Source organism: Bradyrhizobium sp. LA2.1 (assembly GCF_040547725.1).
Lineage (GTDB): Bacteria > Pseudomonadota > Alphaproteobacteria > Rhizobiales > Xanthobacteraceae > Bradyrhizobium > Bradyrhizobium barranii.
The window spans coordinates 1-54,520 of sequence record NZ_JBEPQI010000035.1 but is presented as its reverse complement, the minus strand read 5'-3'; the positions used below and the strand labels follow the sequence as shown (position 1 = coordinate 54,520).

54 protein-coding genes, 1 tRNA gene and 2 pseudogenes are annotated in these 54,520 nt (G+C 64.8%); 31 read left to right on the top strand and 26 right to left on the bottom strand.

Translation table 11 applies throughout. The features are described from left to right. Positions 1 to 18 precede the first annotated feature (18 nt). From ABIB95_RS42150 to ABIB95_RS42140, 3 genes are all read left to right on the top strand, one after another. On the top strand, positions 19 to 1,227 hold the full coding sequence (locus ABIB95_RS42150) for an ABC transporter substrate-binding protein (RefSeq protein ID WP_247316421.1): 1,209 nt from the start codon (positions 19 to 21) through the stop codon (positions 1,225 to 1,227). Between the two features lie 136 nt (positions 1,228 to 1,363). Then, on the top strand, positions 1,364 to 2,152 hold the full coding sequence (locus tag ABIB95_RS42145; protein WP_354248589.1) for an enoyl-CoA hydratase: 789 nt from the start codon (positions 1,364 to 1,366) through the stop codon (positions 2,150 to 2,152). A 2-nt stretch (positions 2,153 to 2,154) separates the two neighbouring features. Beyond that, positions 2,155 to 2,907 (top strand): hypothetical protein, encoded by a 753-nt coding sequence (locus ABIB95_RS42140; RefSeq protein ID WP_354248587.1) that lies wholly within the window; start codon positions 2,155 to 2,157, stop codon positions 2,905 to 2,907. A gap of 201 nt (positions 2,908 to 3,108) precedes the next feature. Here the strand turns inward: ABIB95_RS42140 and ABIB95_RS42135 are convergent, their stop codons facing one another. Genes ABIB95_RS42135 through ABIB95_RS42125 form a run of 3 tightly spaced genes read right to left on the bottom strand, consistent with a single transcriptional unit; the run spans position 3,109 to position 6,203 of the window. Further along, entirely contained in the window at positions 3,109 to 3,921 is an 813-nt protein-coding gene (locus ABIB95_RS42135) for an enoyl-CoA hydratase/isomerase family protein (protein ID WP_354248585.1), read from the bottom strand. A 41-nt stretch (positions 3,922 to 3,962) separates the two neighbouring features. Next, the gene (locus ABIB95_RS42130; RefSeq protein WP_008133127.1) at positions 3,963 to 5,123 is read right to left on the bottom strand and encodes an acyl-CoA dehydrogenase family protein; all 1,161 of its coding nucleotides are present in this window, start codon (positions 5,121 to 5,123) and stop codon (positions 3,963 to 3,965) included. 18 nt (positions 5,124 to 5,141) lie between these two features. Further along, positions 5,142 to 6,203, bottom strand: a complete 1,062-nt coding sequence (locus tag ABIB95_RS42125; RefSeq protein ID WP_354248583.1) for an acyl-CoA dehydrogenase family protein — start codon at positions 6,201 to 6,203, stop codon at positions 5,142 to 5,144. Between the two features lie 260 nt (positions 6,204 to 6,463). On the opposite strand from ABIB95_RS42125, the gene ABIB95_RS42120 reads away from it, so the two are divergent. After that, positions 6,464 to 7,249, top strand: a complete 786-nt coding sequence (locus tag ABIB95_RS42120; RefSeq protein ID WP_038934418.1) for an SDR family NAD(P)-dependent oxidoreductase — start codon at positions 6,464 to 6,466, stop codon at positions 7,247 to 7,249. Between the two features lie 127 nt (positions 7,250 to 7,376). On the opposite strand, the gene ABIB95_RS42115 is transcribed toward ABIB95_RS42120, so the two are convergent. Together ABIB95_RS42115 and ABIB95_RS42110 are read right to left on the bottom strand one after the other, a co-directional pair. Then, positions 7,377 to 7,649, bottom strand: a complete 273-nt coding sequence (locus ABIB95_RS42115) for a GlsB/YeaQ/YmgE family stress response membrane protein (RefSeq protein ID WP_080586664.1) — start codon at positions 7,647 to 7,649, stop codon at positions 7,377 to 7,379. Between the two features lie 42 nt (positions 7,650 to 7,691). Beyond that, positions 7,692 to 8,294, bottom strand: a complete 603-nt coding sequence (locus tag ABIB95_RS42110) for a YidB family protein (RefSeq protein WP_354248581.1) — start codon at positions 8,292 to 8,294, stop codon at positions 7,692 to 7,694. Positions 8,295 to 8,461: 167 nt separating this feature from the next. Between ABIB95_RS42110 and ABIB95_RS42105 the strand changes: the two genes are divergently transcribed. Beyond that, a complete protein-coding gene (locus tag ABIB95_RS42105; protein WP_354248579.1) occupies positions 8,462 to 9,451 on the top strand; it encodes a 2-dehydropantoate 2-reductase in 990 nt (329 codons plus the stop codon). A gap of 29 nt (positions 9,452 to 9,480) precedes the next feature. Beyond that, positions 9,481 to 9,696: a hypothetical protein gene (locus ABIB95_RS42100; RefSeq protein ID WP_354248577.1), complete on the top strand. Its 216-nt coding sequence runs from the start codon at positions 9,481 to 9,483 to the stop codon at positions 9,694 to 9,696. 86 nt (positions 9,697 to 9,782) lie between these two features. Here ABIB95_RS42100 and ABIB95_RS42095 read toward each other — a convergent pair whose 3' ends face one another. Further along, complete coding sequence (locus ABIB95_RS42095) at positions 9,783 to 10,418, bottom strand: hypothetical protein (RefSeq protein ID WP_071908441.1); 636 nt, start codon at positions 10,416 to 10,418, stop codon at positions 9,783 to 9,785. 208 nt (positions 10,419 to 10,626) lie between these two features. On the opposite strand from ABIB95_RS42095, the gene ABIB95_RS42090 reads away from it, so the two are divergent. The 6 genes and pseudogenes from ABIB95_RS42090 to ABIB95_RS42065 all read left to right on the top strand — a co-directional run bounded on the left by ABIB95_RS42090 (position 10,627) and on the right by ABIB95_RS42065 (position 15,344). Then, a complete protein-coding gene (locus ABIB95_RS42090) occupies positions 10,627 to 11,655 on the top strand; it encodes an alpha/beta hydrolase (protein WP_354180911.1) in 1,029 nt (342 codons plus the stop codon). Positions 11,656 to 11,765: 110 nt separating this feature from the next. Continuing rightward, positions 11,766 to 13,283, top strand: coding sequence for an AMP-binding protein (locus ABIB95_RS42085; RefSeq protein WP_354248575.1), 1,518 nt, complete (start codon positions 11,766 to 11,768; stop codon positions 13,281 to 13,283). A gap of 23 nt (positions 13,284 to 13,306) precedes the next feature. After that, the gene (locus ABIB95_RS42080) at positions 13,307 to 13,945 is read left to right on the top strand and encodes an RraA family protein (protein WP_085399166.1); all 639 of its coding nucleotides are present in this window, start codon (positions 13,307 to 13,309) and stop codon (positions 13,943 to 13,945) included. 27 nt (positions 13,946 to 13,972) lie between these two features. After that, a pseudogene (locus ABIB95_RS42075) lies at positions 13,973 to 14,343 on the top strand (cupin domain-containing protein). Positions 14,344 to 14,448: 105 nt separating this feature from the next. Next, complete coding sequence (locus ABIB95_RS42070; RefSeq protein WP_354248572.1) at positions 14,449 to 14,670, top strand: hypothetical protein; 222 nt, start codon at positions 14,449 to 14,451, stop codon at positions 14,668 to 14,670. Then, the gene (locus ABIB95_RS42065) at positions 14,643 to 15,344 is read left to right on the top strand and encodes a tripartite tricarboxylate transporter substrate-binding protein (RefSeq protein WP_354248619.1); all 702 of its coding nucleotides are present in this window, start codon (positions 14,643 to 14,645) and stop codon (positions 15,342 to 15,344) included. The genes ABIB95_RS42070 and ABIB95_RS42065 overlap by 28 nt, the downstream gene beginning before the upstream one ends. Positions 15,345 to 15,401: 57 nt before the next feature. On the opposite strand, the gene ABIB95_RS42060 is transcribed toward ABIB95_RS42065, so the two are convergent. Further along, entirely contained in the window at positions 15,402 to 15,695 is a 294-nt protein-coding gene (locus ABIB95_RS42060; RefSeq protein WP_135215901.1) for a GYD domain-containing protein, read from the bottom strand. Between the two features lie 124 nt (positions 15,696 to 15,819). Further along, complete coding sequence (locus ABIB95_RS42055; protein ID WP_208083452.1) at positions 15,820 to 16,173, bottom strand: VOC family protein; 354 nt, start codon at positions 16,171 to 16,173, stop codon at positions 15,820 to 15,822. Between the two features lie 142 nt (positions 16,174 to 16,315). Here ABIB95_RS42055 and ABIB95_RS42050 point away from each other — a divergent pair. Further along, positions 16,316 to 16,392, top strand: a tRNA-Arg gene (locus ABIB95_RS42050). A 231-nt stretch (positions 16,393 to 16,623) separates the two neighbouring features. On the opposite strand, the gene ABIB95_RS42045 is transcribed toward ABIB95_RS42050, so the two are convergent. Then, on the bottom strand, positions 16,624 to 17,103 hold the full coding sequence (locus ABIB95_RS42045) for a BA14K family protein (RefSeq protein ID WP_354248570.1): 480 nt from the start codon (positions 17,101 to 17,103) through the stop codon (positions 16,624 to 16,626). Positions 17,104 to 17,473: 370 nt separating this feature from the next. On the opposite strand from ABIB95_RS42045, the gene ABIB95_RS42040 reads away from it, so the two are divergent. After that, positions 17,474 to 18,613 (top strand): amidohydrolase/deacetylase family metallohydrolase, encoded by a 1,140-nt coding sequence (locus tag ABIB95_RS42040; RefSeq protein WP_354248568.1) that lies wholly within the window; start codon positions 17,474 to 17,476, stop codon positions 18,611 to 18,613. Between the two features lie 36 nt (positions 18,614 to 18,649). Here ABIB95_RS42040 and ABIB95_RS42035 read toward each other — a convergent pair whose 3' ends face one another. Both ABIB95_RS42035 and ABIB95_RS42030 read right to left on the bottom strand, forming a co-directional pair. Continuing rightward, entirely contained in the window at positions 18,650 to 20,260 is a 1,611-nt protein-coding gene (locus tag ABIB95_RS42035) for an ABC transporter substrate-binding protein (protein WP_354118617.1), read from the bottom strand. 198 nt (positions 20,261 to 20,458) lie between these two features. Next, positions 20,459 to 21,184 carry an alpha/beta fold hydrolase gene (locus ABIB95_RS42030; RefSeq protein ID WP_135215897.1) on the bottom strand — a complete coding sequence of 242 codons (726 nt, stop codon included), beginning with the start codon at positions 21,182 to 21,184 and terminating at the stop codon, positions 20,459 to 20,461. Between the two features lie 158 nt (positions 21,185 to 21,342). Between ABIB95_RS42030 and ABIB95_RS42025 the strand changes: the two genes are divergently transcribed. After that, the gene (locus ABIB95_RS42025) at positions 21,343 to 22,323 is read left to right on the top strand and encodes a helix-turn-helix domain-containing protein (protein ID WP_354248565.1); all 981 of its coding nucleotides are present in this window, start codon (positions 21,343 to 21,345) and stop codon (positions 22,321 to 22,323) included. Between the two features lie 6 nt (positions 22,324 to 22,329). On the opposite strand, the gene ABIB95_RS42020 is transcribed toward ABIB95_RS42025, so the two are convergent. Further along, entirely contained in the window at positions 22,330 to 23,475 is a 1,146-nt protein-coding gene (locus ABIB95_RS42020) for an acyl-CoA dehydrogenase family protein (RefSeq protein WP_354248617.1), read from the bottom strand. A gap of 128 nt (positions 23,476 to 23,603) precedes the next feature. Between ABIB95_RS42020 and ABIB95_RS42015 the strand changes: the two genes are divergently transcribed. After that, positions 23,604 to 24,281 (top strand): alpha/beta hydrolase family protein, encoded by a 678-nt coding sequence (locus ABIB95_RS42015; protein WP_354248563.1) that lies wholly within the window; start codon positions 23,604 to 23,606, stop codon positions 24,279 to 24,281. 3 nt (positions 24,282 to 24,284) lie between these two features. Here ABIB95_RS42015 and ABIB95_RS42010 read toward each other — a convergent pair whose 3' ends face one another. Then, positions 24,285 to 25,259, bottom strand: a complete 975-nt coding sequence (locus tag ABIB95_RS42010) for a ketopantoate reductase family protein (protein ID WP_166353464.1) — start codon at positions 25,257 to 25,259, stop codon at positions 24,285 to 24,287. Positions 25,260 to 25,418: 159 nt separating this feature from the next. On the opposite strand from ABIB95_RS42010, the gene ABIB95_RS42005 reads away from it, so the two are divergent. Next, the gene (locus ABIB95_RS42005; RefSeq protein WP_354248561.1) at positions 25,419 to 26,216 is read left to right on the top strand and encodes an enoyl-CoA hydratase-related protein; all 798 of its coding nucleotides are present in this window, start codon (positions 25,419 to 25,421) and stop codon (positions 26,214 to 26,216) included. Here ABIB95_RS42005 and ybiA read toward each other — a convergent pair. Next, on the bottom strand, positions 26,213 to 26,788 hold the full coding sequence (ybiA, locus tag ABIB95_RS42000; protein WP_166074070.1) for a riboflavin biosynthesis intermediates N-glycosidase: 576 nt from the start codon (positions 26,786 to 26,788) through the stop codon (positions 26,213 to 26,215). The two genes, ABIB95_RS42005 and ybiA, sit on opposite strands and share 4 nt — an antisense overlap. A 40-nt stretch (positions 26,789 to 26,828) precedes the next feature. Next, positions 26,829 to 27,077, bottom strand: coding sequence for a hypothetical protein (locus ABIB95_RS41995; RefSeq protein ID WP_223153806.1), 249 nt, complete (start codon positions 27,075 to 27,077; stop codon positions 26,829 to 26,831). 192 nt (positions 27,078 to 27,269) lie between these two features. Between ABIB95_RS41995 and ABIB95_RS41990 the strand changes: the two genes are divergently transcribed. Beyond that, positions 27,270 to 28,259 carry a TRAP transporter substrate-binding protein gene (locus tag ABIB95_RS41990; protein WP_166074097.1) on the top strand — a complete coding sequence of 330 codons (990 nt, stop codon included), beginning with the start codon at positions 27,270 to 27,272 and terminating at the stop codon, positions 28,257 to 28,259. A gap of 17 nt (positions 28,260 to 28,276) precedes the next feature. Continuing rightward, positions 28,277 to 30,313 carry a methyl-accepting chemotaxis protein gene (locus ABIB95_RS41985; protein ID WP_208067475.1) on the top strand — a complete coding sequence of 679 codons (2,037 nt, stop codon included), beginning with the start codon at positions 28,277 to 28,279 and terminating at the stop codon, positions 30,311 to 30,313. A 44-nt stretch (positions 30,314 to 30,357) separates the two neighbouring features. On the opposite strand, the gene ABIB95_RS41980 is transcribed toward ABIB95_RS41985, so the two are convergent. Then, on the bottom strand, positions 30,358 to 31,242 hold the full coding sequence (locus tag ABIB95_RS41980; protein WP_354248614.1) for a LysR family transcriptional regulator: 885 nt from the start codon (positions 31,240 to 31,242) through the stop codon (positions 30,358 to 30,360). 110 nt (positions 31,243 to 31,352) lie between these two features. Between ABIB95_RS41980 and ABIB95_RS41975 the strand changes: the two genes are divergently transcribed. The 4 genes from ABIB95_RS41975 (at position 31,353) to ABIB95_RS41960 (ending at position 35,527) form a co-directional block, all read left to right on the top strand. Next, on the top strand, positions 31,353 to 32,720 hold the full coding sequence (locus tag ABIB95_RS41975) for an FAD-dependent oxidoreductase (protein WP_354248557.1): 1,368 nt from the start codon (positions 31,353 to 31,355) through the stop codon (positions 32,718 to 32,720). Positions 32,721 to 32,765: 45 nt separating this feature from the next. Further along, positions 32,766 to 33,770, top strand: coding sequence for an ABC transporter substrate-binding protein (locus ABIB95_RS41970; RefSeq protein WP_354248555.1), 1,005 nt, complete (start codon positions 32,766 to 32,768; stop codon positions 33,768 to 33,770). A 172-nt stretch (positions 33,771 to 33,942) separates the two neighbouring features. Continuing rightward, entirely contained in the window at positions 33,943 to 34,716 is a 774-nt protein-coding gene (locus ABIB95_RS41965; RefSeq protein ID WP_354248612.1) for an ABC transporter ATP-binding protein, read from the top strand. Next, the gene (locus ABIB95_RS41960) at positions 34,709 to 35,527 is read left to right on the top strand and encodes an ABC transporter permease (RefSeq protein WP_085398808.1); all 819 of its coding nucleotides are present in this window, start codon (positions 34,709 to 34,711) and stop codon (positions 35,525 to 35,527) included. The genes ABIB95_RS41965 and ABIB95_RS41960 overlap by 8 nt, the downstream gene beginning before the upstream one ends. A gap of 116 nt (positions 35,528 to 35,643) precedes the next feature. Here the strand turns inward: ABIB95_RS41960 and gtdA are convergent, their stop codons facing one another. Further along, positions 35,644 to 36,684, bottom strand: a complete 1,041-nt coding sequence (gtdA, locus tag ABIB95_RS41955) for a gentisate 1,2-dioxygenase (RefSeq protein ID WP_354248552.1) — start codon at positions 36,682 to 36,684, stop codon at positions 35,644 to 35,646. A gap of 209 nt (positions 36,685 to 36,893) precedes the next feature. On the opposite strand from gtdA, the gene maiA reads away from it, so the two are divergent. Both maiA and ABIB95_RS41945 read left to right on the top strand, forming a co-directional pair. Then, positions 36,894 to 37,526 carry a maleylacetoacetate isomerase gene (gene maiA / locus ABIB95_RS41950; protein WP_354248550.1) on the top strand — a complete coding sequence of 211 codons (633 nt, stop codon included), beginning with the start codon at positions 36,894 to 36,896 and terminating at the stop codon, positions 37,524 to 37,526. After that, positions 37,516 to 38,028, top strand: a complete 513-nt coding sequence (locus ABIB95_RS41945) for a MarR family winged helix-turn-helix transcriptional regulator (RefSeq protein WP_247316390.1) — start codon at positions 37,516 to 37,518, stop codon at positions 38,026 to 38,028. The genes maiA and ABIB95_RS41945 overlap by 11 nt, the downstream gene beginning before the upstream one ends. A 163-nt stretch (positions 38,029 to 38,191) precedes the next feature. On the opposite strand, the gene ABIB95_RS41940 is transcribed toward ABIB95_RS41945, so the two are convergent. From ABIB95_RS41940 to ABIB95_RS41920, 5 genes are all read right to left on the bottom strand, one after another. Further along, positions 38,192 to 39,805 (bottom strand): benzoate-CoA ligase family protein, encoded by a 1,614-nt coding sequence (locus tag ABIB95_RS41940; RefSeq protein ID WP_354248548.1) that lies wholly within the window; start codon positions 39,803 to 39,805, stop codon positions 38,192 to 38,194. Beyond that, entirely contained in the window at positions 39,802 to 40,941 is a 1,140-nt protein-coding gene (locus ABIB95_RS41935; RefSeq protein WP_354248545.1) for an FAD-dependent monooxygenase, read from the bottom strand. Before ABIB95_RS41935 ends, ABIB95_RS41940 begins: the two co-directional genes overlap by 4 nt. A gap of 188 nt (positions 40,942 to 41,129) precedes the next feature. Next, entirely contained in the window at positions 41,130 to 41,345 is a 216-nt protein-coding gene (locus ABIB95_RS41930) for a hypothetical protein (RefSeq protein ID WP_028148322.1), read from the bottom strand. A gap of 126 nt (positions 41,346 to 41,471) precedes the next feature. Then, positions 41,472 to 42,248 carry a cysteine rich repeat-containing protein gene (locus ABIB95_RS41925; RefSeq protein WP_354248543.1) on the bottom strand — a complete coding sequence of 259 codons (777 nt, stop codon included), beginning with the start codon at positions 42,246 to 42,248 and terminating at the stop codon, positions 41,472 to 41,474. 236 nt (positions 42,249 to 42,484) lie between these two features. Continuing rightward, positions 42,485 to 43,486, bottom strand: coding sequence for an NADP-dependent oxidoreductase (locus ABIB95_RS41920; protein ID WP_063980688.1), 1,002 nt, complete (start codon positions 43,484 to 43,486; stop codon positions 42,485 to 42,487). A gap of 210 nt (positions 43,487 to 43,696) precedes the next feature. Between ABIB95_RS41920 and ABIB95_RS41915 the strand changes: the two genes are divergently transcribed. Next, a complete protein-coding gene (locus ABIB95_RS41915) occupies positions 43,697 to 44,992 on the top strand; it encodes a dicarboxylate/amino acid:cation symporter (RefSeq protein ID WP_166074360.1) in 1,296 nt (431 codons plus the stop codon). Positions 44,993 to 45,004: 12 nt separating this feature from the next. After that, positions 45,005 to 45,925, top strand: a complete 921-nt coding sequence (locus ABIB95_RS41910) for an amino acid ABC transporter substrate-binding protein (protein WP_063980690.1) — start codon at positions 45,005 to 45,007, stop codon at positions 45,923 to 45,925. Between the two features lie 185 nt (positions 45,926 to 46,110). Here the strand turns inward: ABIB95_RS41910 and ABIB95_RS41905 are convergent, their stop codons facing one another. After that, positions 46,111 to 46,917: an ATP-grasp domain-containing protein gene (locus ABIB95_RS41905; protein WP_354248541.1), complete on the bottom strand. Its 807-nt coding sequence runs from the start codon at positions 46,915 to 46,917 to the stop codon at positions 46,111 to 46,113. 374 nt (positions 46,918 to 47,291) lie between these two features. Here ABIB95_RS41905 and ABIB95_RS41900 point away from each other — a divergent pair, with 374 nt between their 5' ends. From ABIB95_RS41900 to ABIB95_RS41885, 4 genes are all read left to right on the top strand, one after another. Further along, the gene (locus tag ABIB95_RS41900; protein ID WP_014490313.1) at positions 47,292 to 48,065 is read left to right on the top strand and encodes a ferredoxin--NADP reductase; all 774 of its coding nucleotides are present in this window, start codon (positions 47,292 to 47,294) and stop codon (positions 48,063 to 48,065) included. A 343-nt stretch (positions 48,066 to 48,408) separates the two neighbouring features. Further along, positions 48,409 to 49,320, top strand: a complete 912-nt coding sequence (locus tag ABIB95_RS41895; protein ID WP_502917929.1) for a patatin-like phospholipase family protein — start codon at positions 48,409 to 48,411, stop codon at positions 49,318 to 49,320. A 202-nt stretch (positions 49,321 to 49,522) separates the two neighbouring features. Next, complete coding sequence (locus ABIB95_RS41890; protein WP_063986035.1) at positions 49,523 to 51,148, top strand: FMN-binding glutamate synthase family protein; 1,626 nt, start codon at positions 49,523 to 49,525, stop codon at positions 51,146 to 51,148. 101 nt (positions 51,149 to 51,249) lie between these two features. Continuing rightward, positions 51,250 to 51,489, top strand: coding sequence for a PilZ domain-containing protein (locus ABIB95_RS41885; protein WP_028159962.1), 240 nt, complete (start codon positions 51,250 to 51,252; stop codon positions 51,487 to 51,489). Between the two features lie 73 nt (positions 51,490 to 51,562). On the opposite strand, the gene ABIB95_RS41880 is transcribed toward ABIB95_RS41885, so the two are convergent. From ABIB95_RS41880 to ABIB95_RS41870, 3 genes and pseudogenes are all read right to left on the bottom strand, one after another. Then, positions 51,563 to 52,858: a hemolysin family protein gene (locus ABIB95_RS41880; protein ID WP_166074473.1), complete on the bottom strand. Its 1,296-nt coding sequence runs from the start codon at positions 52,856 to 52,858 to the stop codon at positions 51,563 to 51,565. Positions 52,859 to 52,968: 110 nt separating this feature from the next. Then, the gene (locus ABIB95_RS41875) at positions 52,969 to 54,282 is read right to left on the bottom strand and encodes an ABC transporter ATP-binding protein (protein ID WP_063986036.1); all 1,314 of its coding nucleotides are present in this window, start codon (positions 54,280 to 54,282) and stop codon (positions 52,969 to 52,971) included. 13 nt (positions 54,283 to 54,295) lie between these two features. Continuing rightward, positions 54,296 to 54,520: pseudogene (locus tag ABIB95_RS41870) on the bottom strand (sulfonate ABC transporter permease); the annotation flags it as partial.

The following is a 54,520-nucleotide window of genomic DNA, read 5'->3' as shown; positions in this document are numbered from 1 at the left end:
TAAGGGAGGTCTTTTTCGATGAAGCATATTTTGTCGGGCATTTTTGCCGCAGCGTTTGCGCTGAGTGCGAGCGCCGCCGCGCAGGCCCAGGACAAGCCGCCGCTGAAGATCGGCGGCATCCTCGACATGTCGAGCCTCTATGCCGACATCACCGGTCCCGGCAGCGAGACCGCGGCCAAGATGGCCGTCGAAGATTTTGGCGGCGAGGTGCTGGGACGCAAGATCCAGGTGCTGGCGGCCGACCATCTCAACAAGGCTGACCTGTCCGCCAACATCGCCCGCGACATGCTCGACAACCAGGGCGTCGAGATGATCTACGACGTCGCGGCCTCGGCCACTGCGCTCGCCGCCGGCGAGATCGCGAAAGCACGCAACAAGATCATCATGTTCAACGGCCCGGGCTCGATCCGTCTCACCAACGAGGCCTGCGGTCCCTACACCATTCACTACGTGTTCGACACTTACGGCCAGGCCAACGTGACCGGTCTTGCCGCCGTGAAGTCCGGCCTCGACAGCTGGTTCTTCCTCACCGCCGACTACGCCTTCGGCCAGGACCTGGAGAAGGACACCAGCGCCGTCGTGACCAAGACCGGCGGCAAGGTGCTCGGCGCCGTGCGCCATCCGCTCAACACCTCGGATTTCTCGTCCTTCCTGCTCCAGGCTCAAGCGTCCAAAGCCAAGGTGATTGGCCTTGCCAACGCCGGCGGCGACACCGTCAACGCCATCAAGCAGGCGGCCGAGTTCGGCATCACCAAGGGCGGCCAGAAGGTCTCGCCGCTGCTCGCCTTTGTCACCGACATCGACTCGATCGGGCTGGAGACCGCGCAGGGCCTGCTGCTGGCGGAAGCCTTCTACTGGGACCTCAACGATGACACGCGCGCATTTTCGAAGCGATTCGCCGAACGCATGAAGCGGCCGCCGACCTCGGCGCAGGCCGGCGTTTATTCGTCCGTCACGCATTACCTGAAGGCTGTGAAGGCGGCGGGCACGACCGACTCGGCCGCGGTCATCAAGGTGATGAAGGAGACACCGATCAACGACTTCTTCGCCAAGAACGGCAAGATCCGCGAGGACGGCCGCATGATCCACGACATGTACCTGTTTGAGGTCAAGAAGCCGTCGGAGTCCAAGGGCCGCTGGGACGACTACAAGCTGCTCGCCACCGTGTCCGGCAACGAGGCGTTCCAGTCGCTGGAGCAGTCGCGCTGCCCCCTGGTGAAGAAATAGAGATCGTCATTGCGAGCGAAGCGAAGCAATCCAGAGATGTTTCCGCAGAGACGGTCTGGATTGCTTCGTCGCTTCGCTCCTCGCAATGACGGGTGTGGCTGAGGCCCGAGCAAAACAACAACAAGGGAGACGTCCCATGAACGACATGGTCCTGCAAAAGCTCGAAGGCGGGCTGCTCACCATCACGATGAATCGCCCGGAGCGGAAGAACGCGCTCAATCCCGACATGGTCGCAGGGCTGGTCGAGGCCGCGCGGCGCGCGGCCGACGATCCCGAGGTGCGCGCGGTGCTGTTCAAAGGCGCAGGCGGCTCGTTCTGCGTCGGCGGCGACGTCAAGTCGATGGCGGCAGGCCGCGCGCCGCTGCCGTTTGAAGTGAAAATGGTGAACCTGCGCCGCGGCATGGAGGTCTCGCGCATCCTGCACCAGATGCCGAAGCCCGTGGTGGCGCAGCTCGACGGCGCGGCAGCCGGCGCCGGCCTTTCCATGGCGCTGTCCTGCGACCTGCGCATCGCGAGCGAATCCTGCAAGATCACGACCGCCTTCGCCAAGGTCGGCTTCTCCGGCGATTATGGCGGCACCTATTTCCTGACGCAGCTGCTCGGCAGCGCGCGGGCGCGCGAGCTCTATCTGATGTCGCCGGTGCTGACCGCGAAAGAGGCGCATGCGATCGGGATGGTGACGAAAGTCGTTCCCGATGCCGAGATCGACGCGGCTGCGCACGAGCTCGCGCTGTCGCTGGCGCAGGGGCCATCGATCGCGCTCGGTTTCATCAAGCGCAACATCAACAACGCCGAGCATCTGGCGCTGGAAGATTGCTTCGACGGCGAGGCGATCCATCACACCCGTTGCAGCGACACCGAGGATCACAAGGAAGCCGCGAAGGCCTTTGTCGAAAAACGCAAGCCGACGTTCAAGGGCGCATGACGATGGCGCCCTATATGCGGCTCCGGCAGATCTGCCTCGTCGCGCCGCAGCTCGCGCCTGTGGTCTCCGACATCGCCGGGATCATGGGCCTCGACGTCTGCTACCGCGATGGCAATGTCGCCAAATACGGCCTGGAGAACGCACTGCTCCCGGTCGACACGATCCTGCTGGAGGTGGTTGCGCCGTTCAAGGGCGGCACCACCGCCGGCCGCTTCATCGAGAAGACCGGCGGCCGCGGCGGCTATATGGCGATCTTCTGCTGCAACGATCCGGACGAACGCGGCCGCAACGCCAATGCGATGGGCGTGCGCACCGCCAACGTGATCGACCACGTGCCCTATCACGGCGTGCAGCTTCACCCCCGCGACTGCCGCGCCGCCTTCATCGAGTTCAACCATACCAAAGGCAGCGACGATGTTTTGGGGCCGTACCCGCCCGCGGGGCCGGACTGGCAAAAGTTCATCCGCAAGGATGTGACGCAGGCGCTGACGGGCGTGGAGATGCAGAGCCCGGATCCTCAGGGGCTCGCTGAACATTGGGGGAAGATCATCGGGATCGTACCGAGTGGCGGCGCCGAATTGAAACTGCCCAATGCCACCTTCCGCTTCGTGAAGGGCGCCGGCGAAATCATGAGCGCGCTGGAGTTTCAGGTGGCGGATGTCGCGAGTGTGCTGCATGCCGCGAAGGCAAAGGGGCTCGCGGTGGCGGGGAACGAGTTTCTGCTCGGCGGGGTGACGTTCCGACTTGCGCCTTGAGCGGTTGCCTCACACACCGCTGTCGTCCCGGACAAGCGAAGCGCAGATCCGGGACCCATAACCACAGGGAGTGGTTATGATGCGGGATGATAACTCCGCGTCTCCGCCAAACCCCTTCCTGTGGTTATGGGTCCCTGCTTTCGCAGGGACGACAGGGAGATTATGGTGACGCTGGTGTGATACGGCGAGACGTCGCCGCAATCACCTTCCCTTAAAATTCGCCGCGCGGCGCTCTTCCGTCGCCTTGACGCCTTCCTTGAAGTCTTCCGTCGCACGCAGCCGTGTCTGCTCGCCAAGTTCGTGGTTGGTCGCGGCCATCACGCGGTCGGCGAGGTCGGCGCGCATCGTGGCACGGGTGGAGAGGAGGCCGAGCGGGGAGCATTCGGCGATCTCGGCGGCGAGCTTCATCGCGCCGGCCTTCACCTGGTCCTGCGGCACCAGCTCGTTGGCGAGGCCCCACTTGACGGCTTCTTCGCCGGTGACGCGGCGGCTGGTGTAGAATATCAGCTCGGCGTTGTTCTTGCCGATCAGCTCGGGCAGCGTCACCGTCAGGCCGAAGCCGGGATGGAAACCGAGCTTCGTGAAGTTCGCGGAGAAGCGCGCTTCCGGGCAGGTGACGCGGAAGTCGGCCGACACTGCGAGACCGAGCCCGCCGCCGATGGCCGCACCCTGCACGGCCGCGACGATCGGCTTCTTGGCGCGGAAGATACGCACGGCCTGGATGTAGAGATGGTTGATCGGGCCGAGGTTGTCGGCCGGGTCGCCCTTCTTCTCGGCCTCGCGCGCTTCCTGCGCCTGCCGCGCCGGATCGCCAAAATTGGCGCCGGCACAGAATGCCTTGCCTTGTGCCGACAGCACGGATGCGCGGATCTCGATGTCGCGATCGAACTCGTCGAGTGCGTCCGCGATCTGGTTGATCAGCGAGATGTCGAAGAAGTTCAGCGGCGGGCGGCGGATCTCGATGGTGCCGACGTGGCCAACTTTTTCGACGCCGATGTCTTTATAGGTGCTCATGAGGATCCTCGATTGAATTAGCGCAAACCAAGTCCGCGCGACTAGCGCAGGCCAAGTCCGCGCGCGATGATGCCGCGCAGCACCTCGGTGGTGCCGCCCTGGATGGTGAGTTTCGGTGCGGTCTTGATGGCGAAGTCGAGTTGCCGCTCCAGCGTCTCGCGGTTGGTCGCGGTCTCCTCGACGAAGGCGGCGAGATCGCGCACGCGGTGCGGAAGCTGCTGCTCCCAGACCGTGCCGATGTCCTTGACGATGGAGGCTTCCACCACCGGCTCCTTGCCGGCCTGCAGCATGCCCGCAACCGAGACCGACATGCGCCGCATGGTGTGGAGTTGCGCCACGAGACGGCCGATGCCTTCGGCGCTGCGCGTATCCGGGTTGGGGCCGACCGCGCGCACCAGCTCGGTCAGCACGTAATAGGTCTCGAGGAAACGTTCGGGGCCGGAACGCTCATAGGCGAGCTCGCTCGTCGCCTGCTTCCAGGCGCCGTCGACTTCGCCGAGCACGTGATCATCGGGCACGAAGAAATCGGTGAAGACGACCTCGTTGAACTCGTACTGGCCGGTGATCTGGCCGATCGGGTTCACCTGGATGCCCGGCTGCTTCATCTTGACCAGAAACTGCGTCAGGCCGTGACGGCGGTTTTCCTTGGTCGGCTGCGAGGTCCGGAAGATCGCGATCATGTAGTCGGCAATGTGCGCCGACGAGGTCCAGATCTTGGTGCCGTTGATGAGGTAGCCGCCGTCGGTCTTGGTCGCGCGCGTCTTGGCGGCGAACAGGTCGGAGCCGGAATTCGGCTCGCTCATGCCGATCGCAAAGCAGATCTCGCCGCGGCAGATGCGCGGCAGGATATCCATCTTGATATGCTCGGGCGCGTATTTGATCAGCACCGGCCCGCTCTGGCGGTCGGCGACGAAGAAACGCCGCGTCGGCGCGTTGGCGACGCGCATTTCCTCGGTCACCACGTAGCGTTCGAGGAAGGAGCGCTCCTGGCCGCCATATTTCTTCGGCCAGGTCATGCCCAGCCAGCCCTTGGCGCCGACCCGGCGGGAGAATTCCGGCGCGTCGGTGTCCTCGCGGTTGGGCTTGTGCGGATCGAAGGTGCCGGCGGCGATTTCCTCGGCGAGGAAGGCGCGCACTTCCTTGCGCAGTTGCTCGCACTTCTCGGGCAGGCGGATCGGATCGAAACGAAGGGCAGCGGTCATTGTTGTCTCGTCCCCTGATCAGCGCGAAGCCACGAGCGGCCACAATTCGTCCGCGCCGCGGTTTGCCACCAGCTTGCCGAGCTCGACGGCCCAGTGGCTCTCCGAACCGAAATCGTCGCGCCAGGCCAGCGCCCGCAGCGAAAAGCGGTGCAGGATGTGCTCGCTGGTGAAGCCGATGGCGCCGTGCACCTGATGCGCGATGGCGCCGCCTTTCTCCGCGGCTTCCGCGCAGCGGATCTTTGCCGAGGCAGCCTCGAGATAGACCTCGTCGTCAAACGATTTTGCGTTCGCGATGGCATCGGCTGCCGACGTCGCGGCCGCAAGCGCCGCGGCGGATTCGCCGGCGAGACGGGCGAGGTTGTGCTGCACGGCCTGAAACTTCGAGATCTTCTTCTCGAACGCGACGCGCTCGTTGGAATAGCGCACGGAGATGTCGAGCATCGCTTCCAGCGCGCCCGCGATCTGAAGGCTGCGCGCGACGCCGCCCATCAGCATGAGCGTGGTCTGGTCAAAGCCCTTCGCGGGCTTGACGGTGACGGGCTGGATCTTGTCGAGTGTCACGGTATCGCTGTGGTCGTAGCCGACGTTGAGTCCGGATTCGATCCGGCCCTTGCTCGCATCGACCAAGGCAATCGAGATACCATCCTTGCCGTGCGCCAGCACCGCAAAGTGCTTCGCCGCCTTGGCAAAGGGGACGCCGCGGGCGCGGCCGGAGAGCGCGCCGTCGGCATCGAGCGTGATGCGGTCCTTCGGGCTCGCCGGCAGCACGGTCATCTCACCTTCCGGCGACGAAATCCTGGCCTGCGCGAGCAACCAGCCCGCCAGCATGGTCTCGGCCAGGGGAACCGCGACTGCGAAGCGGCCGGCGGCGTTCAGCAGTGCAAAGCCGTCGGCAAGGCTGGCGCCGGAGCCGCCGAGATCGTCAGGCACCCAGGACAAGGGCAAGCCGGCTTCGCTCAGCGCCTGCCACAGCGGCGCCTGCCACGAACCCTTCTTGTCGTTGTTGATGGTCTGCGGATCGGCGAGATCGGCGAAGATTTTCTCCGCGGTCTCGACGACGATATTGTCACTCTCCGCCACAGCGTTCCCCGTGTTTTGCCATTGGCGCGTTCCGTCCGATCGGCGCGGCGCGCGGTCTCTTCTTGCGCCCGATGATCCGAAAAAGCCATGGCCCTGACAAGCGTTGACCGCAGGCCCATCTGCGGCTCCGGCATGGGCGCAAGAGCTGCTATGGACTAATTCCGCTTAGCGGAGTTTGCTCGATTTGCAGGGCGCGGCAAACTCGCTAAACAGGGGCAGCTGCTTAAGGCTTGCATTCAATCAAGGGGAAGGAAATCCGGATGGCAAAAGACGGCTTGTGCGCAATCGTGACGGGGTCCGCATCCGGACTTGGTGCTGCAACTGCGGAAATTCTCGCGCGGAGCGGGGCGCGGCTCGTCATCAACTATTCCTCGAGCCAGAAGGAAGCCGAGGCCACGGCCGAACTCTGCCGCAAGGCGGGGGCGGCGGAAGTGCTGGTCGCGCAGGGCGACGTCTCGCGCGACGAGGATTGCCGCAAGATCGTTGCGGCAGCCAGCGGCTGGGGCCGGCTCGACGTGCTCGTCAACAATGCCGGCATCACCAAGCATGTTGCGCATGCCGATCTCGATGGATTGTCGGCTGAAGATTTCCAGCGCTTGTACGGCGTCAACACGATCGGCCCGTTCCAGATGGTGCGCGCGGCGCGCAGCCTGCTCGAGGCCGGCGCGAAGGCTTCGGAGCGGCCGTCCGCCGTGGTCAACGTGTCCTCGGTTGCCGGCATCAGCGGCGTCGGCTCGTCGATCGCCTATGCCGCGAGCAAGGGCGCGCTCAACACGATGACGTTGTCGCTGTCGCGCGCGCTGGCGCCGCTGATCCGCGTCAACACGGTGTGCCCCGGCTATATCGACACGCCCTGGTTCACCAAGGGCCGCGGCGAGGCCGGCGCCAAGCAGGTGCGCGACAGCGTGGTGGCGAAGGTGCCACTGAAGGTCGCTTCATCCGCCAATGACATCGCGCAGCTCGTCTGCTTCCTGGCAACGCCGGCGTCGAGCAACATGACCGGCGAGGTCGTGCGGATGGATGCGGGGATGCATCTGATAACTTAATTCGTCATTGCGAGCGAAACGAAGCAATCCAGAGAGCGTCCGCGCGGACAGTCTGGATTGCTTCGTCGCAAGGGCTCCTCGCAATGACGGAGTGCGAGGGCGGCGTCGTGCCCGACGTCCCGCACCGCTACCCTTTGATCACGCCGCTCGCGACCAGCCGGTGCCAGATGAACAGCACCACCACCGCGCCGATCGTGGCCATGATGAAGCCGGCGCCCTGGTCGGGGCTATAGTGCCCGATCGCCTGTCCGATGAAGGTCGCAAGAAACGCACCGGCGATGCCGAGGATGGTGGTGAGGATAAAGCCGCTCGGGTTGTTCGGTCCCGGCGCCAGCCAGCGCGCGATGAGGCCGGCGATGAAGCCGACGACGATGATCCACAACAGGCCGCCCATGCTCATGTCAGTGCTCCCCTTCCCGAGAACGCGTAGATCAAAGTTCGATTAAAGCCTGCCCGAGAGCTCGTTCTCGGTCGGCAGCCGTCCGTCCGGCGTCAGGTGGTCGATCACCTGTGGCAGATACTGGCTGAGACCGGAGAGCAGTTCCTCGCGCGACAGGCCGCTCTGGGCGGACAGGCTTTGGATCTGGTCGGCGCCGAGGGCGCTGGCGAGATCGCCGGGCGCGATCGCCTTGTTCTCGCCCTTGCCGACCCAGGTGCTCGCGGTCTCGCCGTGGCCACCCTGCTGGAGCTGGTTGAGGAGATCGCCGAGGCCGCCGCTGAGCACGCTGCCGGCCGCGCCGCCCGCGAGCAGGCCGCCGAGGCCACCCTTGAGCAGATCGCTGAGGCCGCCGCTACCACCGGGGCCGCCGGGAAGAGCGCTGCTGCCCGTATTTACAGGCGTCGGAGGCGGCAGCGGCGAGCGCTGCTGCGGCGCCGGCGCAGCGTCGGGCTGGCCTGCCGTCAGATGCTTGAAGGCCTTCCAGGCGATCAGGCCGAGCAGCGCCATGGTCATTGGCGACATGCCGCCGGAGGATTGCTCAGAGCTGGGCGTGCTCGGGCCGCGGGGGCCGTTCTGCATGCCGTTGAGGACGTCGAGTAGACCCATGGTGCTCTCCTTTGGCGTTCTCGTCGGCGAGTTCTCGCCGGTGACAGCCCCCGGGGCAAAAACATATGAGGCTCTCATGACGGTTACAAGGCGAATGCACCGCAACCAATGGGCAGCCGGCGTTGCCTCTGCTATCGAGGGCGGGTCATTCAAGGGAGCAAGGTCAGGTGGTTGCGGATCGACCGATCGTGGTGGCCGGCGCGGGCGCCATCGGCTGTTTCGTCGGAGGCCAGCTGGCGGCCGGAGGGCGCCGCGTGGCGCTGCTGGTGCGGCCGCGGGTCAAAACCGAGATCGAGCGGTTCGGCCTGCGGCTGACCGATTTCGACGGCTCCGAGAATAGGCTCGGCGCGGGCCAGCTCGCGTTGTCGGAGGATCCCGCGATCTTCCACAACGCCGGCATCGTGCTGGTCACGGTGAAGAGCGCCGACACCGCCGATGTCGCGGACCAGATTGCCCAGCACGCGCCGCAGGACGCCGTGATCGTCTCCTTGCAAAACGGCGTCGGCAATGTCGCGGTTCTGCGCGAGCGGCTCGCCGGCATGGTGCCGTTCAACGTGATCGCGATGGGCGAGGGACGCTTCCACCGCTCGACGTCCGGCGACATCCATGTCGGCGCGGATGAGGCGAATACGGCCGCAGCGCTGTCGGTGCCCGGCCTCGCCATGCGCGCAAGCCGCGACATCACCGGCGTGCAATGGGGCAAGCTGATCATCAACTTGAACAATGCGCTCAGCGCGCTGTCCGACATGCCGCTCGCCGCGCAACTGGCGAACCGCGACTGGCGAAAACTGTTCGCCGACCAGATGGCCGAAGGCGTGACTGCGATGAAGGCCGCCGGCATCGCGCCGGTCTCGGCGACGCCGATCCCGCTGAGGTGGACGCCGACCCTGCTGAGGCTGCCCGATGTGATCTTCAATGCGATCCTGGGGCGCACGATGAAGATCGATCCTGAGGCGCGCTCCTCGATGTGGCAGGACCTGAAGCAGGGCCGCAAGACCGAGATCGACTATCTCCAGGGCGCGGTCATCGCGCTCGCCGAGCAGAACAACGTCGACGTGCCGCTGATGCGCCGCATTGTTGCGCTGATCAAGCAGGCCGAGGCGGCAGGCAATGGTCCGCCGCGACTGACGCCGCAGCAGATCCGCGGAGCGGCCTGAGTGCGAGCCGGGCGGCGGGAGGAGCAACGATGACGCGTTGTCTGATGATTGGGCTCGCGCTCGCCGCGCTCTGCGCCGCGTCGACGCTGGCCTACGCAAGGCCGCCAACGGTCGTGAGCTCGCCCGGCTATGACAGGCGGTTGCAGGAGAGTCGCAAGGCGTTAAGTGGCTCGCCGACGACCACAGAGCCCACGAGTGCACCGGTGGTCAAACCGAAGCGCAGCAAGAAGAAGCAGCCGAACTGACGCCACACTCCCGCTGTCGTCTCGGACAAGCGATTCGCTTCGCTGCGCTTGTCCGGGACGACAGCGGAGTTTGCTGCGCGAGGAGCTTACCCCTTCTTCGCCGGCTTGCTTGGCGCCGGGGTGAACAGCTTCTTCAGATCGCTTAAGCTTTCCGATAGCCGCGGCCATTCGCAGGAGAACGAGCCCTTGGTGCAGGGCGCGCCCTTCGGTCGCGGGCTCACGGACTGCTGCACCTTCGGCCGCTCGACCGGGACAGGCACGCGCGCGACCGGGACGGACACGCGCTCGACCTCGGTTCGCAGTGCGACCTGCTGCTGCCGCGCTTGTTCCTGCTGCTCGCGCTGCTGACGCGCGGCGGCTTGAGCGGCTTCATTGCTGCGGCGCTGATTGGCGAGGTAGGAGGTGTAGGATTCGTCGATCTTCTTCTGCTCCTCCGGCGTCGGATTGGGGCCTGCGATGTCGAAGGTACGGTCCTGGAGGAAATCGTAATAGGAATAGCCGCCGCCTGGCTTGCGGCGGCCGGCGAACTTGGCGTTGCAATCGGCAAGCGCAGCCGTCTTCTCGGTCTTGTTCGCGGCCTTCTCGGCGGCGTCGGCGCATTCCTCGAAATCGACGGGCGCGCGCTTCCACCATTGGGCGTGGGCATGCACCGGCGTCAGCAGAAAAAATCCTGCTGCGGCAACGACAAGCGCCGCACGACGCGATGCAACTACGTCCGACATTCTACGAGAGCATTCCTTGCAAAACTCAACCCGAACTGAGTCGGGTCCGATTTTTGCCCCTTTATCGCCGGCTTGTCACCCGTGGAACTCGGGAATTTCATGACTGCAATGCTGACATTTTTTGCTTGACGTGGCGCGGGAGTCACAGCCGCGCGGCACATGATCGGCTTAGACTTTATTGGTTTGAATTCGAAGGGGAATATCCGTCATGAGAGCGTTGGCCCGTCTCGCCGCAATCACATTGGCGTTCATTTCCAGCCATGCGTTCGCAGCGGACGAGGAAGCGCCCAACCGCAAGCCGGTGAGGGCGATCGCCGACGCGCGGCTCTCGGTCGGCGGCCAGGGAATGCTGCCGCTCTATCTCTCCAGCGACTGGTCGCTGCCGCTGCCGGCGATCTCGCGCGCCATCATCGTGCTGCACGGACGCCTGCGCAATGCCGACGAGTATTACATGTCGGCCCATACTGCGCAGGTTGCGGCGGGCGATGACGGCAAGAGCGCGCTGATGATCGTCCCGCAGTTCCTGGCGGAGATCGACATCGACGCGCACAGGCTGCCCGCGGATACGCTGCGCTGGTCGCTGGAGGGATGGGAGGGCGGCGACGCTGCGCTGGCGCCGAATCCGGTATCATCCTTCGATGCGCTCGATGCGATCCTCGTAAAACTCTCGGACCGGCGCATCTTTCCGAATCTGAAGCAGGTCGTCGTCGCCGGCCATTCCGGCGGTGGCCAGGTCGCGCAACGCTATGCCATCGCCGGCAAAGGCGAGGCGGCGCTGTCGCGCCAGCATATCGATGTCCGCTACGTCGTCGCCAATCCCTCCTCCTACGCTTATTTCAGCAACACGCGGCCCGTGCCGGCGATCGCCGCATCCTGCCCGGGCTACAACAACTGGAAATACGGCATGGACGGGCGTCCGCCCTATCTTGCGAACGCAACGCCGGTCGCGCTGGAGCAGCGCTATGTCGAGCGCGAGGTGATCTATCTGCTCGGCACGCTCGACACCAATCCGAAGCATCCCGCGCTGGACAAGAGCTGCATGGCCGAGGCGCAAGGTCCCACGCGCTACGCCCGCGGCCACGCCTATGCGGATGCGATGGCCAAGCGCGACCGCGGCACGCCCAATCACCGGGTCTGGGACGTCGCCGGGGTCGGCCACGACGGCGACAAGATGCTGACCTCGAAATGCGGCCTCGCGGCGCTGTTCGATATTCCGGGCTGCGGGGCCGAGCGCTGATGCGGACGTCTTGAAGCCAGATCCCTTGAAGGCTTGGCTCCGGCTGTTACACTTCGTCTCGCGACGCCTCATCCTGAGACGACGCCAAGAAGACGAAGTGGAAACACCTGATGCTGCTGCCCCTGTCCGACGTGCCTCGCTGGTACGCTCAACGCAAACCGCAAGGCACGATCGCCGTCCGCCACGGGCAGGATACGCTGACATGGGACGAGCTCGAACGCGGCGCCAATCGGCGCGCGCGAGCGTTCATGGCCAAGGGCGTCAAGCCCGGCGACTTTGTCGCAATCGGCTTGCCTAACGGCAACGCGTTCTTCGAGACCTCGTTTGCGGTCTGGAAGTGCGGAGCGACGCCGACGTCACTGTCGTGGCGGCTGCCGCGCGGCGAAGCCGCCGCGGTGCTCGACATCCTGAAGCCCGCGCTGGTGGTCGGCGGCGAGGCCGACTGGAACGCGCCGAACCGCCTGCCGGCGGATTTCGTGCCGGAAGGTTTTTCGGACGAGCCGCTCGATCCGCCGGTGGCTCGCTACTGGAAAGCCATGACCAGCGGCGGCTCGACCGGCCGGCCGAAAGTGATCCTCGATCATCAGCCGGCCGTGACCGACACCGTCGCCGCGCCGCCGCTCAACATTCCATTCGGGGTTTCGCTGCTCAATCCCGGTCCGCTCTATCACAACGCCCCGTTCATCGTGTCGCACTACGCGCTCTTCACCGGCGGCCAGCTCACCGGCCTCGTCAAGTTCGACGCCGAGGAGGCGCTGCGGCAGATCGCGCGCGAGCGCGTGCAATGGGTCAATTTCGTGCCGACCATGATGCACCGGATCTGGGCGCTGCCGGAGAGCGTGCGCAACTCTTACGACGTGTCGAGCCTCCAGACGGTGTTTCACATGGCAGCTCCGATGCCGCCCTGGCTGAAGGAGAACTGGATCGCCTGGCTCGGGCCTCAGCGGGTCTGGGAGCTCTATGGCGGCACCGAGCGGCAGGGCTCGTGCATCATTTCAGGCACGGAATGGCTGACCCACAAGGGTTCGGTCGGCAAGATCGGTGAGATGGCGCGCTTGCGCATCGTCGGCGAGGACGGCAACGACGTCGCGCCCGGCGAGACCGGCGAGATCTATTTCCTCAACAATGACGGCAAGGACGCCACCTATCACTATCTCGGCGCCGAGCCGAAGCGCCGCGCGGACGGCTGGGAGTCGCTCGGCGACATCGGCCGGCTGGACGCCGAAGGCTATCTCTATCTCGGCGACCGTCTCGCCGACATGGTGCTGCGCGGCGGCGCCAACATCTATCCAGCGGAGGTCGAGGCCGCGGTCTCTGAGAGCCCTGGCGTGCGCTCCTGCGTCGTCGTGGGATTGCCCGATCCCGAATTGGGCCAGCGCGTGCATGCCATCGTCGAGCCCGAACCTGGCGCGGATGGTCAGGCCATCGCCGACGGCATGGCGGACTTCTTGAAGGACAGGCTGAGCCGCTACAAGCACCCTGAGAGTTTCGAGATCGTCAGCGCGCCACCGCGCGATGATTCCGGAAAAGTTCGCCGCACCCTGTTGCGCGACGAGCGCGCGGCGTGGATGAAGGAAGGGCGCGCCTTCCGGATTCGGCCGGCGAAGGCGCTGGCGCACGCCGAATAAGAAGAATGCAGAAGGATTGAGACATGACGATCACCATCGCAGCGAACAGCGTGCCGAAGCCGCCGGCCGAGATCATCGAGGGCTTTCGCGGCGCGCCGACCTCGGTCATTTCAGACAATCTCGCCCGGCTGCCGGGCGCGGTCGGGCTGAAACCCTATCATCGCGGTGGCAAGCTGGTAGGGACGGCCTTCACCGTGCGCACCCGCCCCGGCGACAATCTCGCCATCCACCGCGCACTTGAACTGGTCGGTCCCGGCGACGTCATCGTGGTCGACGGCGGTGGCGACGAGACCCGCGCGCTGGTCGGCGAGATCATGAAGAACATCGCGCAGTGGCGCAAAGCCGAGGGCTATGTCATCGACGGCGCGATCCGCGATGTCGCCGCCTTCGCGGCTGACGACTTTCCCTGCTACGCCCGCGCGGTGATCCATCGCGGCCCCTACAAGAACGGCCCCGGCGAGATCAACGTGCCTGTTACGATCGGCGGCAGCGTCATCTCGCCCGGCGACATCGTCGTCGGCGATGAGGACGGCGTGGTGTCGTTCCCCGCCGCCGGAGCCGCGGCGCTGCTGGAAGCTGTCCGCGCCCAGGTCGCGCGTGAGGAGGAGACCATGAAGGCGATCCGCGAGGGCCGCTACCAGGGCTCCTATGGCAAATCCTGATCGGATCAGAATGAAGGGGAGGGCGGCGTGAGCCAGAAGGAAGAGTTTCACAACATTGACGATCCCAGCGACGGGCTGTTTCGCGAGCTCGCGGCGGGGGTCACCACGCGCATCTTCTCCGGCGAGCAGGCGATGCGTCGGTGGTGACGCTGGCCCCGCATGCGCAGGGCACGCTGCATCATCATCCCGAGGAGCAATGGGGCGTGCTGCTCGACGGCTCCGCCATCCGCGTCCAGGGCGATGAGGAAATTCCGGTAAAGAAGGGCGATTTCTGGCGCACGCCCGGCAACGTCCCGCAGACCATGCGCGCCGGCCCCGATGGGGCCCGCGTGCTGGACATTTTCAGTCCACCACGGCCAGAATACAAAAAAGCGGGGTCGGGCTTCGGCACGACCTAAGCGCCAAAGAGCAAAAGCCAGGCGCAAAACCAAAGGGGAGGGGACCATGACGATCACACGACGCACGCTGCTGGCAGCACCGCTATTCTCGCAATCGCGCCAGCGGTGGCGCAGGCCGGCAAGATCACGCTGGTCGTGCCGTTTCCGCCGGGCGGATCGACCGACGCGATGGCGCGGCTGTTGCAGGCCAATCTGCAGACAAAGCTCAACCGCATCGTCGTGGTCGAGAACAAGTCGGGCGCCGCCGGCGCGCTCGGCGCGGCGCAGTCGCCAAGAGCCCGGCGGACGGCTCGACGTTCCTGGTCACCTTCGATTCCCACGCGGTGATCCCGTCCATCCTCGACAAGCCGCCGGTCGATGTCGAGCGCGAGCTGATGCCGGTGCTGCTGGTCGGTACGGCGCCTTACGTGATCGCCGCGGGCGCCGGCCGTCCCTACAAGAGCTTTGCCGACGTGGTCGCCGCCTGCAAGGCGACGCCCGGCGCGGTGAAATATGCCTCCGTCGGCATCGGCACGCTCGGCCATCTCGCCATGACGGTGCTTGGCACCAAGGCCGGCGTCGAGATCATGCACGTGCCCTATCGCGGCGGCGGCCCGGCGATGAACGACGTGCTCGGCGGCCATGTCGATCTGATCGCGGGATCGGCGGCGCTGGTCTCGGCCCAACTCGGCACCAACATGTTGCGGCCGATCCTGCAACTCGGCCGCGAGCGCCTTCCGGCGTTGCCGGATACGCCGACCGCGATCGAGGCGGGCTTTCCGGATTTCGAGACGCTCGCCTGGTGGGGCATCTTCGCGCCCGCGGGCACGCCTCCGGATGTCGTCGCGGCCATGGCGACGGCGTCCAGGGAGATCCTGAGCGAGCCCGCGACCGCCACCCAGCTCAAGGAGACCCAGCAGATGACGCTGCTGCTCCAGGACGGCGCCGCCTTCAAGACCTTCTTCGACAAGCAGGTCGCCTATTGGGGCAAGGTGGTGCGCGAGAACAATATCAGGGCATGAGAGGCCTATTCCCGGGATTGCCATCCCGGGTCCAGTGCGCTCGCGCGGGCTTGAGCGTCAGAGCATCTTGCCGACGATCTTTGTCATATCTGCCGCCGAAAACGCGCGCAGCGTTTCGGTGCGGACATTGCCAAGTGCGCTGAGACTAAGGCTGAGCGACATCGCGGCAGCCTCATCTGGAGCCTCGAGAACGGTTACAACGTCATATCGTCCCTGCGTCCAGACGATTTCTTTCACGGTCACGCCGAACGTTTTGGCCATCTCCTTGAAGGCGTCGGCCCGCTTCGGCGAGTCCTTGACGTTGCGGACTCCCTGATCAGTGAAGTTCGCCAGCACGACATAGGTTACCATGGTCGTCCTCCCTGGTTAGAACCCAGATCCAATTCTCGCTTGAGGCAACCGCGCCGAGCTTGCCACGGCGGCTGAGACAGCGCTACTTGCGCGTTGCGAACGTCAGCGGATGTGACTTATGCGGTCAGGACAACGGTCGCGCGAAACTGAGCTCATGGCCGTCGGGGTCGGTGAGATGGAAGTAGCGCTCACCCCATTCCGCATTGCGCGGCGTGGTCGACGGCTGCCATCCGGCGGCGCGTGCGCGCTCGTAGGTCCCGTCGACATCGGCGACGTAGAAGATGATGCGGCCCCACCAGGACCAGCGCTTGTCGTCCGGCTGCGCCGTCAGGTTGAGATAGCCGGTGCCAGCGCGAAAGCTGGTGAATGCAGCGGCTTCGCCGCCATACAGGAGCTCAAACCCCAGCGAACGGTAGAAGTGCACGGCGCGCCCCATGTCATGCGTGCCGAGCGTGATGGCGCTGATGCTTTCGATCACGTGAGCTGCTCCGCCGAGAGGGGCCTGGAAGCGATTGTATAGCCGCCCCGTTCAGGTTGACGATGGTCTGGCCCGCCTGACGGCTGGCGAACCGCATTTTGCTCTGCTATGACGGGATCGAACCCGTACCAGCGGGTTCCGCGGTCCCGTAGCTCAGCCGGATAGAGCGGCGGTTTCCTAAACCGTAGGTCGCATGTTCGAGTCATGCCGGGATCGCCAGCTTTTCGATGGCTTAGCTTGATGCCGCCAGGGGCGGAGCGTGGTGGTTTCGTAACGCCACGCATCATGAGCTGATTGTTCAGCAGCCTCCCAACGACATTCGTCTCGCCCATATTGCTCTGGGGCGACCGGCAACAGCAACGCGCCGGCAATTCGGGCCGTGCGTCGTCAGCGATCTCAGGGACTCCCGAAGTGCCGGCGAGCACGGCTCGAAGACATCACCCCATCGAGCTATGGGCAGGGGTGTCGCTTGCCATCGTAGCCGAGATACGTTCCCGAAGCCGGGTCGTACGAGCGATATTTTTGTTCGCAATAGGACGAGCCATCAGCAGAGTCGTCGTAATCGCCGTAGAAGCCGTCGTCGTAGCCGCCATAGTAAGGCCAGCCCGAATAGGCGCCCAATGCGTAGGCGCCGCCAAGGCCAAGACCCCCGCCGTAAGCCCATGCGTGGCGGTAGCGATGCCGGAACCCGGCATGATGGAATTGACCGCCATGGAAGCCGCCGGCGGCCCGGAAGTGACCAACTCCGCCGTGGAAGCCTCCGCCGCCTCCGAAGTGCCCACCACCGTGAAATCCGCCGCCGCCTCCGAAATGTCCGCCACCGCCCCCATGTCCACCGCCCCCATGTCCGCCGCCGCGCGCAGAGGCGGCCGCTCCCGGCGCCAAGGTTGCGCAAAGAGCGATCACGCCAAGCAATTTCAGTCGTTCCATCGTTTTTTCTCCAGCTACATGATGTCGGCCACGTCTCGACCTTTGCCGGACACTCATTGGCCCGAGACCTGCCGACGACTCCATGTTTGCCGGATGCGCGCTCGCCGTCTTTTCAATAGGCCGCGGATGTTTCAGCTTCGCACGTGAAGCCGGAATCCGAGCGAACGGGCCGCTGATGGTGTTGAGCTGAGAGCGGTTTCGTAAGTTTCATAGGTTGAAAGCTCGAGTCGTCCCGGGATCGCCATTTTGTCATGGGCAATCGTCGCTGTTTGCTACGCTCGTCGGCGCAAAATTTGCTAGAAGCGAAAGACGTCCTTCCTGGCCTTGCCGACGTGCCGGCCACGCCTCGCTACCCCATCCGGAGACAACAATGCCTTTCGACTTGATCCTGCGCGGCGGCCGTGTGGTCGACCCGTCCCAGAAGCTCGATGCCGTGACCGATGTCGCCTTTGCGGGCGGCAAGGTCGTCGCCATCGGCACCGGGCTCAAGGCCGATCCGGGCACCGATGTGCGCGACGTCTCGCAGTTCATCGTGACGCCGGGGCTGATCGATCTGCACACCCATGTCTATTGGGGCGGCACCTCGCTCGGCATCGATGCCGAGGAATTCTGCCGCCTCTCCGGCGTCACCACGGCGGTCGATACCGGCAGCGCCGGTCCCGGCAATTTCGCGGGCTTCCGCAAACATGTGATCGAGCCGAGCCAGGTCCGCATTCTCGCCTATCTGCACGTCTCGCATGCCGGCATCTTCGGCTTCTCGCACCGGATCATGGTCGGGGAGAGCGAGGAGTTGCGGCTGATGAATCCGATCGAGGCGGCCAAGGTGGCCGATGCCAATCGCGATCTCATCGTCGGCATCAAGGTGCGCGTGGGGCTGCACTCTTCGGGCACGTCAGGGATCGTGCCGCTCGACATTGCGCTCGAGGTCGCGAACGAGGTCGGCATGCCCCTGATGGCGCATATCGACCATCCGCCGCCGAGTTACGAGGAGGTGCTGGGCCGCCTGCGTCCGGGCGACGTGCTGACCCATGCGTTCCGCCCCTTCCCCAACACGCCGGCGACCGCGCAAGGCACAGTGAAGAGGGCGGTGCTGGACGCGCGCGAGCGCGGCGTGCTGTTCGATATCGGCCACGGCAAGGGCTCGTTCGCCTTCAAGACCGCGCGCGCGATGCTCGCCAACGGCTTCTATCCCGACACCATCTCTTCCGACATCCATCAGCTCTGCATCGACGGCCCGGCCTTCGACCAGGTCACGACCATGTCGAAATTCCTGTGCATGGGCATGGAGCTGTCGGACGTGATCGCGGCCTCGACGGAGAATGCCGCGATGGCACTGCGGCGTCCCGAGCTCGGCAGCCTCAAGCCCGGTAGCGTCGGCGACGCCACGCTTGTTACGGTCAGGCAGGGCCAGTTCGACTATGAGGACGTCGTCGGCGAGCACCTGATCGGCGATCGCAAGATCGTCTCCGAGGGCGTCGTGATCGGCGGCCGCTGGTGGCATCCGAATTAGGGCTTTGCCTCTTCCCGTGAGAACGGGGAGAGGAAGCTACTCGTTCTTGTCCACATTCCAGAACATCGGCGTCGCCGGGCCGTCGATCACGCCGGTGAGCGATTTGCGCCAGGCGCTCGGCGCCTGGAACTGGCCGAGCGGGACGTAGATCACCTGGTCGTAGGCTTCCTTCTGCACCTCAAGCGCGATCTTCTTGCGCTCCTCGGGCGAGGTCGCGCGGGCAAAGGAATCTCGCAACTCCTCGAGCTTGGGGTCCTCGGACCAGCCGTACCAGCCGCCACTCGTGCCCTTGCCGACCATCGGGACGTTGACCAGCGGGTTCAAGGAGTCGGCGGCGCCCTGGTAGGTAAAGAACATGTTCCAGCCACCTTCCTTCGGCGGCTTCTGGATTGCCCGGCGGGTGACCACGGTCTGCCAGTCCATGGCCTGCAGATCGACCTTGAAGCCGGCGTCGCGCAACAGCTGTGCGACCACGACCGGCTGCGCCTTCAGCAGGATCTGATCGGTCGGCGCCAGGATCACCACGGGCGTGCCGTCATAACCGGCCTCGGCCAACGCCTTCCTGGCGTCCGCCATGCCGTTGCCCTTGATCAGAGTCTCGCCGCCGGCGTCGCTGGCGAGCGGCGTGTCGCAGATGAAGAACGCGCCGCACAGCTTGTAGTATTTGGGATTGCCAATTTGCGCGTCGAGCACGTCCTTCTGGTTGATCGCCAGCATCGCGGCGCGGCGGATCTTCACATTGTCGAATGGCGGATGCAGAAAATTCATCCGGCCGAACGACTGGAAGCCGAACTTGTTCAGGATGGATACGTTGATGTCCGGATTGGACTCGAGGGCGGGCAGCATGTCGAACGGCGGCGTCTCGACGAAATCGACATCGCCTGACTGCAGCGCGTTGAGCGCGGTCTGCGCGTCCGGCATCGTGATCCACTCGACCCGGTCGACCTTGGCCACCTTGCCGCCCGAGGTCCATTCGGCCGGCTCCTTGCGCGGCACATAGTCGGTGTTCTTTTCGTAGACGGCCTTTACGCCGGGCTGGAATTCGGCCGCGACGAATTTGAACGGGCCGGAGCCGATCTGCTCGGGAATCTGCTTGGTGATCGGGGTCTCCGCAAGCCGCTTGGGCATCATGAAGGCGCAGACCGACGATGGCTTGGCGATCGTCTCCAGCACCAGGCCATAGGGCTCCTTCAGCTTGAAGACGATTGTTTTGGCGTCCGCGGCTTCGATACCGGCCGTGAAGTCCATCAGCTTGCGCGCCATGCCGTCGACGCTCGTACCCCAGCGCTTCAGGGAGGCCACGCAATCCTCGGCCGTCACCGGTGCACCGTCATGCCACTTCAGGCCGTCGCGCAAGGTGAAGGTGTAGGTCAGCTTGTCCGCGGACACCGTCCAGTCGGCCATCTGCGGCTGCACCTTGAAGCTGGAATCGATGCCGAGCAGCGTATCGTAGACCATGTAGCCATGGTCGCGGGTGATGATGGCTGTCGTGAAGCCAGGGTCGGTGACGCGAAGGTCCGATTGCATCACCGCGCTCAGGGTCTTCTTTCCGGTCGCGGCAGATACAACCGAGGTCCAGGCCAGAGGAAGTGCCGATGGCGCAACAGCCGCAAGCTGAAGCAGTTTCCGTCGCGAGACGTGAACCATTCGCTTCTCCTGACTTGACGCAAAACGAAACCAGATGGCGGTTGCCGAACACGGGCAGCGTATGGCGGGGAGCCACACGTGACAAGCAGGGGTTGCTTCTACCGATCTGGATTCGTCAGCGGACAAGCAAGGGCTGTGCCGCCGAAGCCGGCGGTAGGAGCAATCGTCGAAAGTCGTCGCGCTCTTGACGGACGCAGCTCAGTCGCGCCCCGCCTCCATGATCGCCTTGGCCAGCCGCGCCGGATCGGAGAAGCACAGCTCGTGGCTTCCCGGCACCTGCACCAGACGGAACAGGCCGAGCTTCTCCGAGAGCCGCGGATGCCAGGGATGGCTGTGCGGCATCGCGACGTCCTCGGTGCAGTTGATGTAGGACTTTGCCAGCGGCATCTCCGCCGGATTGGTCTTGAGCGCGATCTTGTCAGTGAAAGTCGCGAACGGATGCGGGTTGAGCACGTCATAGGCGCGCTGCGCGGTCTCGAGATCGGCATCGTTGATGAAGGCTTCGCGCCAGATCGGGAAGGGCAACACCACAGAGCTGTCGCCGCGTTCGGCCGCGATGGCATCGAACAGCCCGATAAAGTGCGGCGGCACCATGTCGTTGAGGCATTCGCCGTTGTTGGGCACGAAGGCATTCCAATACACCAGGCGGCGAATGCGCTCGGGCGCGAGGTCGGCGACGCCGGTGATGATCATGCCGCCATATGAATGGCCGAGCAGGACGATGTCCTTCAGATTGTTTTCGGCGAGATAGTCGGCGATCGACTGGATCGCGTCCTTCAGCCCGGTCGTCTTGGCATCGCCGGGGCGATTGCCCTTGATTGTCGGCGTATAGACCTTGTGGCCAGCGGCGCGGATCGGGGCCGCGACGGGTTCGAACTCGGCACCGGTGTGCCAGGCGCCATGGACGAGAACGTAGGTCGACATGTTGTAGCTGCTCCCGAGGGTGTGGTTAGATCGGCATGACGTGGGTCCTTTGCGGCGCTCGCGAGGCGCGGCGGACAATTCTTGTTGTGCGAAGTGTGAACCGGCCGGCCATTTTCCGCTTGGCTGGCGCTGAACCGGATTGGTCTCGGAGCGAACTGATGGAGCAGGTCAACCCCGTAAGCCGGCCGCGGCACGTCATCTGGAACACCGCAGTGACCCCGCCGGACGAGCAGTTTTCCTATTACCGCGAGGCGATCTGCCAGGCATTCATGAACCTGACGCCGGAATCGGCGACGACGTCGCGCTTCCCGGCCAAGGTGGAGACGATCGGGCTCGGCGCCGGCGCAATCAACCGGGTGATGTTTCCCGAGCATACCGTCAATCGTTCGCGTGCCGATATCGCGGCATCGCGCGAGAGCTGCTTCTATCTCAACTTCAAGCTGGCCGGCCGCTGCCGCATGCTCCAGGGCGACAGCGAGGTCAGCCTGTCCCGCGGCCAGGTCGGCATCGTCGACAGCGACCGCGAGGTGACGCTGCTGCACGATCGCGGTCCGATGCTGGAGGTCGCTTCGTTCTGGGTGCCATCGCGCGCCTTACGCGACCGGCTGCCGCCGTCGTTCGATTTCAGGGCCGAGCGCGTCTCCGACGATCCCCATGTCGGTCACCTCATCGTCGAGACCGCGCGCTCCCTGAACGCCGGCGCATTGCGGATGGCGGAAGAGGACAGCATTCGGCTGTTCGACGTGCTGCTCGATCTCGTTGCGCTCAGCCTGTCGCGCCGTTCGCGGACGCAGGCGGCGGAAGCCGCAAGCTTTGCGCACGCGACCGTGCTGGCGCTGCGCCGCGCCATTCACGAGCGGCTGCGCGAGCCTGGGTTGACGGTGGCGGCGGTCGCCGGCTCCGTCGGCATCAGCGAGCGCTATGTCCACAAGCTGTTCGAACGCTCCGGCACGACATTTTCGGACTACGTGATCGATCGTCGTCTCGTGGGCGCGGCGGCCGACCTGAAGGATCCGGCATCGGGCGGCCGCGCGATCGGCGCCATCGCGTTCGACTGGGGTTTCTCGGATCTCTCCCACTTCGCGCGGCGCTTCAAGCAGCGCTTCGGCTGCCGCCCACGCGATTGGCGTGCGCGATAAACAGAGCTACAGCGACCTCGCGATCAGCAGCTTCATGATCTCGTTGGTGCCGCCATAGATCTTCTGGATGCGGGAATCGATGAAGATGCGGGAGATCGGGTATTCCTGCATGTAACCGTAGCCGCCGAACAACTGGAGGCATTCGTCTGCGGTCTGGACCTGCTTGTCCGAGCACCAGTATTTCGCCATCGACGCCGTGACGGTGTCGAGGTCCTTGGCGACGAGCCGCTCGATGCACCAGTCGACGAAGACGCGCGCAATCATCGCTTCGGTCTTGCGCTCGGCGAGCGTGAAGGCGGTGTTCTGGAAGTCCATCAGCGGCTTGCCGAACGCCTTCCGCTCCTTGGTGTACTCGGTGGTGAGCTTGACCGCGCGCTCCATCGAGGCGACCGCGCCAACCGCAAGCGCGAGGCGCTCCTGCGGCAATTGCTGCATCAGCTGGACAAAACCCTGGCCTTCCTCCTTGCCGAGCAGGTTTTCCGGCGGCACCGTGACGTTGTCGAAGAACAGTTCTGACGTGTCGGAGGCATGCAGGCCGATCTTGTCGAGGTTGCGCCCGCGCTTGTAGCCGTCCGCGCCTGATGTCTCGACCACGATCAGCGAAATGCCCTTGGCACCCACATCGCCGGTGCGCGCGACCACGACGACGAGATCGGCAGCCTGGCCGTTGGTAATAAAAGTCTTCTGGCCGTTGATGACGTAGGAATTGCCCTGCTTCTTCGCGGTGGTCTTGACGGCCTGCAGGTCCGAGCCGGTGCCGGGCTCGGTCATGGCGATGGCACCGACCATCTCGCCGGAAGCCATCTTCGGCAGCCAGCGCTTCCTCTGCTCCTCCGAGCCGTAATTGAGGATGTAGTGCGCGACGATGGCGCTGTGCACGGAGACGCCGGTGGTCAGCTCCGGCACCGTGCTTTCGAGATCGTCGAGCACGGCGGCGTCATAGGCGAAAGTGGCGCCGAGGCCGCCATATTCCTCCGGCACGCTCGCCAGCAGCGCGCCCATCTCGCCGAGCCCGCGCCAGGCGAAGCGGTCGACCATCTTTTGCTCGCGCCATTTCTCGGCATGCGGCGCCAGATCCTTGGCCAGATATTTCCGGAACTGGTCGCGGAAGATTTCGAGCTCTTCGGTCATCCAGGAGGAGCGGTAGGACATGGTCACCTCGGTCAATGCGGCTTTCCGGCCTTGGTAGGCTGGTCGGCGGCGGCAATTATTGTGTTTTCAGGCTGCGCCGGTGACGCTACCAAGGCGGCCGGAAAACGCGTCTGTCGGGATGGCTGATTGTGGCGACCAAAACTCAAGAGCTCAAGCTCGACATCGCGCGCATCGGCACGGTCTCGGCGATCCTGACGCAGCCGGACAATGCGCGCGCCTGCTACGTCCTTGCGCACGGCGCCGGTACCGACATGCGGCATGCATCGATGGACAAGATTGCGGAGGGCCTCGCCGGTCGAGGCATTGCGACGCTTCGCTTCAATTTCCCCTACATGGAGAAGAGGCTGGGACGTCCCGATCAGCCTGCGGTCGCGCATGCCGCCATCCGTGCGGCCGTCGAGGAGGCAGCGCGGCTGTGCCCCGGGCTGAAGCTTGTCGCCGGCGGAAAATCCTTCGGCGGGCGCATGACCTCGCAGGCGCAGTCCAAGGCGCCGCTACCTGACGTCAAAGGGCTCGCCTTCCTCGGCTTTCCCCTGCACGCCGACAAGAAGCCGTCCACGGAGCGCGCCGAGCACCTGGCCCATGTCGAGATCCCGATGCTGTTCCTGCAAGGCACGCGCGACGGGCTTGCCGATCTCGGCCTCCTCAAGCCCGTGATTGCGCAGCTCGGCCCGAAGGCGACGCTGCACGAGGTCGCCGGCGGCGATCATTCCTTCGCGGTGCTGAAGAAGTCCGGCCGGACGAATGAACAGGCCCTCACAGAGGTGCTCGATACGCTCGCGGCCTGGATCGACGGGCTCGCTTAAGGCTCAAGCGGAATAAAGCCCCTTGTCCCGCGCCTTCTGGATCGCGAGCGCGGCGATCAGGTCGAGCGTCGGCGTCGACAGGCCGGCGGTGCGGGCGAAGGCGGCGGGCGCCTTCACCAGCACGTCGATCTCCATGGCGCGGCCGAGCTCGTAATCCTGGAGCAGCGACGGCTTGTGGTTGGGGGCGGGGCCGCTGCGCGTCACGCGCTTGACCTCGGGGATGAAGTGCTGCGCGATGTCGTTGGCCTCGTTCAGCATGCGCGGAATGACCTCGGCAAAGGCCGGGTCGTCACGCACGCCGCGCGCGGTCTGGCCGGTGAGCAGGCACAGTACCGACAGTGACATGTTGGTCAGGAGCTTTGACCAGATCGCCTCGCGGATCTCCGCCACCGGCGGCGATTCCAGCCGTGCATCGTTGAGAACGCCGCGAAGCCTGGTGATGCGCTCGCAATTGCGGTCGTCGCATTCGCCGATCAGCAGGCGGTTGCGGTCCGGCGTCAGGTTCTGCACCACACCGGGCGCGGTCACCTCGTTGGAGGAAAAGACGACGCCGCCGACGATCCGCTCTTTCGGGATGCATGCGCGCAAGCGCCCGCCGGGGTCGAGGAAGGAAATGTCGGGCGGCGTCGGATGCCGCGGCGGCAGGCCGATGCCGTACCACCAGGGAATACCGTTCTGCGCAAAGACGATCGCGGTGTCGTCCTGGAGCAGCGGTTTTATGCTGGCGACCAGCCCCGTCAGCGCGGTCGCCTTGAGTGTGCTGATCACGACGTCCTGCGGGCCGAGCTGGGCCGCATCGCCGGAGGCGTTCACCTTGGCGGTGACCTCGGAATCGCCGACGCGCAGCTTCAGGCCATTGGCGCGGACCGCCTCCAGATGGGCGCCGCGCATCACGCACGAGACCTCGTGGCCGGCGCGGGCCAGCCTGACCGCAATATGGCTGCCGACGGCGCCCGCGCCGAAAATGCAGATGCGCATGGTGTGATGTCCCGTCCCTGATCCCTTGATGTCGCCCGGCAGCAGCATGACACAACCCGCCATGCGATGGACGCGGCTGCCCTACGCCGGAAAGATATGGATCGGGATGAGTTGCCTCAGCCATAGTGGGCGGCAAACAAGATGCCCGGAGGATCGCCGATGACTGCCAACCCCGTCCTGTGGACCCTCGATGAGCGTGGGGTTGCGACCGTCACGTTGAACCGGCCTGAAGTGAACAATGCCTATGACGGCGCATTGATCGCAGGCGTGCTCGCGGCCATGGACGATCTCGGCGGGAAGTCCAGCCTTCGCGTCGTCGTGCTCCGGGGCAATGGCAAGCATTTCCAGGCCGGCGCCGACCTCAAATGGATCAACGGCGTACGGCCGCAATCGCCTGAGGCGAACGAGGCGGCGTCGCGGGCGACCTTCGAGGCCGTGCAGCGGCTCAATACCTTGCCAATCCCGACCGTCGCGCTGGTGCAGGGCGGTTGTTTTGGCGGCGGCACCGGCGTGATTGCCGCCTGCGACGTCGTGATCGCGGCGGACAATGCGCTGTTCTCGATCACGGAGGTGCGCTGGGGCCTGACCGCCGCGATCATCATTCCGCAGCTTTGCGATGCCATTAGTGTACGGCAAGTCCGCCGTTACGCGCTGACAGGCGAACGCTTCGGCGCCGAAGACGCCCGCCGCATCGGCCTCGTCCACGAGGTCGTCCCGCTCGCCGAGCTGGAGGCTGCCGGCGCCAAGGTGGTCGAGCAGCTCCTTGCCAACGGACCGGAGGCGATGGCCGAGACCAAGCGGCTCGCGCTGGAGAGCTCGTTCGGCGGGATGGCCGTGGACGATGCCGCGTACAAGCGGCTCGTGCGCCTGCATTCGGTCAAGCGCCAGAGCGCCGAGGCGGCGGAGGGCCTGGCGTCGTTCGCGGAGAAGCGAGCGGCGAATTGGGGTAGCGGCTAGGGGAAAGGGGGGCTCGCCAACCGTTTTGATCTCAGCAAGTGGCGAACTTTCATGAGCGCAAAACCCAGCAGATTCAGTCCGCGCCATTTGTGAGGCTCTCTTGCCCGCTTGTCGTCGGCAGCAAGACCGATGCCCCAAATCCTGTCGACAGGGCTGGCCTCCACAAGCACCGCATCGCCCGTCGCCAGCAGCCAGTCTTCAAGCTCGGCGTTTTGGCCGAACTTCGCAAAATTGCCGCGTACCGCCGTCTCGAAGCGATGTGCAATCCAATGCTCTTCATCAAAGCCGCGCACGGCCCGGCCAAGGCTCTTCGCCTCAGAGGGGCTGGACGAAGACAGAATGGCAGCGAGAGTCTCTTGATCCCCGAACAGCTCGGCCTTCCGGACCATCATGTAGTGTTCGGCGGTCGCGTATGTCCGAGCGTCAACGGAGAACGTTGCCGGCCACCACTGGCTGAGCACGTGCTTATCGATCCTTTGATCCTTTGGGGTATTCCCCCAAAACAGCAGAAATTCGGGAGCCCACCCGGAGTCGGTTGCGCTCTTCAGGGCCCCAACGTCCTCAATTTGCATCGACGTTCCCTTCCGTCACTTCGGTGACAAGTTGCACCGTTCAGCAGCCGCGGCAGATGTTGTTGATGCTGCGATAGACGGCATCGTCGTCCTGCCGCATCTGGCGCATCGATTCGAGCGTCTTGCTTTCCGCGCGCGGCTCCGGCTTGCGCTTGGCGGCCAGCGCGGCTTCCTGACGTTGGTAACACGCTTCGCGCTCCGCCTTGGCCTGGATGAACCGGCATTGCGCGACCTCGGCGCGGGCCGGGGCCGTACCGCCCATGATGCCGATCGCGATGGCGGCAGCCATTTGTATTCTTGATCCCATCGTCATTCCCTCGAACCACTCATTATCCCACAGCAATCCGATACCATCTGCATCTGTCCCAAATCTCGTCGGCGGCGGTTCGAAGCGAATCTCCGTAATTCCGCGGGGCCTTCCTTAAGGGTTCAATCATTCCCCGCCATTAGGGTTACGACAATTGTCACGCCATGGTGTCGAATGCACAGACAAGTTTTGGGACTTTGGAAAGCCGGATCGATCGTCGCCGCGGCGGCAGGGCTGCTGGTTTTGCAACCGGCTGCCGCTTCACCGCGATTGATCTCTCTGGCATTCAATTCCCAGCTGGGGAGCCCGCAGCAAATCGGAGCCGATGAGTTTCGCCAGAAGCTGGTGGCATCGGCCGGCAGGCGCATCGTGATCGACGAGCGTGCCACCAACGCGCTCGGCAGCGAGAACGCCATCCTGGCGGCGACCCGGGCCGGCTCGGTCGATATGGCGGTGCTGTCGGGGTCTGTGGTCAGTTCGGTCGTCCCCGAACTTGGCGTGTTCGACATTCCCTTCCTGTTCCGCGACACAGCCCACGCGAAGGCCGTGGCGCAAGGTCCGGCCGGCGCGGCGATCGCCACCAGATTCGCCGACAAGGGGCTGACGCTGCTGGCGATCGGCCGACAGGGATTTCGCAACGTCACGAACTCCAAACGGCCGGTTCGCTCGCCCGAGGATATCAAAGGGCTCAAGATTCGCGTCATTCCGAACGAGATCTACCAGATGACGTTCAAGGCGCTCGGCGCCGAAGTGGTCCCGATGGAATTTCCGCTGGTCTACACCGCGCTGAAGGACGGCCGGCTCGATGGGCAGGAAAATCCGGTGCCGACCATCGCCGGCTCCCGGCTCTACGAAGTCCAGAAATACCTCACGCTGACCGGTCACTTCTTCGCGCCGATCGCATTCGTCGCCAACCGTGCCATGTTCGAACAGCTTCCGCCGGCCGATCAGGCCATGCTGATCGCGCTGGCGAAGGAGGGAGCGGAGGCGACCTGGCAGGCGAAGCTCGATGCCGCATCGCTAGAGCAAGTGCGTAGTGGCGGCATGGACGTCATCGAGACATTCGATCGCCAGCCGTTCGTCGACGCGGTCAAGCCGCTCGATCAGGAATTCGAGAAGCGGTTTGGCAAGGATCTGCTCGCCGCCATCCGCTCCACCCGTTGAAGAATTTCGGATTTGCCATGAAATTATCGCACATTATGTCCCGCGTCGGCGTTCGTCCGCGCGTGTTTGGCGGCTTCGCGCTGGTTCTCAGCTTTCTGGTCCTGCTCGCGGGCTTCGCCATCGTCCAGGTCGAGCGGATCGGCGGAACGGTCAATGAGCTCGTGACCAGCGCTGCCGGCGACGCCGGCATGTCACAGGCGCGGGCCGCGCTTCTGGAGGCGAACTCGGCGGTCGAGAAATTCATCCGAACCTGGAATGTCGGCGACAAGGATGCCGCGGCCAAGGCGATCGACGGCGTCGGCAAGCTGGCCGATCAGGTCGACCGGCAGTTCGGCAAGCTGCAAGCGATCGCGGAAGGCATCGGCCCGGTCAAGACCGCGCTGGAAACCTATCGCTCGTCGTTCACCGCGGCAGCGGAGGCGGCGGATCGGCTGCGCGCCGCGACCACGAAGACTGACGCGCAGGGTGCAGCCGCCGGCCTCAATGTCAGCGGCATCCAGGTTGCGCTCGCCAACCGGTCCGAGGACGCGGAACGGCTGGTCAACCCGATGCGTCTGGCCGGCGTCGTTGACGCACTGCGGATCACCGTGATGCGCTATGGCTCCACTTTGTCGACGGGCGATGCCGACGACGCCAAGCAGGCGTTGTCCTACGCCCAGCTGGCGATCGCGGACACCGAGGCTGAGCTGGCGGGGGCGAACGACGCCAAACTGAAGGCGCTGGTCGCCGCGCTCAAGACCGCGATCACTGCCGACGCGGCCGCGCTGGACGAGGTCATCAAAGTGGCCGCCGATCTGCGCGCCAGGCAGGCCGAATTGAAGAAGGCCAGCGCGGCAATCGACGACCACGTCAACAAGATCAACGCGAAGCTCGGCACCGTGCGCGCCGAGCAGGGCGACAAGACCGCGGCAGCGGTCGATCAGACCAAGCAGACCGTCATCGCGACCGCGGCCGGCGCGCTGCTGCTGGGAGCCGTGCTGGCGTGGTTGATCGGCGCCAGCGTGTCCGGTCCGATTCGCAGCATGACCGACCGGATGCAATCGCTGGCGGCGGGCGAGCTCGATGAGCCGATCCCCGGCGGCGACTCGCGCGACGAAATCGGCCGCATGGCGCGCGCCGTCGAGGTGTTCCGCGAAAACGCGCTGGCGGTTCGCCGCATGGAAGGCGAGGCGACGGCCCAGCGCGAAGCCAGCGAGGCTGACCGCGCCCGCATGATGTCGGATCTTGCTGGCCGCTTCGAGCAGGGCATGCAGGGAGTCATTTCCGGTGTCGGCGGCCGTGCCGACGACATGGGGCGCAGCGCCGAGGAGTTGGCAAAGGTCGCCGAACGCGGACGCGGGCTCGCCGAAGCGGTCGCGACCCGCGCCGAGCAGGCATCGATGAATGTGCAGACCGTCGCCTCGGCCACCCAGCAACTCGCGGCCTCGATCCGTGAAATCTCGAGCCAGGTGCACCGCTCCGTCGCGGTCTCGAACAGGGCGACCGACGAGACCAACCGCACCTCAGAATTGATGCATGGGCTGTCGGATGCGGCTGAGAAGATCGGCACCATCATTCAGCTGATTCAGGCCATCGCCAGCCAGACCAATTTGCTGGCGCTGAATGCGACCATCGAAGCGGCGCGCGCCGGCGACGCCGGACGAGGCTTCGCGATCGTCGCCAGCGAGGTCAAGAGTCTCGCCACCCAGACGGCGCAGGCGACCGAGCAGATCGCCAGCCAGATCGCGACGATCCAGAGTGCGACCGGCCAATCGGTTCAGGCGATCAAGCAATTCGGCTCCACCGTCAAGGAAATGGCCGACATCGCCACGGCGATTGCCGCGGCCGTCGAAGAGCAGGGCGCGGCCACGGGCGAAATCGCGCGCAACGTCGAGGAGGCGGCCAACGGTACCACGGCGGTGACGCAGGAAATCGGTCAGGTGCGCGCCGTGGCGGGCGAGACCGACGCCGGCGCCGAAGCCGCCCTGACGGTCGCAGCCGCCCTGAAGCAGCAGGCGGATTCGATGAGGTCGAACGTCGACGATTTCCTCCACACCATCCGCTCGGCAGCCTGAACCCCGGAGAAGCCGGCGACGCCATGGGGGCGCACGAGGCGGCCTTACAGCACCGGTAGCAGCGCGCTCTTCAATTTGCGCAAGAGAGCCTGCACCGCGGCGGCGTTGCGCCGCCGCTCGGGGATCGCGGCCTTGACCCACAGCTCGGGAATTGGAAAGTCGCGTAGCACCGGCTTGAGCGTACCGTCGCGCAGGGCATCCGCCACGAGATAATGGGAGATCAGCGCGATGCCGTTGCCGGCGATCGCGCTGCGCGCCAGTACATGGCCCTCGTTGGAGGAGAGCAGCGGGCTGACCTGGACGCTGATGCGCCCGCGCGGGCCGTCGAAGATCCACTCCGGTCCCGTCGGCAGGAAGCTGAGGCAGCGATGGTCGACGAGGTCGCGCGGGTGCTTTGGCGCGCCGTGCTTCTTCAAATAGGCCGGTGAGGCGCAGAGCAGCCGTTTCAGCGGACACAGCGGCTCGTCGACCACACCGCCGAAGGAATGAGGGAAGGCGCCGATGGCGATGTCAAAGCCTTCGGTGACGGGATCGACCGGGCGGTCGATCATCACGATCTCGAGTTTCAGTCGCGGGTTCTTCGTCTGGAAGGCACTGAAGGCGTCGGCAAGGCGCGCCACGGTGAGCGAGGTCGGCGCCTTGATGCGGAGGTGATCGACGAGATCGTGTCCCTTCTCGCCCATGCGCGAGAGCAGGTCGGTGGCATCGGCGACGACACTGCGGGCGCGATGCACATAGCGCTGGCCGGCCTCCGTCAGGCGCAATTGCCGGGTCGAGCGATGGAACAGCGGCGCGCCGATCCGCGCCTCCAGTTGCGTGACGCGCTTGGCGACGACCGAGGTCGAGACATTGAGCTTGCGCGCGGCGGCAGAGAATCCGGCCGTATCCGCCGTGGCGAGGAAGGCCTGAAGGTTTACCAGGATGTCTATGTCGACCTTTCTCGATTCGAGAAAGCTGATCGCGTATTTTGGTGGATTGTAGCTCGCCCTGCGTTAATTCATAGTCGGCTTCAAGCAAGAGATTTTGGGAGCGGACGCGCATGCGGGCCATGATGATCGAAGAACCGGCACGCCAGGTGCCGCTCTACGGCGAATACGAAGTCGTCGTTCTCGGCGGCGGCCCCGCCGGCATCGTGGCGGCGGCGTCAGCGGCGCGCGCGGGACGAAAGACGCTGCTGATCGAGCGCTACGGCTTCCTCGGCGGCATGGGCACGGCTGCCGGCGTCACCAATTTCTGCGGCCTGCATGGCAATGTCTACGGCCAGGCCCATCGGCTGGTGCAGGGCATGGCGTCCGAGCTGCTGGCGCGGATCGATCATTTGAACGGCCTCAACGCGCCGCATCTGATCCTCGGCAAGGTTTTCGCCCAGGCCTATGACACCGCGGCCTACAAGATCGCGGCCGACGAGCTGCTCGCAAGCCACAAGGTGCACATCCTCTTCCATGCGCTCGGTGCCGGCGTCGTGATGAGCGATAACAGCCGCATCGATGCGCTGATGGTCGAGACCAAGGCCGGACGGCAGGCCGTCCGCGCCGAGATCTTCATCGATTGCTCCGGCGACGGCGACCTCGCGGTCTGGGCCGGGGCGCTCTTCGAGCTCGGCGACGAGCACGGCCATCCGATGTACCCATCGATGATGCTCCGCCTCAACGGCATCGATCCCGAGAAGGCTGGCGATGCCTGGCGGACCATCCCGCAATTGATGGAGAAGGCGATCGCCGCCGGCACCCACACATTCCCGCGCAAGAGCGCGATCGTGCGACCGCAGAAATCAGGCATCGAATGGCGGGTGAATTTCACCCAAGTGGCGCGCGAGGACGGCCATGCCATCAATGGCATCGAGCCCGACGACCTCACCCGCGGCGAGATCGAGGGCCGCAAGCAGGCGCTGGCCGCATTCGAGTTCCTGCGCAGCACCGTGCCGGGCTTCGAAAAGTCCTACATCGTCGATTTGCCGCCGCAGCTCGGCATCCGCGAGACCCGTCGCATCAAGGGCGGCTACCAGCTCAGCGGCGAGGACGTGCTCGGCTGTGCCTCGTTCGCGGATTCGATCGGCGTCAATGGCTGGCCGATCGAGGCCCATGTTCCCGGCGACGTGGTCTTCACGTTCCCGCCAATCCCGGAATCGCGCGGCTACAACGAGCTGCCTTACCGGATGCTGGTGCCCGAAGGCGTCGACAATCTCCTCGTCGCCGGCCGCTGCGCCTCGATGACCCATGAGGGCCAGTCGGCGGCGCGGGTTTCCGGTGCCTGTTTCGTGATGGGGGAGGCCGCCGGTTCCGCCGCGGCGCTCGCGCTCGCAGGAAACCGCATCCCGCGCGACATCCCCATTGAAAAGTTGCAGGAAACGTTGAAACAACAGGGCGCCTTCATCGGGCGGGACCAGCCCGTGCCCGAAGGTTTGTGACGGTTGTAACATTACGACCGAGAGAACGACGACGGAGGACACGGGATGATCGGGATTGCGCGGCTCGCACTGGCTGGCCTGATGGCGATCACAGCGATGGGCACGGCCCGGGCCGAAGACGCACTGAAGGCCAGGATCGGCGTGCTCCGCCTGTCGTCGTCCGCGCCCGTCTTCATTGCGCAGGACAAGGGCTATTTCCGCGAGGCCGGTCTTGATGTCGAGCTGAAGTTCTTCGATGCGGCGCAGCCGATCGCGGTCGCGACGACCTCGGGCGACATCGATTTTGGCGTCACCGCCTTCACCGCCGGTCTCTACAATCTCGCCGGCAAGGGCACGCTGAAAGTGATCGGCGGTATGAGCCGCGAGAAGGCCGGTTATCCCCTGATCGGCTATTTCGCCAGCAACAACGCCTATGCCGCCGGGCTGAAGACGCCGAAGGACCTCGCGGGCAAGCGCGTAGCCGTGACGCAGGTTGGCTCGTCCTTTCACTATTCGCTGGGGCTGCTCGCCGACAAATACGGTTTCAAGCTCGCCGACGTGAAGATCGTGCCGCTGCAATCGCTGTCGAACGCGGCCGCCGCCTTGAAGGGCGAAACCGTGGATGCGGCGCTGCTGCCGATCTCCACCGCGCGAAAGCTGATGGACGAGGGCGGCGCGAAGTTTTTGGGTTGGGTCGGCGACGAGACGCCGTGGCAGCTGGGCGCAGTGTTCGCTTCGCCGAAGACGGTGACCAACAAGGTGCTGGTGACGAAATTTCTCGGCGTACTCGCGAAAGCCGATCGCGAATATCACGACGTCATCCTCGCCGCCATGAAGGACGGCGTAGCGCCCATCAACGACAAGACCAAGCCGCTGCTGGAGATCATCGCCAAATACACCAATTTGCCGGTCGAGCAGGTGGTCGGCAATTGCGCCTATATCGATCCCGACGGCAAGCTGGACGTCAAGAACGTCGACAACCAGATCAAATGGCTCCAGGAGCAGGGCTTTGCCGACAAGGGCTTTGATGTGAACACGATCATCGCCAAGGATTTTGTGAAGGCGGATTGATGCTGCGAGCCCCTCTCTCACCCCGTCATCCTGAGGTGCTCGCGCAGCGAGCCTCGAAGGATGCACGGCCCGGATGCAGCGGGGCCGCTCATCCTTCGAGGCTCCCATCGCGATGCATTTGCATCGCAATGCTCGCGCCTCAGGATGACGGATGGAGAGTGAAAGGTATCTCATGGACCTGATCGCCAACCACATCAGCCACCGTTTCGGCGACCTCGCCGTGCTCGATGACGTTTCCTTCACCGTCGGTGCCGGCGAAGTGGTGGCGATCGTCGGGCCCTCGGGATGTGGCAAAAGCACGCTGCTGTCGATCCTTGGCGGGCTGTTGCAGCCGACGTCGGGCGCGCCCGAGCTGCGCGGATCGCCGCCGGCGGACAGTCTCAATCCGCTGACCTTCGTGTTCCAGGATTTCGCGCTGCTGCCCTGGGCGACGGTGGAGGAGAATGTCGAATTCCCGTTGCTGCATACCCAGCTCTCGGCCGTGCAGCGCCGCGCGCTGGTCGACGATGCCTTGCGTCGCACCGGCCTGACCGATTTTCGCACAACCTATCCGAAGCAGCTTTCCGGCGGCATGCGCCAGCGCGTCGGCATTTCGCGCGCGCTCGCGGTCAAGCCCGCCATCCTGCTGATGGACGAGCCGCTGTCGGCGCTGGATTCGCAGACCCGCGAATTGCTGATGGAAGATTTCGTCCGCCTGCTCGCCGATGGCGGCATGGGCGCGGTCTATGTCACCCACAATCTCGAAGAGGCGGCGCGGCTCGCCGACCGCATCGTGGTGCTGTCGCGGCGGCCGGGCCGCATTCGCGAGGTCGTGACCGTACCGATGACGCGCACCGAGCGCGGCGAGATCGCTGCGCGTGAAAGGCTGCTGGCGCTTCAGAACCAGATCTGGTCGCTGATCCGCAACGAGGCGATCGACGCCGAGCGCGAGGTCCAGCATGCTTGATCGCGCGGGGACGTCTGCGAAGGACGACACGACGCGGCGCGTCCGCTTTCGCGGCGCCGGCTTCGTGCCCGCCAGCAGCCGCTTCGGCGGCTGGATCGCGCTCGCCCTCGTCATCGCGATCTGGCAGGCGGCCGGCAGCGCCGGGCTGGTCAATCCGCTGTTCCTGCCGGCGCCGGCTGCGATCGCGCGGGCGATCTACGAGCTCGCGATGTCAGGCGCGCTCTGGCAGCATCTGTCGGCCTCGATCCTGCGCATCGGCGTCGGCTGGGTGCTGGGAACGGCGGCCGGCGTCGCGGTCGGCTTCGCCATCGGCCTGTCGCGGCTTGCGCGCAGCGTCGGTATCACCTTCATCTCGGCGCTGTTCCCGATCCCGAAGATCGCACTGCTGCCATTGCTCATTCTCTGGCTCGGCATCGGCGAAGAGCCGAAGATCGCGACCATTGCGCTCGGCGTGTTCTTCTCGACCGCAATCTCGGTCTATAGCGGCGTCGATGCGGTGCCGCGCAACCTCATTCGCATGGCGCAGAGTTTCAACGTTCCCTTCGCCACCATCGTGCGCAAGGTGATCTGGCCCGGCGCGCTGCCCGCCATCCTCGCCGGCTTCCGCATCACCGCGTCCGTCGCGCTGCTGCTCGTCGTCAGCGCCGAGATGATCGGCGCCCAGTACGGCATCGGCGCCTTTGTGCTTCAGGCCGGCAATCTGATGCAGACGGACCAGCTGCTCGCGGGCGTGGTGATCCTGTCGGTGTTCGGGCTTGTGGTGGGGAAGGTGATCGGCTGGCTGGAGATCAAATTATTGCACTGGCGGTGAGGCATACTCCTCGTCATTGCGAGGAGCGAAGCGACGAAGCAATCCAGACTGTCTCCGCAGAAAGATTCTGGATTGCTTCGCTTCGCTCGCAATGACGATGTGGCTGGCAGCGTCGCCTACGCGTTCCCGCGATCTTCCCGGAACAGATCCAGCTTCTGCTGCACCGGGCGATCTGAGAAACTGAACAGCACGGCGTCGTCTTCGGCTTCGTGCGTCACCCACTGCCAGCTCGGCACCACGAACAGATCGCGCGGGCCCCATTCGAAAACGGCATCGCCAATACGGCTGCGTCCCTTGCCCTCGATCGGACAGAACACGGTCGCATCGGTCGCGCGATAGCGTGCCGTCTTGAAACCCTTCGGCAGCAACTGGATGAAGGTGCCGATCGTCGGCATTGCGAAATCGCCGGTCTCGGGGTTGCTGAATTTCAGCTTCAATCCGTGACAGGCGTCCCACTCCTGGCTCGCGCGTGCCTTCTCCAGCGCCTCGCGGGTGTAGGCATAGGGATAGCTGAAGATCGGTGAGGTCTTGGACGATCGCTTCGCGTCGACCGGCAGCAGATTGTGGCCGTAGCGCGCAAAGCTGTCGCCGGCAGGCCTTGTGATCCTCTGCTGGTCTTCCTTGGAGCCTTCCGCAAAAGAGCAGTCGAAGAACTGCACCAGCGGGATGTCGAGGCCGTCGAGCCAGAACATCGGCTCAGCGGTCTCGTTGGAATGGTCGTGCCAGGTCATCGACGGCGTGATGATGAAATCACCGGGCTCCATCGCGGTGCGCTCGCCGTCGACCGCGGTGTGGGCGCCCTTGCCTTCGAGCACGAAGCGTAGCGCCGACTGGCTGTGCCGGTGGGCGGGCGCGACGTCGCCGGGCACCACCATCTGCACGCCGGCATAGAGCGAGGTCGTGATTTTCGACTGGCCGCGCAGGCCGGGGTTCTCCAGCACCAGCACGCGCCGCTCGGCTTCCTTGGCCGTGATCAGTCGGCCCGCTTCCGTCATGTAGTCGCGGATGACGTCGAATTTCCACAGATGCGGGCGGCAGGCGCTCCTCGGCTCCGGCGTGATCAGATCGCTCATCACCGTCCACAGCGCGGTGAGGTTTTCGCCGTCGATCTTCTTGTAGAACGCCTCGCGTTCCGGCGTCTTGGTCACGGCTTCCATAGTGCGGCTCCCGTTCGTTTTGTTGATTGACAGTATACTGACGATCTAGGTAGCGTCAACGTGACGAACGGCCTACAAAGCCGCTGTCATTCCGGGGCGCGCCGAAAGGCGCGAGCCCGGAATCCATACTCCCGATCGTGGTTATGGATTCCGGGCTCGACGCTAACGCGTCGCCCCGGAATGACGAACAAAATACAGGGAGGGTTCCGATGAAGCTGCACGGCTATTTCCGCTCCAGCGCCGCCTATCGGGTGCGGATCGCGCTGAACCTCAAGGGTCTCGGCGCCCAGCACCTGCCGCATCATCTTCGCAAGGGCGAGCAATGTGCGCCCGCCTATCTCGCCATCAATCCGCAAGGGCTGGTGCCGACGCTGGAGAACGATGCGGGAGCGGTGCTGACCCAATCGGTCGCCATCATCGAATGGCTCGACGAGACGCATCCCAATCCGCCGCTGCTGCCGAAGGATCCGCTGCCACGCGCCAAGGTGAGGGCGTTCGCGCTGGCGATCGCCTGCGACACCCACCCGGTGCAGAATTTGAAGGTGCTGGCGCGGCTGCGCGAGCTCGGCCTGGCCGAGGAGAAGGTCCAGGACTGGGCGGCGTGGGTCAACCGCGAGGGGCTGTCGGCCTGCGAGACGCTGATCAGGGACGAGGCGGGGCCGTTCTGCTTCGGCGATGGGCCGACGCTCGCCGATCTCTGCCTGGTGCCGCAACTCGCCAATGCCCGCCGCTTCGGCGTCGATGTGTCGGCCTATCCGCGGCTGCTGAAGGCGGAGGCTGCGGCAAAGGCGCTGCCGGCCTTCGCAAGCGCCGCCCCGGAGAAGCAGCCCGATGCCGAGTAAGCCCGCCCCTCCGATCACGATCGACGCGGTCTATGCCGCGCCGGGCTATCTGTTCCGGCGCATGCAGCAGATCGCAGTCTCGATCTTCATGGAGGAGTGCAAGGCGTTCGATCTCACCCCGGTGCAATACGCCGCACTGATCGCGATCCACACCCATCCCGGCATCGACGCAACGCGGCTGTCGGCGGTGATCGCCTTCGACCGCTCAACCCTTGGAAGCGTGATCGAGCGGCTGCAGGCCAAGGATTTTATCGAGCGCAAGCCGGCACCCGAAGACAAGCGGATCAAGCTGCTCTATCTGACGAAATCAGGCGCCGCGATCCTGCGCGAGATCATCCCCGCCGTCGAGCGCGCCCAGGCGCGCATGCTGGAGCCGCTGAAACCCGCCGACCGCAAGGCGCTGATGGGGCTTTTGGTGCAGCTCGTCGACCTCAACAACGAGGCCTCGCGCGTGCCGCTGCGCGCGGAGGACGCGCTGGAGCATCTGGGGAAGGCTGGGTGAGGGGGACGGTCGGCGGATGCGGTGACGTTGTCGCCTTTATCTCCGCTGTCATTCCCCGCGAAAGCGGGGAATCCAGTACGCCGCGGCTTCTCGGTTCAATCACAACCGCCTCGGAATACTGGATCGCCCGCTTTCGCGGGCGATGACAGCGAGTTTGGGATTGCTACATCCGCAACAACGCCTGCCGGTCAATCTTCCCCGTCCCCGTCTTCGGCAGCTCGTCGATGAAGATCACCTCGCGTGGATATTTGTAGGGAAGCAGCTTGCCCTTGACGTAATCCTGCAGCCGCCGCGTCGCCTCATTCTGATCGGTCGCGCGGTTGTTCATCACCACCACCGCCTTCAGCGTCATGCGGCGGTCCGGCAGCTCGGCGGCGAACACCGCGCATTCGCGGATCTCGGGGTGGTCGGCGAGGCACAGCTCGACTTCGAGCGGATAGACCCACTGGCCTGAAATCTTGATGAGGTCGTCGGCACGGCCGCGGAAGAAGTGGAAGCCGTCGGCATCGCGCACGAAACGGTCGCCGGTGTAGATCCAGCCGCCCTCGCGGATGGTCTCGGCGGATTTGTCCGGTCGGTTCCAGTACAGCGGTGTGTTGGAATCGCCGCGCACCCACAAGATGCCTTCCTCGTCGTCGGCGACGTCGCGGCCGTCCTTGTCGCGCAGCGCGACCTCGTAGCCCGGCACGCGCAGGCCGGCGGCGCCGAGCTTCTTCTGCGCGGGGCGGTTGGAGAGATAGATGTGCAGCACCTCGGTCGAGCCGAGCCCTTCGACGATTTCGAGGCCGGTGAGCGTCTTCCAGCCGTTGAAGACGTCCGCAGACAGGACCTCGGCCGCCGAAAGCGACATGCGCAGCGACGAGAAGCTGGTCTTGTCTGCCCCCTCCGCCTTGGTCAGGGAGGTGTACAGCGTCGGCAGGCCGAAGAAGACCGTCGGCTTGTATTGCTCGATCGCGGCAAAGATCGATGCAGGCTTCGGCTGGCCCGGCAGCAGCAGCGTCGCGGCACCCGCGGAGAACGGGAAGGTGACGGAGTTGCCGAAACCGTAGGCGAAGAAGATCTTCGGCACCGAGAAGCAGATGTCGCCGGGCGTCAGCTTCAGCACGTTCTGCGCAAAGGCGGCATCGCTGTAGGCCATGTCGTGCTGGAGATGCACGATGCCCTTGGGCCGGCCGGTCGAGCCGGAGGAGTACATCCAGAACGCCATCTCGTCGCGATGGGTGTCCGCTTCCGCGAGCTCGGCCGGGAACTGCGCGAGCCAGCCTGGTGCCGCGATCGCCGCAGGCGCGGCGTGGCCGCGCGCTTCGCCGTTGACGACGATCAGCGTGCGCAGGCAGGTCGCCGCGCAGGCCTCCGCATCGAAGCGCGTCGCGAATTCGGCATCCGCCACCGCGACCGCGGCGCCGGAATCGGCGAGATAGAATTGCAGCAGGTCCGGCGGCGTCAGCGTGTTGATCAGGAGCGGCACGAAGCCGGCGCGCACCGCGCCGAAGAATGCGGCCGGATAGGCCGGGGTATCGTCGAGGAACAGCAGCACGCGGTCGCTGCGCTTCAGGCCAAGCGACGCGAAACCGTTGCCCCAGCGGCAAGCTTCCGCGCAAAGCTCGGAATAGCTGCGGGTCCCCGCGGGTCCGATCAGCGCAGGCTTGTCGCCGCGGCCCTTGGCGAGCTGGTCGAACAGCACGCGGCTGGCATTGTAGGTTTGCGGAATGGCAAAGCCGATTTCACGGGCGCCCGGGCCGTCAGCGGGCACCTGGTCGCGGATCTCGCTGCTCATGCGGCATCTCCGCCGTTCTTCTCGGCCTCGTAGCGCGTCATGAAGGCGGGCGACATCGCGCGCAGCCGGGGGTCGTCGACACGGCCGGAGCGGGTGATGTAGCTGTAGGCGAAGTCCATCAGGCCGAGCTGCATGTGCTGGGCGAAGTGCTCGTACCAGAAGGCCGAGGTGCGCGCGGCATTGACGAGCTTCTGCACCACCGGTTTTCGCGCGGCCTGATAACGGTGCAGCGCGGTCGACAGATGCGCATCCGACTCCAGCGCCTTGACCAGCGCAATGGCGTCCTCGATCGCGAGCCGCGTCCCCGAGCCGATGGAGAAATGCGCCGAGTGCAGGGCGTCGCCGAGCAGCACCATGTTCTTGAACGACCAGTGCTCGTTCCAGACCCAGGGAAAGTTGCGCCAGACCGACTTGTTGGAGACCAGGCAGTGGCCGCCCAGCGTGTCGGCAAAGACCTCCTCGCAGACGCCCTTGCACTGCTCGGCATCCTTGTAGGCGAAGCCATAGGCCTGCCATGTCGCGTGGTCGCATTCGACCAGGAAGGTGCTCATGGTCGGGGAGTAGCGATAGTGATGGGCATTGAAGGCGCCGCGGTCCGTCTTCACGAAGGTCTGCGACAGCGTGTCGAAGCGTTTCGAGGTCCCGTACCAGACGAACTTGTTGGAGGAGTAGGACAGCGACGTGCCGAAATCGCCCTCATAGGCGCGCCGCACCAGCGAATTCAGCCCGTCGGCCGCGACGATCAGGTCGTGGCCGTTGAGCTGGTCGATGGCGTGGATCTGCGTGTCGAAGCGCGGCGTGACGCCGGCGTCGAGCGCGCGCTGCTGGAGGAACTGCAGGAGCTCCAGCCTGCCGATCGAGGAGAAGCCGACGCCGTCGATGGCGACGCTGTCGCCGTGAAGGTTCAGCGTGATGTTCTCCCAGCTCTCCATATGCGGCGCGATCGCATCGACCGTTTCGGGGTCGTCGGCGCGCAGGAATTCCAGGGCCTGATCGGAGAACACGACGCCAAAGCCCCAGGTCGCGTCGGCCGGGTTCTGTTCGAACAGGTCGACTTGATCCTCGGGGTGACGCTTTTTCCAGAGATAGGCGAAGTAGAGCCCACCGGGCCCCCCGCCAATCACGGCGATCCGCAACGTCTGCCTCCCTAATTGACAGTATACTTACTATCTAGGGGTACACTAATGTGCTCCGGCCGTCCGCGCCAGCGGAATTATCGAAGGCGGGGCGCGTCGAAGCTTACTCCCGGACACGCGCCAGGCGCGTGTCCGGGGCAGTGACGTTGCGAACCATAGCCAAACCGTGCGGGCTTGGCCATCCGGGGTCAGACGCAGCGCTTCACGTAGACGCCATTCACCAGCACCCTGGTACAGCGGACCGCGGGAACCGGCTTGCGCACCACGACGGCCGCATTCGGCCCGGCACAGCCGGCGCGGTAGACGCCGCGGGCGCACACCACCGCGTTGGCATCAGTAGACTCAAAGGTCATGCTTGCGCCGAAGGCGAGGAGCGCGGCAGCAATAAGCAGAAATGAACGCATGTCTTTCTCCGGTCTTGTCGTGATCGAAATCGGTTACTTGCAAAGGGTTTGTCGCGGCAGGCGCGCGAAAATTCATTCGCGCGCGGCCGGTCGGTGGCGCGCGCTTGGCGCGCAATCCCGCGCCGCTTATCGCGCCGCGAATGGCGCCAGCACTTCCTTGCAGGCGGGCGACAGTGACGCGGCATTGCTGGAGATGCATTGCACGATGCGGCCCCCGCCCGGCGCGACGCCGGCGCAGAGCGTGCGGATGTCGGCACCGCAGGCCGAGCGCACGATGAACAGCTCCTCGCGCGGCCGCAGCGGGCGCAGAACGATCACGGCCGGCGCCGCCGCTGGAGCTGCGCCCGCAGGCGCTGCCGTTGCAGCGCCGCCGCCGCCACCGGTTGCGGCGCTCACCGCCTTCTCACAGGCCGGCGAAACCTTGGCCTTGTTCTTCTCGAGACATTCGAGGGCGGGGGCGCCACCCGGCGGCACGCTGGCGCACACCTTGGGATAATCGGCGCGGCACGCGCTCTTGACCGCGGCAATCTGCGTGCTGCTCGGCTGCTTTGACGCCGCCGCTTTCGGAGCGGCTGCGGCGGCGGGGGCCGCTTCGGTCTTTGCCGGTTCGGACTTGGCGGGTGCAGCTTCAGTCTTCGGCGCCGCAGCGGGCTCGACCGCGCGAACCGCGGTCTGGCATCCCGATGACAGGCTGGACATGTTCTTCTGGAGACATTGATACGCCTCCACGCCGCCGGGCGTGACACTCGCGCAGTGCGCCATGAAGTCCGAGCGGCATGCGGAGCGGATGGCGCTCTTCTGAGCGTCGGTCGGCGCTTGCGCGAATGCGCCTGTTGCAGTTGCGAAGAGCGTTGCCGCCAGCAGCGCGCGACGCGTTGATGCATGTTTCAACGTGTTGAACATTTGGGTAAATTCCCTGCCCTGTCGGTCACGCCGACAATTTTTAAATGTAATGCAAGCAATCATTGCGGGTGATGCCGCGTGCAGCATCATTGGCTGCCTCGGCCTCTACCGCAAGTAGATTATACGGGCGCAATTGCGACGTAACTAGAGCATGATCCGGAAAAGTGCGCCGCGGCTTTCCCTCGCGACAAACGCGGAACGCGTTGGCGCGGAGATCATGCTCAAACAATACGGCGTCAGAGCTTGACCATGCGCTTGCCGCGGTTCTCTCCCGCCAGCAATCCGATCAGCGCCTTCGGCGTATTCTCCAATCCGTCGATGATGTCCTCCTGCACCTTCAGCTTGCCGGATGCGACCCAGCCCTGGAGGTCGGCGAGCGCGCGCTGGCTCTCCTTCATGTAGTCCATCACGATGAAGCCCTGCATGACGAGCCGCTTCACCACGATCAGGCCGGGCACGCCGCGCGGGCCGTGCGCGGCAGGTGCGCCGTCATATTGCGAGATCGCGCCGCAGCAGGCGATGCGGCCGTAATTGTTCATCTGCGGCAGGCAGGCTTCCAGAATGTCGCCGCCGACATTGTCGAAATAGACGTCGATGCCTTTTGGCGCCGCCGCGCGCAGGGCCTTGAACACCGCGCCGTCCTTGTAGTCGACGGCGGCATCGAAGCCGAGCTCGGAGGTCAGCCAGTTGCACTTGTCTGCGCCGCCGGCGATGCCGACCACGCGACATCCCCTGATCTTGGCGATCTGCCCGACGATCGAGCCGACGGAGCCGGCCGCCGCGGACACCACGACGGTCTCGCCCTCTTTGGGCTTGCCGATCTCCAGCAGGCCGAAATAGGCGGTGAGGCCGGCGATGCCGAACACGCTGAGCAGATGCGTCATCGGTTCGAGCTTCGGCATTTTCGTGAGATGCTTTGCCGGCACCGCGGCAAACTCCTGCCAGCCGGTGTCGCCGAACACGATGTCGCCGGCAGCCAGCCCCGGCGCCTTCGAGCTGACGACCTCAGCGATGCCGCCGCCGGCCATCACGCTGTTGGCCTCGACCGCGGAGCGATAGGTCGCGCCATGCATCCAGGCGCGGTTGGCGGCGTCGAGCGAGATGTAACGCACCTGCAGCAAGGCCTCGCCGTCCTTCGGCTCCGGCATCGCACCCTCGACCATCTTGAAGTGCTCGGCACCGAGCTTGCCGCTGGGCTTTTCGACCAGAAGAATCTGGCGATTGATGCTGCTGCTCATGGCGTTTCCTCTTCGTTTGCTTGACGATTATGGATGCAGCCGCCGCAAAGAAAACGTGCAAGCCGCATTCGTTGTGCGCTGCATGAAGGCTAGATCGCGCCGACCCGTTTCGCAACGGGAACATCAGGCCATCGCGCGAGCACGCCAAGCGTGTTGCGTCGTCGTCATATCTGCGACATCATGAAGCGCCGGTGTAGGTGGGGGTAAGCGATGTCGAACAAGTTTACGCAATACATTCTGGCCGCGATGGTGCTGGGCATCGTCATGGGGGCGGCGATCTTCAACTTCCTGCCCGACACCAGAGCCGAATGGGCTTCCTCCATCAACCTGATCGCCATGATGTTCCTGCGCTTGATCAAGATGATCATCGCGCCGCTGGTGTTTGCGACGCTGGTCGGTGGCATCGCGCATATGGGCAGCGGCTCGCGGCTCGGGCGCATCTTCGCCAAGACCATGGGCTGGTTCGTCAGCGCGTCCTTCGTGTCGCTGCTGCTCGGCCTCGTCATGGTCAATCTGCTCCAGCCCGGCGCGAACTTCCCCGGCACGCTGCCGCAGGCGGGCCAATCGACCGGCTTGCCGGTCTCGGCCTTCTCGATCGAAAAATTCCTGACCCATCTGATCCCGACCTCGATCGCCGACGCCATGGCGCAGAACGAGATCCTGCAGATCGTGATCTTCGCCGTGTTCTTCTCGGTGGCGATGGGCTCGATGCCCGAACGGTCGAAGCCGATCCTGGCAATGATCGACGACGTCGCTCACATCATGCTCAAGGTGACGAGCTATGTGATGCTGTTCGCCCCGCTCGCGGTATGGGCCGCCATCACGGCCACTGTCGCCAAGAACGGCCTCGGCGTGCTGTGGAAGCTCATCGTCTTCATGGGTGGCTTCTATCTCGCGCTTGGGATCCTGTGGGTCATCCTGATGATCGTTGGCTTTATGGTGATCGGGCCGCGATACAGCCATCTGTTGAAGCTGATCCGCGAACCCCTGATGATCGCGTTCTCCACCGCGAGCTCGGAAGCGGCCTATCCGAAGACGCTGGAGGGGCTGACCAAGTTCGGCGCGTCGTCGCGGATCTCGAGCTTCGTGCTGCCGCTCGGTTACTCCTTCAATCTCGACGGCACGATGATGTACTGCACCTTCGCGAGCATATTCATCGCGCAGACCTACCACATCGAGATGTCGCTCGCGACGCAGCTGGCGATGCTCGCGACGTTGATGATCACCTCCAAGGGCGTTGCCGGCGTGCCGCGCGCATCCCTCGTGGTGATCGCCTCGACGCTGTCGCAGTTCGGCATCCCCGAGGCAGGCCTGCTGATGATCATGGGCATTGACACGTTCCTCGACATGGGACGCAGTGCCACCAATGTCATCGGCAATTCGCTCGCGACTGCCGTGGTCGCGAAGTGGGAAGGTGAGCTCGGGCCCGAGCACGAGCTCGGACCCGGCGAAGCGACGACGCCGGACATGGTTCCGGGCGAATTGCCCGCGATGGCCGGCCATTGACGGGAGTGCGTCATGCGCCTTTCAACGGCGATATCGGGTGGCCTGTTGCTGGCGGCGTGCCTGCTGGCAACCGGCGCCTCCGCCCAGACCGGCGGCAGCGAAGGGCTTAGCCCGACGCTGTCGGCCATCAAGAACAGGCATACCGTGCGGCTCGGCTATCGCGAAAGCTCGCCGCCGTTCTCCTTCCTCGACCAGTCGGGCCGTCCGATCGGCTACAGCCTCGAACTCTGCGAGGCCATCGTCGAGGAGATCGGCGTCGAGGTCGACGATCCCGATCTGAAGATCGACTACGTCAAGGTCACCTCGGACGACCGCATCGACGCCGTGCTCCAGAACAAGATCGACCTGGAATGCGGCTCGACCACGGCCAATGCCGAGCGCGGAAAGCGCGTCGCGTTCTCGCCTTTGATGTTCGTCGCCGGCACCAAGCTGATGGTGCCGAAGGCATCAAAGGTCCAGTCGTTGACCGATCTGAAGGGCAAGACCGTGGTGGTGACGAAGGGCACCACCAACGAGCAGGCGATCCAGGCGGCCGACAAAAAGTCCTCGCTCGGCCTCAACATCGTCACCTCGCCGGATCACGAGCAGTCATACCAGATGCTCGTCGACGGCAAGGCCGATGCGTTCGCGACCGACGACATCCTGCTCTCCGGCCTGATCGCGCGCCACAAGGCGCAGGACAAGTTCCGCGTCACCGGCGATTACCTGTCCTATGACCCTTACGGCATCATGTTCAGGAAGGGCGAGCCTCAGCTGACGGCGGTGGTCGACCGCACCTTCCGCAAGCTCGGCTCCAATCGCGATCTCGTTCCGCTCTACAACAAATGGTTCACCGCGCGGCTGCCCACCGGCGAACGCCTGAACGTGCCGATCTCCCTGCAGCTGGAGGAAGCCTTCAAGGCGATGGACGACTCCGCCAGCGCGAATAATTAGCGGCATTCTTACCCTCCCCTGGAGGGGGAGGGTCGATCGCGCGTAGCGCGAGCGGGGTGGGGTGATCTCTCCATGCGGGCAGCGCTTCAATGGAGAGACTGTCACCCCACCCCGCTGCGCATTCCGCTTCGCTCCAAGCACAGCGACCCTCCCCCTCCAGGGGAGGGTGGGGATCTTCGCCGCGGCTATTGCGCTTCGTTTCCAAACACCCGATCCAGCGCCGCGTCATACGTCGCCTGCACCAGCTCCGGATGCAGCTTCGCCAGCGCTTCCATCATCACGCCGGAATTGATTTCCAGCACCCGCCACTCGCCATCGACACGGACCACGTCAATCGATGCGAAGGCGATGCCGATGGCGCTCGCGGCATCGGTCGCGAGCTTCACGCAGGCCGTACGAACCTTGTCGTCCTCCAGCAGCACCGGCTTTGCGCCGGCATCGAGATTGTGTCGCCAATCCGATCCACGCCGCTTGCTGTAGACGACGAGTGGCACATCATCGAGCAGGATCACGCGCACCTCTTGCTCGATCGCGACATAGGGCGAGATCACGAGTCCGGCGCTCATCGAAAAGACCTCGGCAGCCGCGTGGTCGAGTTCCGCCTCTGTCGTCACCTTGAACACCGAGCGCCCCGATGTCCCCTCGTTCGGCTTCACCACCACGCCTTGCGGTTGGTCGTGAAGCAGCTCGAGCATGGCGTCTCGCCAATTGGGGCCAACAACGTTCTTGCCCAGCTTTGGGTTGAGGAAGAGGCGATGCGGAATGCATGGCACGCCCTCAAGCGCCAGCACCTCGGCAGTGGCCGATTTGTCGTTGGCGAGGCGGTGCGCGATGGCGCTGTTGAGACCGATGTCGTAGCCGAACGCGAAGTGGCGCTTCGCGCGGCTGCGCATCGCGAGCAGCCAGCCGCCGGCGCGGACATCGAGCGCGATGCCATGGGTTGCGCAATAGCGCCTGATCGCCTGGACGAAGATCCGCTCGCCGCTTGCCATGTGTTCAGTCGTTCCTGTCGCCAAAAGCCGCAAAAATGCGGGAAACGGCGCCAAACCGGGGTGAAAGTCAGAGCTATTCTTAATGAAATTCTCGCGAGCGCGACGGAAATTAAGTGCTGCAATCAGGCCCTGAAGGGAAAAGAAATTGCCCGCCGCGCATCCCCGGCAGCAGATTCATTAATGATGTGGCCATTTCCGCCGCAAATGCCGGTTTGAGCGGCATCAATTGCACCCGGAACGAGGTTGATTATTGGCCTCAATGGCGTAGATCACACACGCGAAATCCTCCGCCATGGCAATGGTGTCCGCCCCGCTTTCAGGGGCCGGGCAATGCTTTTGCCCTAAAACCGCAATTATTCGGAATATCGAAAATCATGAGCGCGTTTTACCGAGAGAAGGTTCTTTCCGTCCAGCACTGGACCGACACGCTGTTCAGCTTCCGCGCCACGCGCGACACCGGCTTCCGCTTCCAGAACGGCCAGTTCGCCATGATCGGGCTCGAGGTCGACGGCCGTCCGCTGCTGCGCGCCTACAGCATGGCGAGCGCCAACCACGAGGAAGAGCTCGAGTTCTTCTCGATCAAGGTTCAGGACGGTCCGCTGACCTCGCGCCTCCAGAAGATCAAGGAAGGCGACACCATCCTGGTCGGCCGCAAGGCGACCGGCACGCTGATCACCGACAACCTCATTCCCGGCAAGCGGCTGATGCTGCTCTCGACCGGCACCGGTCTCGCGCCCTTCGCCAGCCTGATCAAGGACCCCGAGGTCTACGACCAGTTCGACAGCATCGTGCTGGTGCATGGCTGCCGCCAGGTCTCCGAGCTTGCTTATGGCGAGAAGCTGGTTGCTTCCTTGCGTGAGGACGAGCTGTTCGGGGAGCTGCTGGCGGACAAGCTGATCTACTATCCGACCGTGACCCGCGAGCCGTTCAAGAACCGCGGCCGCATCACCGACCTCATCAACTCCGAGCAGATCTTCAACGATATCGGACAGGGCCCGCTCGACATCGAAACCGACCGCATCATGATGTGCGGCAGCCCGGCGATGCTGGAAGAGCTGAAGGTGATGTTCGAAGGTCGCGATTTCATCGAGGGAAGCGGCAACAAGCCCGGCCATTTCGTGATCGAGAAGGCGTTCGTCGAGCGGTAAGCGCCGTTCGGCTTTTGATTGGCGCTCCGTAGCCAAAACATCGGTGTCGTCCCGGGGCGCGCGACTTGTCCGCCGTAGCTCGAAGAGCGAAGGCGGAAGCGCGAGCCCGGGACCCATAACCACAGGAAGTGGTTTGGCGACGGCTAGTGGTTATCAGCTCGCTCTATAACCTCTCCCTGTGGTTATGGGTCCCCGCGTTCGCGGGGACGACGGCGGAGAGTTTGGCTGGCATCTCGCCTCACACTCGCTAGGCCATCCACGTCCCTCACCATCCTCCCCCGACTTTGTTATTGGCGCGTCTCGCGCGCCCCTTGTTATAAGCTCGCGCCAAAATCTCGCCGCGATGTTGCAATGCGAGAGCTGGGGAGCTGCGCAAATCTTGTCCGTGATCGACCATGGTCCGCCGAAACCGACTGCCTTCGTGCTGGCGGGCGGCGGCAGTTTTGGAGCGATCCAGGTCGGCATGATGCATTCACTGGCGCGGCACGGGGTCGTCGCCGATCTCGTGGTCGGCTCCAGCGTCGGCGCGATCAACGGCGCTTATTATGCCGGCGACCCCTCGCTCAAGGGCGTGCTCGGGCTTGAAGCCGTCTGGCGCGGCCTGAAGCGTCATGATGTCTTCCCGGTCACCTGGAAGAGCCTCGCCGGATTCATGTGGCGGCGCGATTTCCTGATTCCCCATGACGGCATCCGCAAGCTGGTCGAGGACCACATCCCCTATCGCAACCTCGAGGATGCCGCGCTTCCGGTGCACATCGTCACCACCGATTTCGTCTCCGGAGAGAGCGTGGTGTTGTCGGAGGGGGCGACGGTGGACGCGATCCTGGCGTCCACTGCGATCCCCGGCGCGTTCTCGCCGGTCTACTACCGCAATCGGTTCCTCGCCGACGGTGCGATCTCCTCGAACACCCCGGTCCGGGTTGCGATCAGGAAAGGCGCAAAACGGCTGGTCGTGCTGCCGACCGGGCACGCCTGCGCGGTGAAGGATCCGCCGGTGGGCGCGGTTGCCAATGCCCTGCATGCGCTGACGCTGCTGATCGCCCGGCAATTGGTGGCGGAGCTCGAGGGGGTGGCGTCCGACATCGAATATGTCGTGGTGCCGCCGCTCTGTCCGCTGGTGGGATCGCCCTACGATTTTTCGCGGACCGACGACCATATCGAGCGTGCGGTCGCGAGCACCGATGCCTGGCTGGCGCGAGGCGGCCTCGAGCAGCACGGCGTCATTCCGCACGAGGCGCAGCCTCATGGTCACTGATTTGTCATTTCATTTGAATCTATTGCACTGCGAAGCCCGTCGCGGGATGGATTGATTTGCGGCATCCGGATTCGGTAGCCTCAAGGCGGGGTCCGCGTCATAACCATGGACGTGGCGCGGGCGTATCATGCCCTGTCAGACTGACGAGAGGGATGTGGTCGTGGCCAACGATAACAAGACGCAAGCTTCACCCGAAGGGCTGATGGAAACCCTGCTGCTGCCGTTCTCGCCGCGTTTCATCGTGCTGACCATCTGCGCGGTCGTCACCGCGCTGCTGATCGGCATCGGCCTCGCCGATGGCAAGATCTTCGACATCCTGCTGATCCCGATCGCGATCTTCGGCGCTCTCACGCTGCTCGGCGTCCGCGATCTCATGCAGAAGAGTCACGCGGTGCTGCGCAACTATCCGATCTCGGCGCATATCCGTTTTCTACTGGAAGAAATCCGCCCGGAGATGCGGCAGTATTTCTTCGAGAGCGAGAAGGACGGCATGCCGTTCTCGCGCGATACCCGCTCGCTGGTCTATCAGCGCGCCAAGATGGAGCTCGACAAGCGCCCGTTCGGCACCCAGGAGGACGTCTATCGCGAGGGCTACGAGTGGATGCATCACTCGGTCTCGCCGAAGACGCACGCCGAGGAGAAGTTTCGCGTCACCATCGGCGGCCCCGATTGCGCAAAGCCATATTCGGCATCGGTGTTCAACATCTCCGCGATGAGCTTCGGCGCGCTCAGCCCGAACGCCGTGCGCGCGCTCAATGCCGGCGCCAGGAAGGGCGGCTTCGCGCATGACACCGGCGAGGGCGGCTTCAGCCCCTACCATCGCGAGATGGGCGGCGACATCATCTGGGAGATTGGCTCCGGCTATTTCGGTTGCCGTCATCTCGACGGCACGTTCGATCCGGAGGCGTTCGCGCGCGTCGCGAGCCAGGACCAGATCAAGATGGTCGAGCTCAAGATCAGCCAGGGCGCCAAGCCCGGCCATGGCGGCGTGCTGCCGGCTGCGAAGGTGTCGGAGGAGATCTCAAAAATCCGCGGCGTCACGATGGGCGAGGACTGCATCTCGCCGGCCTCGCACCGCGCCTTCTCGACGCCTGTTGGCATGATGCAGTTCATCGCCGAGATGCGGCGCTTGTCCGGCGGCAAGCCGGCCGGCTTCAAGCTGTGCATCGGTCATCCCTGGGAATTCCTGGCGATCTGCAAGGCGATGCTGGAGACCGGCATCTATCCTGATTTCATCGTCGTTGACGGCAATGAAGGCGGCACCGGCGCGGCGCCGCTGGAGTTCATGGATCACCTCGGCATGCCGATGCGCGAGGGCGTCAATTTCGTCCACAACGCGCTGGTCGGCATCAACGCGCGCGACCGCATCAGGATCGGCGCGTCCGGCAAGATCGCGACCGCCTTCGACATGGCGCGGGCGATGGCGATTGGCGCCGACTATTGCAATTCGGCGCGCGGCTTCATGTTCTCGCTCGGCTGCATCCAGTCGCTGAGCTGCCACACCGACCGCTGCCCGACCGGGGTTGCGACCCAGGACCCGACGCGTGCGCGTGCGCTCTACGTGCCGCTCAAGATCGACCGCGTGCATAATTATCACCACGCCACGCTGCACTCGCTCACCGAGCTGATCGCAGCGGCCGGTCTCGAACATCCGCAGCAGCTGCGCCCGATCCACTTTAGCCAGCGGACATCGACCACCCAGGTGCGATCCTTTGCGCAGCTCTATCCGTCGCTGCGTCCGGGCGAGCTGCTCGAAGGCACCGAAGATCCGCGCTTCCGTGAAGCCTGGCAGATGGCGCGGGCGGAGACGTTCCAGCCGGCGCCGTAGGGGCCACCGCATGATCCGCCGCATCCCGCGGCGGTAAAAATTCATCGGGGATTGTGGTTGTGTTTTAACGTCTGTGTCAGCTTGGGGTGTAAATTGGCCCCATGGACGAGCGACGCGACAAAGCCAGGCACCGCGTGCTGAAAGCCGGAACCATCGAGTTCGGCGGCGGCGCGATCGACTGCACCGTCCGCAATTTCTCCGATACGGGTGCCGCGCTCGATGTCACCAGTCCGGTCGGTATCCCCGAGCGGTTCACCCTGGTCATCCAGGCCGACGGAACGCATCTCGCCTGCACGGTCGTCTGGCGCAAGGAGAAGCGGATCGGGGTGCGGTTCGGGTGAGCGGTCTGCGTTGGATCGGCGCGCGCTTAGGGCGCGCTTGTCCGGGACGACGGGTGGAGGGTTGAGTGCGCAATCACCCCGTCTCGACCTCACTCAACCGGCCCGCCAGAATCTTGTCGATCCTCCGACCGTCGAGATCGACTACCTCGATATGCCAGCCGGCGAAGTCGAAGGCATCGCCGACATTGGGCAGCACGTTGAACTGTTGCAGCACCAGGCCCGCCACCGTGTTGTAGCGGTGCGGCGGCAGCTCGACGCCGAGCAACTCGCCGAACTCGTCGACCGGCATCCAGCCGGAGACCAGCAGCGAGCCGTCATCGCGCCTGACATAGGCCGGCTCCGGCGGTCCCTCCTCGGAATGGAAGGCGCCGACGATCGATTCCAGAATGTCAGCCGTCGTCACGATGCCCTCGAAGGCGCCGTATTCGTCGTAGACCAGGCCGACATGAACCGGAGCGGCTTTCAGGATCGCCAGCACGTCGCGGGCGTCGGCTGATGCCGGAATGCCGGGCGCCTCGCGCACCAGCGCTCGCAGATCCGGCGTGCGCTCGTTCATGTAGGCGACCAGCAGGTCCTTGGCCTGGAGCACGCCGATCGGCTTGTCGCGATCGCCGTCCGAGACGGGAAAGCGCGAATGCGGGCTCTTCGCGATGATCGCTTGAATGGCCTCCGGCGCATCGTTCAGATCGATCTCGTTGACCTCCGTGCGCGGCGTCATGATCGCGCCGACCGGCCGGTCGCCGAGCCGCATGACGCCCGCGATCATCTCCTTTTCGCCCGACTCCAGCACGCCCGCGTTCTCGGCTTCGCTGACGAGGTGATGGATCTCGTCCTCCGAGACCTTCTCCTCGGCCTTGCCGCCGCGGCCGAGCAGCGTGAGGATCAGCTTGCCGGAGAGATCGAGCAGGAAGACGAGCGGCAGCGAGATCCGCGCCAGAACGTGCATCGCGGGCGCGACCTTGACCGCAATGCTCTCGGGGTCGCGCAGCGCCACCTGCTTCGGCACCAGCTCGCCGACGATCAGGGTGGCGTAGGTGATGAGCGTGACGACGATGCCGACGCCGACGATGTCGGCGATCCCTGAGGACAGGCCGAGCTCGACCAGCCATTGCGTCAGCCGCTGTCCGAGCGTCGCGCCGGAGAACGCGCCGGAGAGCACGCCGACCAGCGTGATGCCGATCTGCACCGTCGAGAGGAACTTTCCGGGGTCGGCCGCCAGCGTCAGCGCCCGCTCGGCGCCGCGCACCCCCTTGGCCGCGAGCAGCGACAGCCGGGCCGGGCGGGACGAGACCACGGCCAGCTCGGACATGGACAACAGGCCGTTAATGACGATCAGGACGACGACGATGATGATTTCGACGGACAACATTGTGCGCAAAGAGAAGGGATACTTGACCCGGCGAACGCCGGACCAAGCCCCTTATATATGAACTCGATGCACAATTTGTCCGGTTCCCGACCAAATTGCCGCAGGCGGGATCAAGCGCTCTCGCCCGGGTTTTCGAGGCTGAACGTCTCCGACTGCTCGTCATATGCGAACAGCTCGCCATAACGTCCCCAGGACACCACGGTCCTGAGCGTCTCGTCCGCATAGTCCTCGGACATGTAGTCCTCGAGCTCGTTGCGGAACCGTGCCGCGGGGGCGGTATGGGAGGGACGTTCGTCGAGCACGCGGCGAATCAATCCCATCACCGGCACGTAAGTGACGAGATGTTCGGCGAACAGCTTCTTGCGTGCGTCGGTTTCGAGATGGGCAAAACGCTTGCCCGTGTCGGTGAGCATCAGGTCGCCTTCGCTCAGCTGGGCGAAGCGCAGCAGTTGCAGGGACTCACCGAGGTGGAGGATCTCGTCGGCCTCGAGCTGGAGCTGGCTTGCGAGCACGGGCAGGTCGGCGTGTCCGTGATAGGGCGGCCCCGCCAGCGTCTCGATCAGGCCCGACAGCACGTTGGACGATACGTGGTGCAGGGTCATGCCGACACCGGAGCCCAGGATGCCTTCGACGGGGGGCGCCTTCGGTTCGGCGCGTTGGGTCATGCGCGCGTAGATGTTGTCGACGAGCTGCCGGAAATGGGGGTCGAGCCGGTTGCGCGGATGCGGCATGTCGACCTTGATCTCGGCGGCGACACGCCCTGGATTGGATGAGAACACCAGGATGCGATCGCACATCAGGACCGCCTCCTCGATATTGTGCGTCACCATCAGGATCGATTTGATCGGCAATCGGCCCTCGATCCAGAGGTCGATCAGGTCCGTGCGCAGCGTCTCGGCCGTGAGGACGTCGAGTGCCGAGAACGGCTCGTCCATCAGCAGGAGGTCCGGATGCACCACCAGCGCGCGGGCGAAGCCGACGCGCTGGCGCATGCCTCCCGACAGTTCCTTCGGGAAGGCGGACTCAAACCCGTCAAGGCCGATCAGGTCGATCGCAGCAAGAGCGCGCTTGTGGCGCTCGGTGGCATCGACGCCCAGCGCTTCGAGCCCGAGCTCGACGTTCTGGAGCACGGTCAACCAGGGAAACAAAGCGAATGACTGGAACACCATGGCGACGCCGTTCGGTGGCCCGACGATGATCTCGCCGCGACAGGTCGCCTGTCCCGCAGACGGGCTGACCAGGCCGGCGATGATCCGCAGCAAGGTGGACTTGCCGGAGCCGGATCGGCCGAGCAGGCCGACGATCTCGCCCGAGCGAATCGTCAGGTCGACCTTATCCAGCACCAGGAGCTGTTCGCCGCTGCCTTTCGGGAAGGATCGGCAGACACCGCGGATGTCGATGAGCGCAGAGGGTTGATCGAGCATGATGGTCTCCTCGTCAGCCGAGCCGCAGGCGACGCTCGCCGAAGGCATAGAGCGGCCGCCAGACCAGACGATTGAACAACGTCACCAGAATGCACATCGTGGCAATTCCGAGCACGACGCGCGGGAAGTCGCCGGCTTCCGTCGCGGAAGCAATATAGGCGCCGAGCCCGGTGGCCTTCAGATGCGTGTCGCCCCAGCTTGCGACCTCCGCGACGATCGACGCATTCCAGGAGCCGCC

What these genes read in the sequence shown, in the direction of transcription:
- ABIB95_RS42150 (WP_247316421.1), top strand. Translation starts at nt 19, where the DNA reads ATGAAGCATATTTTGTCGGGCATTTTTGCCGCAGCGTTTGCGCTGAGT.
- ABIB95_RS42145 (WP_354248589.1), top strand. Translation starts at nt 1,364, where the DNA reads ATGAACGACATGGTCCTGCAAAAGCTCGAAGGCGGGCTGCTCACCATC.
- ABIB95_RS42140 (WP_354248587.1), top strand. Translation starts at nt 2,155, where the DNA reads ATGGCGCCCTATATGCGGCTCCGGCAGATCTGCCTCGTCGCGCCGCAG.
- ABIB95_RS42135 (WP_354248585.1), bottom strand. Translation starts at nt 3,921, where the DNA reads ATGAGCACCTATAAAGACATCGGCGTCGAAAAAGTTGGCCACGTCGGC.
- ABIB95_RS42130 (WP_008133127.1), bottom strand. Translation starts at nt 5,123, where the DNA reads ATGACCGCTGCCCTTCGTTTCGATCCGATCCGCCTGCCCGAGAAGTGC.
- ABIB95_RS42120 (WP_038934418.1), top strand. Translation starts at nt 6,464, where the DNA reads ATGGCAAAAGACGGCTTGTGCGCAATCGTGACGGGGTCCGCATCCGGA.
- ABIB95_RS42115 (WP_080586664.1), bottom strand. Translation starts at nt 7,649, where the DNA reads ATGAGCATGGGCGGCCTGTTGTGGATCATCGTCGTCGGCTTCATCGCC.
- ABIB95_RS42110 (WP_354248581.1), bottom strand. Translation starts at nt 8,294, where the DNA reads ATGGGTCTACTCGACGTCCTCAACGGCATGCAGAACGGCCCCCGCGGC.
- ABIB95_RS42100 (WP_354248577.1), top strand. Translation starts at nt 9,481, where the DNA reads ATGACGCGTTGTCTGATGATTGGGCTCGCGCTCGCCGCGCTCTGCGCC.
- ABIB95_RS42095 (WP_071908441.1), bottom strand. Translation starts at nt 10,418, where the DNA reads ATGTCGGACGTAGTTGCATCGCGTCGTGCGGCGCTTGTCGTTGCCGCA.
- ABIB95_RS42090 (WP_354180911.1), top strand. Translation starts at nt 10,627, where the DNA reads ATGAGAGCGTTGGCCCGTCTCGCCGCAATCACATTGGCGTTCATTTCC.
- ABIB95_RS42085 (WP_354248575.1), top strand. Translation starts at nt 11,766, where the DNA reads ATGCTGCTGCCCCTGTCCGACGTGCCTCGCTGGTACGCTCAACGCAAA.
- ABIB95_RS42080 (WP_085399166.1), top strand. Translation starts at nt 13,307, where the DNA reads ATGACGATCACCATCGCAGCGAACAGCGTGCCGAAGCCGCCGGCCGAG.
- ABIB95_RS42060 (WP_135215901.1), bottom strand. Translation starts at nt 15,695, where the DNA reads ATGGTAACCTATGTCGTGCTGGCGAACTTCACTGATCAGGGAGTCCGC.
- ABIB95_RS42045 (WP_354248570.1), bottom strand. Translation starts at nt 17,103, where the DNA reads ATGGAACGACTGAAATTGCTTGGCGTGATCGCTCTTTGCGCAACCTTG.
- ABIB95_RS42040 (WP_354248568.1), top strand. Translation starts at nt 17,474, where the DNA reads ATGCCTTTCGACTTGATCCTGCGCGGCGGCCGTGTGGTCGACCCGTCC.
- ABIB95_RS42035 (WP_354118617.1), bottom strand. Translation starts at nt 20,260, where the DNA reads ATGGTTCACGTCTCGCGACGGAAACTGCTTCAGCTTGCGGCTGTTGCG.
- ABIB95_RS42030 (WP_135215897.1), bottom strand. Translation starts at nt 21,184, where the DNA reads ATGTCGACCTACGTTCTCGTCCATGGCGCCTGGCACACCGGTGCCGAG.
- ABIB95_RS42025 (WP_354248565.1), top strand. Translation starts at nt 21,343, where the DNA reads ATGGAGCAGGTCAACCCCGTAAGCCGGCCGCGGCACGTCATCTGGAAC.
- ABIB95_RS42020 (WP_354248617.1), bottom strand. Translation starts at nt 23,475, where the DNA reads ATGTCCTACCGCTCCTCCTGGATGACCGAAGAGCTCGAAATCTTCCGC.
- ABIB95_RS42010 (WP_166353464.1), bottom strand. Translation starts at nt 25,259, where the DNA reads ATGCGCATCTGCATTTTCGGCGCGGGCGCCGTCGGCAGCCATATTGCG.
- ABIB95_RS42005 (WP_354248561.1), top strand. Translation starts at nt 25,419, where the DNA reads ATGACTGCCAACCCCGTCCTGTGGACCCTCGATGAGCGTGGGGTTGCG.
- ybiA (WP_166074070.1), bottom strand. Translation starts at nt 26,788, where the DNA reads ATGCAAATTGAGGACGTTGGGGCCCTGAAGAGCGCAACCGACTCCGGG.
- ABIB95_RS41995 (WP_223153806.1), bottom strand. Translation starts at nt 27,077, where the DNA reads ATGGCTGCCGCCATCGCGATCGGCATCATGGGCGGTACGGCCCCGGCC.
- ABIB95_RS41990 (WP_166074097.1), top strand. Translation starts at nt 27,270, where the DNA reads ATGCACAGACAAGTTTTGGGACTTTGGAAAGCCGGATCGATCGTCGCC.
- ABIB95_RS41985 (WP_208067475.1), top strand. Translation starts at nt 28,277, where the DNA reads ATGAAATTATCGCACATTATGTCCCGCGTCGGCGTTCGTCCGCGCGTG.
- ABIB95_RS41975 (WP_354248557.1), top strand. Translation starts at nt 31,353, where the DNA reads ATGCGGGCCATGATGATCGAAGAACCGGCACGCCAGGTGCCGCTCTAC.
- ABIB95_RS41970 (WP_354248555.1), top strand. Translation starts at nt 32,766, where the DNA reads ATGATCGGGATTGCGCGGCTCGCACTGGCTGGCCTGATGGCGATCACA.
- ABIB95_RS41965 (WP_354248612.1), top strand. Translation starts at nt 33,943, where the DNA reads ATGGACCTGATCGCCAACCACATCAGCCACCGTTTCGGCGACCTCGCC.
- ABIB95_RS41960 (WP_085398808.1), top strand. Translation starts at nt 34,709, where the DNA reads ATGCTTGATCGCGCGGGGACGTCTGCGAAGGACGACACGACGCGGCGC.
- gtdA (WP_354248552.1), bottom strand. Translation starts at nt 36,684, where the DNA reads ATGGAAGCCGTGACCAAGACGCCGGAACGCGAGGCGTTCTACAAGAAG.
- maiA (WP_354248550.1), top strand. Translation starts at nt 36,894, where the DNA reads ATGAAGCTGCACGGCTATTTCCGCTCCAGCGCCGCCTATCGGGTGCGG.
- ABIB95_RS41945 (WP_247316390.1), top strand. Translation starts at nt 37,516, where the DNA reads ATGCCGAGTAAGCCCGCCCCTCCGATCACGATCGACGCGGTCTATGCC.
- ABIB95_RS41940 (WP_354248548.1), bottom strand. Translation starts at nt 39,805, where the DNA reads ATGAGCAGCGAGATCCGCGACCAGGTGCCCGCTGACGGCCCGGGCGCC.
- ABIB95_RS41930 (WP_028148322.1), bottom strand. Translation starts at nt 41,345, where the DNA reads ATGCGTTCATTTCTGCTTATTGCTGCCGCGCTCCTCGCCTTCGGCGCA.
- ABIB95_RS41925 (WP_354248543.1), bottom strand. Translation starts at nt 42,248, where the DNA reads ATGTTCAACACGTTGAAACATGCATCAACGCGTCGCGCGCTGCTGGCG.
- ABIB95_RS41920 (WP_063980688.1), bottom strand. Translation starts at nt 43,486, where the DNA reads ATGAGCAGCAGCATCAATCGCCAGATTCTTCTGGTCGAAAAGCCCAGC.
- ABIB95_RS41915 (WP_166074360.1), top strand. Translation starts at nt 43,697, where the DNA reads ATGTCGAACAAGTTTACGCAATACATTCTGGCCGCGATGGTGCTGGGC.
- ABIB95_RS41910 (WP_063980690.1), top strand. Translation starts at nt 45,005, where the DNA reads ATGCGCCTTTCAACGGCGATATCGGGTGGCCTGTTGCTGGCGGCGTGC.
- ABIB95_RS41905 (WP_354248541.1), bottom strand. Translation starts at nt 46,917, where the DNA reads ATGGCAAGCGGCGAGCGGATCTTCGTCCAGGCGATCAGGCGCTATTGC.
- ABIB95_RS41900 (WP_014490313.1), top strand. Translation starts at nt 47,292, where the DNA reads ATGAGCGCGTTTTACCGAGAGAAGGTTCTTTCCGTCCAGCACTGGACC.
- ABIB95_RS41895 (WP_502917929.1), top strand. Translation starts at nt 48,409, where the DNA reads ATGTTGCAATGCGAGAGCTGGGGAGCTGCGCAAATCTTGTCCGTGATC.
- ABIB95_RS41890 (WP_063986035.1), top strand. Translation starts at nt 49,523, where the DNA reads ATGGAAACCCTGCTGCTGCCGTTCTCGCCGCGTTTCATCGTGCTGACC.
- ABIB95_RS41885 (WP_028159962.1), top strand. Translation starts at nt 51,250, where the DNA reads ATGGACGAGCGACGCGACAAAGCCAGGCACCGCGTGCTGAAAGCCGGA.
- ABIB95_RS41880 (WP_166074473.1), bottom strand. Translation starts at nt 52,858, where the DNA reads ATGTTGTCCGTCGAAATCATCATCGTCGTCGTCCTGATCGTCATTAAC.
- ABIB95_RS41875 (WP_063986036.1), bottom strand. Translation starts at nt 54,282, where the DNA reads ATGCTCGATCAACCCTCTGCGCTCATCGACATCCGCGGTGTCTGCCGA.